This is a genomic window from Hymenobacter sp. UYP22, assembly GCF_040547285.1.
In the GTDB taxonomy this organism is placed as follows: domain Bacteria; phylum Bacteroidota; class Bacteroidia; order Cytophagales; family Hymenobacteraceae; genus Hymenobacter.
Genome location: NZ_JBEPPK010000004.1, coordinates 1 through 56952, shown reverse-complemented (window position 1 = coordinate 56952; position 56952 = coordinate 1). Strand labels below are relative to the sequence as shown.

The following is a 56952-nucleotide window of genomic DNA, read 5'->3' as shown; positions in this document are numbered from 1 at the left end:
CTCCACCTCAAACACCCCTTCCTCCTGGCCCAGCTCCTGCTTGATGCGGGCCAGCTGGGGGGCATCGGCGTAATCGGCGTTAATCTTGAGCAGGTAGGCGTCGCGCAGGGGATTGTCGCCGAGAAACTGCTGGAAGTCTTCCCCGGTTTGGTCGATGAGCTGTTTGGCGCCTTCTTCCTTGGAAAGAAAGCGTACCTGGGGCTGCCCGTCCTTGCGGGCTATGTAAGGTTTGCGCGCAAAGTCCTGTTGCAGGCGCAGCAGTTGGGTTTCGGGTAGGCCCCGCTCCAGATACACCTGCATTTCCAGGTTTTCCTTCACCAGCGTCGATACTTTATGGGCATGAATCAGCAGCAGCCCGAACAGCCCAATCACTAGCAAGGCCAGGGTAATACTAAATACCACCATCAGGTGCGGATAACTCCCCAGTTTCTTCTTGCGGGTCGGTCGGTTCATGCGGTGAAATGGTGATTTAGTGAGTTTGTGATTTAGTGAGTTGGCAGTTTAGCCGTGTTGGTTGCGCAAGCAGAACGACCAACTCACTAAATCACCGAATCGCTAACTCACATAACAGTACGGGGGTCGTCGTCAATTTGAAGTTCGCGGGCTTTGCGGGCGTTTTGGTCGCGGCGGCGCAGGCGCTTGCGCGAGAACAGCTCCCGGAAGGTATCAAACTGCTCCGTGTGCAAGAGCGATACGCCGGCCCGGGCCTGGTTCACGCCCTGGGTGAAGCTCGTCAGGTCGCGGGGGGTGGTTTCGTAGCGCAGCTTCGCCCGGAACTTACCATCGGGACGCAGGTAGTACTCCAGGCTCAAATCACCGATGAAGGAGGTCTGTGAGGAGGCAATGGGTGTGGTGCCGCCGGAAGTGGCCGTGGTGTTGCTGCTGATGCTGCCCTCCCGGGTAATGCGCAGCCGGCCATTCAGGAAAGCGTAGCTCAGGCGCAATTGCAGGGCCTGCAAATCCTCAGCGGTCAAGCCGTTCAGGTTAAAGCTGATTTCCAGGTTGGGGTCAATCTGGGACGTCAGCAGACCTAGTTGGGTAGAAATAATCTGGCCCAGGGAGTTGCCGATGGCGTTGTTCTCGCCCTGCAGGCGCGTAACGGCCAGGGAGCCGATGGGCGTGAGCTGGCGGAACACAATCAGGCTGAACACTTGGCGGTTGAGCTCCTGCTCATCGTTGCGGATAGCGGAAAAGAACGGCGCTAGGTCGCCTTCCAGGGAGGAGGGAATATCGTTGAACTCCAGGTTAAGCCGAATAATGGGCTGCAGCAGCGGGCCGCTCAGATTCATAACGGCCGTTACGGGCACCACCGCCGCGTTGGAGCTGGAGGCGTTGCCGGTATTGTACACGATAGGAGCCAAGGAGGTGCGCTGCGTGTACGTAGCCGTTACGTTCATTTCCCCGGCCAGCGGGTCGCCGTTCCAGCTAATAGTGCCGCCGGGCCGCACCACAAACTCCTTGTTCACCAGCCCTTGCAAGGTAAAGTTGTAGGCGCCGCGCACAATTTCTACCTGCCCATACATATTGAAGTCGCCGCGGGTATCAATGTTTAGGCGCAGCTGCCCCGTGGCCGAGCCCCGGATAATGTCGCCGGTGCTTTCGTCGAGTAGCAGCTCCACGTAGGCATCGGGCGTAATATCCAGGTTCATATTCAGCCGAATGCCCGATAAATCGGTAGTGCCAGCTACCTGCACCGGAGCCGTGCGGGCCGTATCGGAGAGGTTGCGGTTCACGAAGCGGATGTAGCTAGCCTGCTCGGCCTTGGCCGCGTTATCGAACGGTAACGACACCCGGGTACCAGCCTCGGAGCGGGCCGTTACGTTGATAAACAGGTTATCGGCGGGGCCGCGCACCACGGCCGTACCGGTGGCATAGGCCTGCCCAAAGTACAGCTCGTTGTCTTTGCGGGTGGTATTGAGCACCTGCAGCTTGCGGAAAGAAGCGTTGAGGTCCAGGCGCATGTTCTGGAAGCCCTGCTGGTAGATGTTGCCGTTCACCACGCCGGTATTGCCCTGGGGGTCGCGCACGGTAATATTCTGCAGGGCAATGCGGTCCTCCAAAAACCGGATCCGGTCAGAGAAAGTGTAGGTGGTGCCCAGGTAAATGAACGTGAGCTGCCCGTTCGTCACATCAATATTGCCAGTAAGCTGCGGGGCCGAGAGCAGGCCGTTCAGGCGCAGGGTGCCTACCCCGGTACCGCTCATATCCCGGAAGATGGTGTTCAGGAAAGGCTCGGCCAGTTTGATCGGGGCATTATCGAGCACGCCGGTCAGGCTGAGTTGCTGCTTTTCGGCACCCGGAGCTATGTAGCCGGTTACGGCCAGCACGCGCTGCTGGTCCCGGCCCACATCCAGGTTCACGCCCAAGCGCTTCAGGTCATTGTCCCAGTCGCCCCGGCCCTGTACGTTGCCAATCAGCACGTTGCCCATCTGCAAGGAGTCCACAGTAAGGGTAGAATTAATAACCAGCGGACCGTACACGCCGCTGATGGTGCCCAGGGCGTTTACCCGGCCGCCAAACTTCTGCGTGCCAGTCAGCCCGCTCAAAGTAGATAGCTCGAAGTCCTTCACCGTGAGAGCCAGCGGCTTGTTGGGGTTCTCCGACAGAAAGCCCTGGGCACTGATGCTCTGGTTGCCGTTGCTGAGCGTTACGTTCTGGAAGTCGAACTCCCGGCCCCCGCCCGAAATAACCAGGGAGTTGTCCGGGGCAATGGCCCACTCCTTGCCCAGCACATTCACCCCCGACTGCCGGAAGGTAACCTTCACGGCATCATCCAGGAAAGCCAGCGCCCCGTTGATCTGGGCCTTGTTGGTAGTGCCGGTCTGGGCCAGGGAAGTGGAGAAGTTGATGCGCTCCTGGTCCCAGACGCCCTCCACGTAGAACTTCTCGGTGGCGCCCAGCCCCGGCACCCGCTGCCGCTCGGAGGTTACGCTGGCCTGAGCCAGTACCTCGGGCTGGTAGGGCAGCTTGGAAGTGGTCAGGTCGAACTCATTATTACGCAGCTGTAGGCTGTCGTAGCGCACTTCGGCCACGCGCCCGCCCAACTGGAAAATAGAAGTCTGCCCGTTGCGGAAGGAGCCGTCAATAACCGTAGAATCCGAAATGGTGAGTTGGGGCATGAACAAGTGGAGCACCGGGTTGGGGCGCTTCAAATACAGGTTCAGGCCAATCTGATAGTCGGGGAGGGGGCGCTGGCGCTTGCGGCGGTAATAGTCGGCAATGGCCGCGTCGTTGCTGGCAAAGTTGAGGCGGTACTCCTCCACCAGCGTGGTCACGTCGCGCAGCACGGTAGTCGGCGTGAAGTTGCCAGCCAGGGCCAGGTTCAGCACCTCGGAGCGTACCGTGAGGCGGCGCTGCCCCCCACCGTACTGGCTCACAACGTCCAAAGTATCAATGGGCACGTTGCGGCCGGCGTAGCTGAGGCGGGAGTTGCGCAGGCGGGCGTACCCCAACAGCTCATCCAGCTTCAAGCCCTTAAATTTCACGTCGGCGGTGGTAGCTACAATTACGCTCTGACGAGTGAGGCCCAGGGCCCGCAAATCGGCCCGGCGGATGCGGGCGCGCAGGTCGAAGGCTTGGCGCTGCTGGTTCAGCTCCACGGTGCCGTCGGCGTCGAACTGCAGGTTGGGGTCGTTGGCGGCTATTTTGCCGGTGAAGGATTCGCGGCTAAAGCGGCCATTGGTGCTGATGTTGCGGAAGCGGTAGCCGTTCAGCCAGATGCTGGGAATGGTGGCATTGGCCGTGAGGCGGGCCGTGCGCAAATCGAAACCCACACCGGCCACTTTGCCGTTCATGGTCACGTCGCGCACCACGCTTTCGTCGCCCAGCAGCCGGCCCAGCTGGAAGCCGTTAGTGCGCACCGTGCCCTCGTAGCTGCTGTAGCGCGGGTCGTCCTTAAACTTCAGGTTCACATCAGATACCACCGAGCCCAATGCCGTCTGGAAGGAGCCGTTGGCCACGAAGTCGTTGTAGAAGCCCAAAAACTGCCCTTTCAGCTTCACGGTGCCCAGGCGCTGCACGTAAGGCCAGCCCGACGCCGGAATATACCGCTTGATGTCGCGCCCGTCCACCACCGAAGGCTGCAGGCGCATCTCAATAAAGCTCTCCTTGAAGTTGGGCAGGCCTTCCACGTTAATGTCGCCCCGCACGCGGGTGTTGCGGCCGTAGGTGATGTCCAGGTTTTTGGTGGTGAAGTTGCGCACGTAGCCCTTGGCCTGACCCGAAATCAGCACGGTTTCCTTGAGCTCCCGCATGAAGGGCTGGGGCGCAAACTTGGCAATGTCATCGGAGTACACCCGGCTGGGCTTGAGCCGGGCAATAACTTTTACCGAGTCATTGAAGTCCGTGAAATTCAGGAAATGGTCGTACTCGAAGCGCAAGTAGTCGTGAAGCTGGCTATTCTGCACGCGCAGCATCAGCTTGTCAAACTCCCAGAACTTGCCCGCGTAGGTCATGTCCGAGGTCAGCTCCCGCAGGCGGGTACCGGAGGGCATATCCACGGTGCGCAGGCCCTGAATATTGGCGTGAATGGTGTCACCCTTAAACCACAGCTGGTCGGCATCGGCGTAAATGCTATCCAGGTACATGTGGGCGTAATCCATGGTGCGGCCGTACTCCGGAATGCGCGGCACGTTCTGGCGGTCCAGTACAAAGCGGCCGTTGCGCAGGCCCAGGGCCTCAATCTTAAAGTCGAAGGGCTTGCTGACTTTAGTGGTATCGGAAGGGCCCAGCAGCCGCTTCACCGAGCTGATAAACTGGTCGAGAGTGGTGGAGTCGGGCTGGTTTTTGTAGGTAACCAGGTTAAAGCGCGGCTCCTCCAGCGTGAGCTTGCCCACGTGCAGGTGGCTGGGGTCAAACACGCTGAACAAGCGAATATCGGCATCGGCCCGACCAATGTTGAACAGCTCGTTGCCGCGCCGGTCCAGCACCCGCACGCCCTCCAGTACCACCCGCGAAAACGGCCGGATATCCACTCGGTTCACGATTACCTGCTGCCCCAGCTTATCCGTAAGAATGCGGGCAGCGCGCTGGGCCACGTCCGTCTGCACGCTCGGGATACGCAACGCCACCAAGGCCCCCACCACGGCCAGCACTACCAGCAGCAGCAGGGCAAACAACACCTTAAGGATGACGGACAGAAACCGGGGCACGGGAGGAGAGCTGGTACGGGGCAACAACAAAGATAGGCACTTGCCCCCGACCGTTGCCTGGGAAAACCGCCCGCGCAAGGAAACGGAGCCGTACCGGGTAAGGTTAGCCTGAAATCCCCCTGCGGCATTCTGGTATTTTGCCCCGACCTTTGCGGGGAGTATAGGAGACAGGAGCTAGAAGTTAGGAGCCAGGAGTAAACGGTCTCCATCTTTCTACTGCTAATTTATAGCTCCTAACTTCTAGCTCCTGTCTCCTCACTTCTATGGAAATGCACCCTGTCATCCTCGCTATTGAGTCTTCCTGCGACGATACCTCCGCGGCCGTAATGGTTGGCGGCGAAATCCGCTCCAATGTGGTAGCCACTCAGCAGGTACACGAGCAGTACGGCGGCGTGGTGCCCGAGCTGGCCTCCCGAGCCCACCAGCAGCACCTGATTCCGGTAGTAGACGCCGCCCTGCAGAAAGCCGGTGTCAGCAAAACCGACCTCGACGCGGTGGCCTTCACCCAGGGGCCGGGCCTGCTGGGCTCCTTGCTGGTGGGCGGCATGTTCGCCAAAACCCTGGCCCTGGCCCTGGGCAAGCCGCTTATTGCCGTCAACCACATGCGCGCCCACATTCTGGCCCATTTCATTGAGGAGCCCCGGCCCATATTCCCGTTTCTGTGCCTCACCGTAAGTGGGGGGCATACCCAATTGGTAGTGGTGCGCTCGGCTTTGGATATGGAAATTATCGGGCAAACCACCGACGACGCCGCCGGGGAGGCCTTCGACAAAACCGGCAAACTGCTGGGCCTGCCGTACCCGGCTGGTCCCCACCTCGATAAACTAGCCCGCCAGGGAAATCCCACGCGCTTTCCGTTTCCGGTGGGTACCATGCCGGGCTATGATTTCTCGTTCAGCGGCCTGAAAACGGCGGTGCTCTACTTCCTGAAAAAGGAAACGGCCCAAAACCCCGCCTTCATCCAGGAAAACCTGCCCGACCTCTGCGCCAGCATTCAGCACACCATCATCCAGACGCTATTGCGCCAGCTGCGCCGCGCCGCCCACGACCAGGGTTTGACCCAGGTAGCCCTGGCTGGGGGCGTAGCCGCCAACAGCGGCCTGCGCCAGGCCTTGCAGGATGAGGCCGCGGCCCAGGGCTGGAGCGTATTTATTCCGGCCTTTCAATTTTGCACCGATAATGCCGGCATGGTGGCCATGACGGCCCACTTCCAGTACCAGGCTGGCGACTTCGCCAACCAGCTCGTCAGCTCCGACCCGCGCCTGAAGCTGACCTAGGCCGCCGGAAACCGTTATTTTCGGGCGGGGGCAGCTTTGCCGCGGCGTGCTGCGTACACTCCCCACTGCGAACCTCTGCGCAATCCACCGCCCCCCCACTGCGAGAATCAACACCGTGAGTAAGAAAGACGACAAACCCAAGAACATCAACATCCAGAACCGCCGGGCCCGCCACGAGTACGCCTTTCTGGTGCAGTACAACGCCGGAATGATGTTGCAGGGTACCGAAATCAAGAGTATCCGGGAGGGCAGCGTGCAGCTCCAGGATGGCTTCTGCACCTTCCACCAGGATGGGAGCCTGTGGGCCCACAACATCACCATTGCCCAGTACACCGAGGGTACCTACAACAACCACGAGCCCACCCGGGCCCGCAAGCTGCTCCTGAATAAGAAAGAGCTGAAGCAGTTGGCCGGCAAGGCCCAGGAGCAAGGCCTCACCATTATTCCGGTGCGCATGTTTGTCAACGACCGGGGCTTTGCCAAGCTGGAAATAGCCCTGGCCAAAGGCAAAAAGCTCTACGACAAGCGCGACGACCTCAAAGCCAAAGACCAGAAGCGCGAAATGGACCGTGCCCGGGACTACTAGGTGAAGTTGTGAAAAGCGAATTTGTGAAGATGCTTTGGTGAGTTCATCTTAAAGCGGGAGCTTCGCGGAGCAGTTGCGCCACTGCGCAGTAAGCCATTTACTACCACACTAAAAGTTGAGGCCGGAGCCGGTTTCACCACTTCACCCTTCACCACTTCACCGTTTTGGAACACGGAATCTGCGCACTGAGCGCTGTGCCGGTACGCGCAGAGCCTTCCGATAAGGCCGAAATAGTTACCCAGCTTCTCTTCGGAGAGTGTTACACCATCCTACGGGCCCAGGACCAGTGGCGGCAAATTCGGCTGGCGGCCGATGGCTACGAGGGCTGGTTCGACAGCAAGCAGCACTTGCCCGTAACGCCCGCTTACTTTCAGCAGTGGCAGCACCAGGACCACCCCCGCACCCTGGACGTGGTGCAGATGGTGAGCAACGAAAACACCCGTATTCCCGTCACGCTGGGCACGCGCCTGCCGTTTTTTGATGGTATGACGCTACGGGTAGGGGAGCAGCAGATGTTTTATAATGGAGCCGCTACCAACCCCCAGAACGGTCACGGCCCCCAGGGCCCGGCCGATGTACGGCTGCGCCTGCTCCAGAAAATGGCCCAGACCTTCCTGAAAGCGCCTTACCTCTGGGGCGGCCGCACCCTGTTCGGTATCGACTGCTCCGGCCTCATGCAGCAGCTCTACGGCCTGATTGGCGTGCAGCTTCCCCGCGACGCCAGCCAGCAGATTCATGTGGGCCAGCCGGTGCACTTTGTGGCCCAAACCCGCCCCGGCGACCTGGCCTTCTTTGATAATGCCGACGGCCGCATCATTCATGTGGGGTTGGTGCTGGAAGACCAGCAGATTCTGCACGCCAGTGGCGAAGTGCGCATCGACCCCCTGGACCACAACGGTATTTTCCGCCGCGACTGGCAGAAATACTCCCACAAGCTGCGCCTGATTAAGCGCCTGCTACCCGACGACTAAGGTAAAATTTGCCGTTAGGTCGTCATATCGAACCCCGCAAGAAATGACGCGGGACTCAATCTGAAGGCCCGTAAATAGCTCCTCAGCCACCCCCGAACTAAACCTGTTGGCTATTGTTAATACGCTAAGAATCATCTAGCTTTCTGGCAGACCAGATTCATTTTTCTTAGCGCAATATGGACCAAAAAGTTCTTGTGTTGAACGGTGACTACACAGCCATTACGCTGTGCAGTGTGCAGAAGGCCTTCGTGCTTCTGTTTTTGGAAAAGGCCGAGTTGATTGCCAAGTCAGAAAACGGGGTGTTGCGTACGGTGAGCAAGGCATTTCCCAAGCCTAGTATCATCCGGTTGCAGCGCTACGTGCGGGTGCCCTACAAAGGCATTGCCCTGAGTCGGCATAACATTATGAAGCGGGACCATTTCGAGTGCCAGTACTGCGGTTCCACGAAAAACCTCACGCTCGACCACGTATTGCCCCGAAGTAGGGGCGGGGACTCCAGTTGGGCCAACCTGCTCACGGCCTGTGCCAGGTGCAACCACGCCAAAGGGCATCGTACCCCCCAGGAGGCGGGTCTTACTATTAGGCAGCAACCCAAAAAACCTACCCTCACCGGCTTTCTTAAACTCAGCGCCGGTACCCTCGACCAAAACTGGCATCCTTATCTGCACTAAAACCGGTAGCCCTTGTGGCTAACCGGTTTTTTTATTGCTGACAATTATTGCTGACAAGTGGTAGTTATGCAACGCTACCGGCATCTATAGGCTCCTCGCTAAGCCAACCATCCTTTATCTATTAGCCATGAAACAACTCACCCTGCTGGTATGCCTCTTTGTCGTCAGCCTGTTCCAGTTATCCTGTAAGAAAGAAGAGAAAGACACCAAAGTCCAGATCAGAGCAAGAAACGCCAGCAGCTACCAATTTGAGGCCGTGCAGGTGCTCATGCCCAGTGGGCAACACGCGTACGGCACCGTAAGCGCCGGGCAAAGCTCCGACTACGCAACGTACTCCGAGGCGTTCAGCTACGCTGCGGTAAAGGTGAAAATCAACGGCCAGGATCTGGAGTGGATACCTACCGATTATGTGGGTGAGACACCGTTGCAGCCCGGTAAGTATACGTACGTGGTAGGCGTGACGGATATAGCCAATGGGCGGCTTAGCCTTCGTTTGGAGCAATGAGTGCTGCTGCCATAACATACCAACGCCCCACCCGAGCTTATGCTTGGGTGGGGCGTTGGTATGTTGTTAGAAAGCTGAATTTAGTACCGGTCAGCGGTACCTTCTACCGTGGTGCCGCTTACAAAGGCCTGCAGGTCACGGTTCAGACGGTCTTTTTCAGTGACAAACAGGCCGTGGGGGGCACCGCTATACTCAACATACTGGGCGTGGGGTACAAACTGCGTCATTCGCTCCCCACTCACTTTCGCTGGTACCGTTTGGTCGTCGCTGCCATGAATAACTAGCGTAGGCACTTTGATGGTTGCCAAATCCTGGCGGAAGTCGGTGGCGGCAAAGGCGTACACGCACTGCTCAGTGGCGCGGGGCGAAGCCAGCTGGCAGATGCTCTGCATCCAGTCAAGGGTGGGCTGGCTGACGGGGTGACTAATAGTGCCCACGCCGAAGAACTGCTTGCCAAAGGTGGCCAGGAAGTCAAACCGGTCTTTGCGGATACCTTCCACCATTTTGTCGAAGTTTTCTTTGGGCGCTCCGTCGGGGTTGCCTTCGGTTTGCAGCAGGAAGGGCGTCACGGCCGATACAAATGCCACTTTGCTTACGCGGGCTCCGTTGTACTTGCTCATGTAGCGCGCCACTTCGCCCCCACCCATCGAGAAGCCTACCAGCGTCACGTTCTGCAAATCCAGTTCCGTGAGTACCGCGTTCAGGTCATCAGCGAAGGTGTCGTAGTCGTTCCCATCCCAGGTTTTGCTGGAGTTACCGAAGCCCCGGCGGGTGTATGCCACCACGCGGTTGCCGTGCTTGGGCAGTTCGGCCAACTGGTATTCCCACATTTCATAGGTGGCGGGCCAGCCATGAATCAGCACAATGGGGTTGCCAGTGCCTTGGTCGGTATAATGCAGTTTGACGTCGGCGCCGTTGGCGTCCTGACCGGCTTTAATGTAGCTCATAGTGGAGGTGCTTGGGATGGAGAAGATGAATCTATGTGGCTACATACGCTTGAGCTGGCAGGACGATAGGGAAATGCCAATATGTTATACCGGTTTGAACGCCTGCCCAAATTCTGCGTTCTTTGGGTCGATGAGCTTCCTTTCCAATCATTCCGCCAGCCGACTGCTCCGCGCGTGGTCGGCTCCCGTGGCGGCCGGTATGCTACTGGCTGCCTGTAATTCCGGCTCCGATAAGTCAGCCGGAAAAACCGCTACCACCGAAAACCCAACTGCTTCGGTTCCCACCGTTGCCGATACTCCGCCCTGGTACCATCAGTACCGGGGGGTATTGCCGGGTACTTCCGATAGCATAACAGTACACCTGCAGCATTTGGGCGAAGCTCCCGGCGAAACCACTATGGGCCGCTTGGTAGGGTTCTACGCCGCTGCCGATGGGCACCCCTACGAGCTGGCCGGCGACCAACCCACCGGTACCGACAGCTTAAACCTCCGCGACGTAAGCCAGGAGCGGGCTGATGCCAACTCCGAGGGTGCCCAGTGGCTGCTGAAACAGGAAGGTGGGGCACTGGTTGGTACGCTGGGCGGCCAACCCCTGCGGCTGCGGCTGGTGCGTAACCCCACGGGTATCCAGTTCAAGGCCCGCACTTTTTCCGAAGACGTGCTGGCCCGCCCCGACCACCCGGAGGATAGTATAGCGGCTCACCTATCCATGTATGCGCTGGTTCCTGCTTCCGGCTCCAGCCAGGAAAAACTGGCCGCCAGCTTGGTGCGTGGCCTGCGTGGCGACTCTGTAGAAACCAAACCGGCGCCTTCTCTGGAAAACCTGTGGAAAGAGCAGCTTGCCTATTTCACCAAGGAGTACCGCAAAGAAGTAGCCCCCCTAGTAGCTGAGGCGGTCAAAGACACTTCCGATTATCAGCCCCGGGCCTCCCTGGCCTATGAGCAGGAAGCCAACACCTACGTGCTCTGGAACGCGGATAACCTGCTCAGCATCGGGTACTTTGGCTATGACTTCTCCGGCGGAGCCCACGGTATATACGGCACCTACGTGCGCAGCTACGATACCCGCACCGGCCAGGCCCTGCGCTTCGACGATATTTTCCGCCCTGGTACTAAAAAGCAGCTGGAGGGTATTCTCGGCCGCTACGCCCGTCCGGCCCTGGGCCTTAAAGATTCCGAACCGCTGAAAGGCACCTTGTTCCAGAACTCCTTGCCCGTCACCCGCAATGTATACCTGACCAGCGGCGGCGCGGTGTTCGTGTATCTGCCTTATGAGGTGGCCTCTTATGCCCAAGGGGAAATCAGCGTGTTTGTGCCGTACTCGGCATTGCAGGCGGTATTGAAGCCGGGACTGCCTATCAGCGGCGGCCAGGCGGTAGCCCGCCGTTAATAAAGAATGCGCCGGTCCGGCGGCTGCAAGCCGTCGGGCCAGTTGTCGTTTGGTTCACCCGCCCAGCCTCACGCCAACGTCAGCTTACGTTAACCGGCCCGCCGCGGAATATTTCCAGTAACCTGGGGTATTCTGCGGCGGGCCGGACTTTATTCGGCCCTTTGGGGGTTGTTGACAGAGAAAGGCCACCGGCGTACATAATCCCGGGCTTTTGCGCCCGCCCGAATCCGCAGCGGGAGCAGAAGCGGTATCTTTGACACAGTTTCTTCTTATCACTTCCTATGCTCGCACCCAAATTCGCGGCCTCCCGCTCCTTTCACCAGGAGTTGAAACGCCGCACCAACGCCTACTTCGCGGAAGCCGGTAAGTCTACCACCGGTGGTAAAACCTTGTTTTTCAAGGCCGTGCTGCTAACGGCCGCCTTCGTGGCCGTGTACCTGCACCTTGTGTTCTGGACGCCTTCCGCCTGGGTTGGAGTGGCTGAGTCTGCTTTACTGGGCCTCATTGGGGCGGCCATTGGCTTCAACGTGATGCACGACGGCGCCCACGGCTCCTTCAGCAAGAAGAAGTGGATGAACCAGTTTGCGGCCTTCACTCTCAACGTGATGGGCGGCAATTCCTTCATGTGGAACGCCAAGCACAACCTTATCCACCACATGTACACGAACGTGGAAGGCGTGGACGATGACCTGGATGCCCAGCCCTGGCTGCGCCTCAGCCCCGAGCAGCCCCGCCGCAAGCTCCACCGCTTCCAGCACCTGTACTTCTGGTTTTTCTACGCCCTGCTGTTCATTGCCTGGATTTTCTTCATGGATTACCAGAAGTATTTCAAAGGCAAAATCGGCGAAATGCCCATCAAGAAGATGACCGCCTCCGACCAGGGCGTATTCTGGGGCTTCAAGGCTTTGCACCTGGGTTTGTTTGTGGCGCTGCCCATCTACACCGTAGGTTTCCTGGGTTGGCTGGTGGGCTTCCTCACGTTTATGGCGGTGGCCGGTTTCACTCTGAGCATCGTGTTCCAGCTGGCGCACACCGTGGAGCACACCAGCTTCGTAGTACCCCACGAAACCACCCGCAAGATTGAGGACGAGTGGGCCATCCACCAGATCAAAACCACCGCCAACTTCGCCACCGATAACAAAGTTATCAGCTGGCTGGTGGGCGGCCTCAACTTCCAGGTTGAGCACCACCTGTTCCCCAACATCTCCCACGTGCACTACCCGGCTCTGAACAAGATTCTGCGCCAGATGTGCGAGGAGTTCAACATTGAGTACAACGAGTACCCCAAGATGCGCTACGCCGTAGCCTCCCACGTAGCGCACCTGCGCGAGTTGGGCCGGGCGTAATAATTCGTTGGTTACCGCAAAAAAGGGGGTATGCACATCATTGTGTATGCCCCCTTTTTTGCATAGTTCAATAAGATTCTGCGTTATTGCGCCTCAATTTATATGACCTAAAAGCCCTGGACTAATTACATGTATCGTTTCCTCATTTTTATAATGCTATTCATTGGGTTGCGTCCATTGACAGTGCAAAGTCAGGCCAGCCGGGGCCAGATGAAAAATGGTAAACCAGCAGGTGTATGGGAGTATTATGATGGAAAAGAGCTGGCTCTGAAATTTGACTACGACTCAAGCCGAATTCAGTATATTCGGTCTGATACGGCCAAATACCAGGTCTTGGTAGACACGACTTGGCAAGTACACCGTCTTGATAGAGCGCCCCGGTTACTTGGAGGCAAAGATGAACTACTTGGTCAGTTGTCTAGAAAACTACGATACCCATTTAACGACATCCGTGAGCGGAATTCGGGTACAGTCATTATCACTTACGTGATTGACGAACTGGGTAGAAAGACTACTCCAGTGGCAACAATGACTCCAAGTGTGAGTTTGGCTGAAGAAGTGTACAAAGTGCTGGAGTCAGCAGATATAAATTACCTACCCGCTATATATCAGGGTAAACCCACGCCCGCAAAGGTTGCCTTTATAGTACGTTTTGCGCTATGCACATCTATGAACACCAACTGCATTACTGATGCCAAACGCATACCTATGCCAATTGGTAGTTTAGGTGAGTTAGTGGTACAAGCTTATGTTCAACGTACCAAATAACTAAGGTGAATGCGGGAATAAGTTATTATCCCCAAACTCCGTATCTTTGCGGCCCCGCCAGGGTGGCGAGGCCGGTGCAACTGCGCTGTGTATCAAACAAAAACGCGTTCCGGAGGCTGGCCCTGCGCCGGACGTGTACACGAGGGCCATTGCTAATATCATGGCAGAAGTAGTAGACAACTTCGACTGGGACAACGTTTCAGCCAACGCTTTCGGTGGTAACTACACCGCTGAGCAGCGCGCCGAAATGGAGCAGATGTACAGCAGCACGCTGACCACTGTTCAGGAGGAAGAAGTAATTAAAGGCACCGTGGTTGGTATCACCGACCGTGACGTAATCCTGAACATCGGCTTCAAATCCGATGGTCTGGTGCCCCTTTCCGAATTCCGCGATCTGCCCGAGCTGAAAGTAGGCGACGAGGTAGAGGTATTCATCGAGGACCAGGAAGACCAGAACGGTCAGCTGATCCTGTCCCGTAAGAAGGCCAAGATCAAGCAGGCTTGGAAGTCGATTTACGACGCTCTGGAGAATGACACCGTTCTGGAAGGCGTAGTGAAGCGTCGCACCAAAGGCGGTCTGATCATGGACCTGGACGGCGTAGAAGCCTTCCTGCCCGGTTCGCAGATCGACGTGAAGCCCATCCGTGACTTCGACATCTATGTGGGTCGTCGCATGGAAGTGAAAGTGGTGAAAATCAATGCTGCTTTCGACAACGTGGTAGTTTCGCACAAAGTGCTCATCGAGAAAGACCTCGAGAAGCAGCGCGAAGCCATCCTCAACAACCTGGAGAAAGGCCAGATCCTGGAGGGCGTTATCAAGAACATGACCAACTTCGGTGTGTTCATCGACCTCGGCGGCGTAGACGGTCTGCTGCACATCACGGACATTTCGTGGGGCCGTATCGCTCACCCGAGCGAAGTGCTGCAGCTGGATCAGAAGCTGAACATCGTAGTGTTGGACTTCGACGAAGCCAAGAAGCGTATCAGCCTCGGTCTGAAGCAGCTGACTCCCCACCCATGGGATTCGCTGCCCGCCGACATGGGCGTAGGCTCGAAGGTGAAAGGTCGTATCGTGAATGTTGCCGACTACGGTGCGTTCATGGAAATCATCCCCGGCGTAGAAGGCCTGATCCACGTTTCAGAAATGAGCTGGAGCCAGCACCTGCGTAACCCGCAGGACTTCATCAAGCAGGGCGACGTAGTGGAGGCTCAGATCCTGACCCTCGACCGTGAAGACCGCAAGATGAGCCTGGGCATCAAGCAACTGACCGAGGATCCGTGGACCCGTGGTGACTTCGCTACGAAGTACGCCGTTGGTACCAACCACAACGGTCTGGTGCGCAACCTGACCAACTTCGGCCTGTTCGTAGAGCTGGAAGAAGGTGTTGACGGCCTCGTGCACGTGTCCGACCTGTCGTGGACCAAGAAGATCAAGCATCCTTCGGAAGTAGTGAAGGTAGGTGACCGTCTGGACGTGGTAGTGCTGGAACTGGACGTTGCTAACCGTCGTCTGGCCCTGGGCCACAAGCAGCTGGAAGAAAATCCCTGGGATACGTTCCAGACGGTATTCACCCCCGGCTCGGTGCACAAGGCTACCATCACCGAGAAAACCGACCGTGGTGCGGTGCTCGAGCTGCCTTACGGCATCGAAGGCTTCGCATACCCCAAGTCCTTGGGTAAAGAAGATGGCTCGCAGGCTGAAAACGGCGAAACCCTCGACTTCCGCGTGGTTGAATTCTCGAAAGATGACCGTCGCGTAGTACTGTCGCACTCCGCGGTGTACAACCAGCAGGCTGAGGAGGATACGCGCAACTCGAAATTTGCCAAGAAGAAGCCCACCACGGGCTCTGCTGCTCCGGCCGCTGGCGAAGGCAAAGTTGCCGATCTGAAGAAAGCTGAAAAGTCGACCCTCGGCGACCTGGATGCTCTGTCGGCTCTGCGCGACAAAATGCTGGGCAACGAGCAGGGCGCTGAGTAATCAGCCACCGGCTTTTGCCACTTGAAGAAGGCCCCGGAGCAATCCGGGGCCTTTTTTGTAGAGTGGCGCTTTACAGCGCTAGTGCGTCGTGGCTGCCCGCTACTGTGAGCCGGTATAACTTTTCTCACACGCTCCCAGCGCCTTACCAGCAAGTGCCAACGAAAACAGGCCGCCGGCTTGGCAGAAGTGGGATTAAGGTGTATGTTTGCATCCTCAAAGCCCCTGGTGACGTGACCGAGTGGCTAGGTAGAGGTCTGCAAAACCTCCTACAGCGGTTCGAATCCGCTCGTCACCTCTTCCTGTTTTCAGTGCCTAGTGCCCCGGTTGATTAGCCCCGACCGGGGTTTTTTGCGTCTGGGCCAGCGGGTAGAAAAAAACTTGCCGACCTTGGAGGCTGAGAATGACCCGCTAAGCTCAAGCGTAGGGTGCCCCATGTATAAAAGGTTTGCTGCGGTATAATCCCTACATTCAATTCCGCGTAGAAACGCGCACGCAACGATAATTTCCACCTCTCTCCCCACATGAAGATACTTGACCTTCGCACGATGCGCGGCCCCAGCTACTGGTCCGTGAAACATTACAAACTGATTGTAATGAAGGTGGATATGCAGGATCTGGCTGATGTATGGTCAAACAACATGCCCGCCCTGGCCGAAAACTTACCCAGTCTGCTACCAGAGCTATTGGAGCTGCAACCGCACCAGGAAGCTGGCAAACACGGGCCTAAAAACCCGCCGCTCACCGAAGAACAACTGCAGGATGGTGAACCCCTGGGCCACGTTATCCAACAGGTAGCCTTGGCCCTGCAACGCACGGCTGGTATGCCGGTATACTGGGGAAAATCGTACCCGGCGCACCAGGAGGGGGTGGAGTTTGTGGTATTCAGCTACCAAGAGGAGAGGGCCGGACGCATGGCCGCTGAGGCCGCCGTGCAATTGGTAGATGACCTCTGCCACGGCCGGGAGGTAAGCGTGAAAGCCATTGTGGATGAACTGCACGAAATCCGGGAGGAAGAATTCTTTGGTCCCAGCACATACAGCATCGTAGCAGAAGCCGCCTCGCGCAACATTCCCTACATCCAGCTCAAGAACAGCAGCATTATCCAGCTGGGCTATGGGGTTAATCAGAAGCGCATCTGGGCTACTACCACCAGCTACACTTCCCACGCCGGGGTAGAAGTAGCTGGTAATAAAAACCGCACTAAAGCCATGCTGAAGGATGCGGGCGTGCCCGTGCCTTACGGTACCACCGTGTACTCCGAGGACGGCTTGCGGGACGCAGTAGAAGAGTTGGGCTTTCCCATCGTGACCAAGCCCCTGGACGGCAACCACGGTAAAGGCGCCACCATCCGGATTATGAACTGGGATGATGCGGTGGAAGGCCTGAAAGCAGCGCAGAAGTACTCTCGCGCCGTAATTGTGGAGCAGTTCATTGAGGGCGACGACTACCGCATGCTGGTAGTAAACGGCAAGCTCATTGCTGCCGCCAAGCGCACCCCAGCCGCCGTAACCGGCAACGGGCAGCACACTATTCAACAGCTGATTGAGGAAGTTAACAAAGACTCCCGCCGGGGCTTCGGTCACGAGAAGGTGCTGACCAGCATCAAGGCCGACCAGCACACCCTGGACATTCTCACCAAGCAAGATCTGACGCTGGACTCGGTGTTGCCGGCCGGGCAGACGCTGTACTTGAAAAGCACCGCCAACATCAGCACCGGCGGTACTGCTACTGACGTCACCGACCTGGTGCACCCTTACAATCTGCTGCTGGCGGAGCGCGTGGCCGGTATCGTGGGGCTCGATATCTGCGGTATTGATTTGCTGACCTCTGACATTGCCATTCCGTTGAATGAAACGCGCGGCGCCGTAATTGAGGTAAATGCCGCTCCGGGTTTCCGTATGCACATTTCACCCACGGAGGGCCTGCCGCGCAACGTGGCGGCGCCGGTGGTAGATATGCTGTTTCCGCAGGGCAGCACGGCCCGCATTCCAATCTTTGCGGTAACCGGCACCAACGGCAAAACCACTACCTCCCAGCTGCTGGCCCACATTGTGGCTTCGAAGGGCTATAAAGTAGGTTTCACCACCACTAACGGTATTTATATTCAGGGGGTGCAGCTGCAAAGTGGCGACTGCACCGGCGGGGTAAGTGCCGAGTTTGTGCTGAAAGACCCTACCGTGAACTTTGCCGTGCTGGAAACGGCCCGCGGCGGCATGCTCCGCTCGGGCCTGGGCTTCCATACCTGCGACGTAGCTATTGTGACCAATGTAGCCGCCGACCATTTGGGCATGCGCGACATTTACACGGTGGAGGAAATGGCGGCCGTGAAAGGCGTATTGCCCCGCACCGTGCGCAAAAACGGCTGGGCCGTACTCAACGCCGACGACGACTTGGTGTACGCCATGCGCGAGAAGCTGGAGTGCCGTGTGGCGCTGTTCAGTATGGATGAGCACAGCCCCCGCATCCGGGAGCACGCCGAGCAAGGTGGATTGGCGGCCGTGTACGAGGAAGGCTACATCTCGATTTACAAAAACAGCTACAAGCTGCGCATCGACCGGGCCGCGGAATTCCCAATTACGTTTGGCGGGCGGGCCACCTTCAACATCGAAAACTCCCTGGCGGCCGCCCTGGCCTGCTACTGCTACGGCTTCGACAAGGACGATATCAAGTTGGCGTTGCGTACGTTTGTGCCCTCGGCGGCCAAAACCCCGGGCCGCATGAACGTCTATAAATTCCCGCAGTTCGAGGTAATTGTCGACTATGCCCACAACACCCACGGCATCGAGAAATTTGCTCAGTTCCTGAATGCCACGGAGGCCACGCACAAAGTAGGGGTTGTATCGGGGCTGGGCGACCGGCGCGACGAGGACACGCTGGGCTTCTCCCGCATTGCGGGTACAATCTTTGATGAGGTAGTGCTGCGTCAGGACCGGGACCTGCGGGGCAAAACTGCCGAGCAGCTTAAGGAAATCATGGAGCGCGGCCTGCGGCTGGATAACTCTGAGTTGCCCATTACCTACATCGAAAACGAAATGGATGCTATTGACCACGTGCTGGCTACTGCTAAGCCGGGCTCAGTGGTAGTGCTGTTCACGGAGAATATCAAGGCTACACTCAAGAAACTCGACGACTTCGAGGCTTCCTTGGCCCAATAGGTGTTTCTGGCCCCACTCCAGCGTTTTAGCAGCCGCTTATTCCTACAGAAACCAAGCAGCGCCGCCCATTGGGGCGGCGCTGCTTGCGGTTTGGGCAGTCTGGTCTTCTGGCCGCAGCGGCTGATTTAGGGTTGTCCCTCGGTCTTTACGCCGGCGTGGCCCGAGCGGCCCAGGCCTGCTTCGTCACCTCGAATACGAAATTGAGCTTGGGCTGCTCACCATAGTATGTGACTTCCTGCTCGTCAACCTTGGTGGCTCCCAAGCGCTGAATGGCAATTTGTGACCGTACGTTGTCCGCTCCGATGTGAAAGCGCACAGTATGCACAAACTGAAACGCGTAGTCTAGCAGCAGCTTTTTTACGGCTGGGTTGATGCCCTTGCCCCAGGATTGGGTTCCGTAGAAGGTATACCCGATAAGAATGCTGTTGTCCTGGGCAGAATAGTCGTAGAGACGGGTGCTACCTACGGTAGCCCCCGTGGCCTTGTCCACAATCTTAAAGGCTCCTTGGCTTTGCATGGCCCCCGCAAAGAAGGTGGTGAAAACCGGCTTCTGCCATCGGTCCTTGTTGGGGTGTTGCTCCCAGATTTTGGGGTCGGCAGCTACTGCGTATAAGTCAGCAAAATCCTCTTGCTGCAGAGGAAGCAACCGGATAGCATCGGTTTCCAGAATGGGTTGAAGCGGGAAGAGCGGCATAATGGTTGAGGTGAAGGTGATTTTCTGCTCCTGAATGCAGCTGTCTGCCGCCAGGCCCTAAGCCAAAGAAGCGCCGACCACTGGGGCCGGCGCTTCTTTTAGAGTAGCTGCATGTACGCTTCCTTAACTTAGGTGAGGCGTGCTAACGGTCGGGCTGACTATTTCAGCGTGAAGGTGGTTTTTCCAATCATCACGCCGCCTTCGTACAGCTCCACGGTGTGGAGGCCGGTTTTGTAGGCCGCGCCTTTGGCGTAGAGAAACTGCACGGGCTGGCGGGTATTATCGAACACAATATCCTGCTTGGCCGTGTAGAAGGCTTCAGCGCCGTCAATCATGAAGGTGCCGCCGCCGGTGCTCAGGTTATAGAGGGCGGCGCCATCGGGCTCAATCAGGCGCATCATGATTTGCTTGGTTTCCTTCGGCGACACATCGTTGCGGCCCAGATTGAAGGTAATCTTGATTTTCTCGACGCGTTTGGCCTTGAACTCGTTGTCGTCGTCGGCCTTTTCTTTTTCGCGGCTATTTACTACGCCTACCCGAATGTTCTCGGCCTGCAGGCGTGAGGCCACAGCCACTTTCTCGCTCAGCTCCTGATTGGAACGCACTACCGTCGAAATAGTATCGGTGAGCTTGTTTTGGCGCTCTTTCAGCGTGGTAGTTTCAGTGTAGAGGGCTTCGTTGTCGGCTTTCAGCTGGGCGATTTCCTCGTCCTTCTTCCGCAGCTGCGTTTCGAAGTTGGCGGCGCGTTGCTTGAAGCGCTGCTGCTCGGCAATGCTAAAGCTGCCGGCCCGGAAGGAGCGGAGCTTCAACAGGTCAGCATTGATTTGGGACAGCTTGGCTTCTAAAGAGTCGTTGGCCAGGCCCATGCCCTGTACTTCCTGGCTTTGGCGCTCATAATCGGCCTTCAGGGTTTCGTACTGCTTGATTTGCTCTTCCAGCTTAGCATCCTTGGTCACCACATCAGCCTGCAGCTGCTCATTCTGCTTGCTTTTCTGCTGGTTCATGTAGAAAAGCACGCCATTGATGCCCAGCAGGACCAGAATCAGGGCCACAATCAGCAGGACGCGGTTGTTGTTCTTGGGCTCGGGGCTGTGGTCTTGTTCCATTGCAGGAGGGGTTAAGTGAAAGCCCGGAGAGTCCGGGCGCAGGTAGTACCTTTAGGGCAAAAATAACGGAGTTCCGTACCCAGGCAAGTGCCGAAGATACAACCCTGCCGCAATTATGCTTCCGGATTCGCCACTTGATGCCGCCTACTGGCAGCAGCGCTACGTAAGCGGCCAAACCGCCTGGGATACGGGCCGGATAACGCCGCCCCTGCAGGAATATTTTGCCCAACTCGGCCCACCGGATGCCCGGCGAATTCTGATTCCGGGGGCAGGGCGCGCCTATGAGGCTGAGTATCTGCATGCTGCCGGCTGGCAAACTATAATAGTGGCCGATGTAGCACCTGAACCGTTGCAGAACCTCCAACAACGTGTGCCCGGCTTCCCAGCGGAGCATTTGCTACTCATCGATTTTTTTGCGCTGGAGCCCATGCCCCCCTTCGACCTCATCGTGGAGCAAACCTTTTTCTGTGCCCTCGACCCCGCCTTGCGCCCGGCCTATGCCCGACAATGCGCCCACCTGCTGCGGCCCGGTGGTACGCTTATGGGGTTGCTCTTCGATACGGAGTTCAGCAAGCCCGGCCCCCCGTTTGGTGGCTCCCGCGAAGAATACCGGGCATATTTTGCGCCCTACTTCGAGTTCGTGCATTTTGATACGGCCACCAACTCCCTGCCGCCTCGCCGGGGGAGGGAGCTATTCATTTGCCTGCGTCGAAAAGAAATGAATTGAGTATGATGCCAACGCCACGCCGGGTTGCATTCACCTTGTTATTGGTGCCAGTCGCTGCGCTGTGGCTTGTGAGCATCTTAGCAGTCATTTCATTCGCCTACGCTATTTTCCGCACGTTTTTGTTTCCCTACACGGAACAGGAGTTAGTCCAGACAGTATTGTGGGAATCTGAAGACAGAGATGTTTACGTGCTGTTCTTTTTGTTAAGCTTTGTGGCACTATGCATCTTTTCTTGGGTGCTAAAGAAAACCGTGTATTTGCTACGATTGCGCGCTGGAAGCCATTCTAACACAGTAGCGCTAGTTTAAAAAACTGTTCACCTTCATCATTCTTGCCCTCCTATGCTTGCCCAACTCGCCACCGCGCTGCCCCACTTTCGCAATACTAACTCCGGCCAGTTTTTCCTGATGGCCGGGCCCTGCGTGATTGAGGGCGAAGACATGGCCCTGCGCATTGCTGAGCAGGTACGTACCATCACCGACCGGCTCCAGATTCCCTTCATCTTCAAAGGCTCCTACCGCAAAGCCAACCGCAGCCGCCTGGATTCTTACACCGGCATCGGCGACGAGAAAGCCCTGCGAATTCTGCAGAAAGTAAGTAAGGAAATTGGCGTGCCTACCGTCACGGACATTCACGAATCGGAGGAAGCGGCTATGGCCGCCGAATACGTAGATGTGCTGCAGATCCCGGCCTTCTTGTGCCGCCAGACCGATTTACTGATTGCCGCCGCAAAAACCGGCAAAGTGGTGAACGTGAAGAAAGGCCAGTTTTTGAGTGGCGAATCCATGCAGTTCGCGGTGGACAAGGTGCGCCAGTCGGGCAACCCCCACGTTATCCTCACCGACCGGGGCAACTCCTTCGGCTATTCTGATTTAGTGGTGGACTACCGCAACCTGCCCATCATGCGCGAGTTCGGGGTGCCCGTAGTGATGGACGTGACCCACTCCCTGCAGCAGCCCAACCAGAGCAGCGGCGTAACCGGTGGCAAGCCCCAACTTATTGAAACCATTGCCAAGGCTGCCATTGCCGTGGGTGCCGATGGCCTGTTCATCGAAACCCATCCTACGCCCGCCACGGCCAAATCCGACGGGGCCAACATGCTGGCGCTGGATGGGTTGGAAACCCTGCTGCGTAAGCTGACCCGGGTGCGCGAGGCCATTCGGGAAGATGCTGCCGCTGGTATTATGCCTCTGTAAGCCTAGGAGCTAATCCGGTATTATAGCCAAAGGGTCGTTATGCACTGCGTAACGACCCTTTGGCTATTAGGAAGCCAGGAATTTAATCCGTTCCAGCATCTTATCCAGTAGGTTATTGAAGCGGAGGGTAAAGTGTTGCTTAGGCTGGTTGCGGCGGAAGAATACCAGTCCGATATAAAACAGGTCGATGGTTAGGGTCACGTCGGGGTGCTGTTTCACTGCTTCCCAGGCCCGCTCCATTTCCTTCGACCAGTGAATATCGTCCAGTACGAACACGCTGTGCTCGGTGCGGTGCTGGTTTAACAGTTCGAAGTAGCGTAGAGTGGGCTCATATCGGTGGTTGCCGTCGAAGAAGGCAAAATCAACGGGCGTTTTCAGAGTGGCCACAGTAGGAGCGAGGGTGTCGTCGAGGTTGCCTTCCACAATTTCCGCGTTGCGCGCTTGCACGGCCTCAAATGTGCGTTGGGCTACGGCGGCCGTAGCCGGGCAGCCTTCAAAAGTTACCACCCGGGCCTGCGTAGTAGCCAGAGCCAGGTAGGAAGTAGTCAGGCCCAGGGAAGTGCCGAGTTCTACCACCGTGCGCGGCTGAAAGTGGTTTACTAAGCGAAACAACAGCTGACCCAACTCTGGGGGTTTGGCGGCGGTGCGGGCAATGTCGCGCAGGCGGCGGGTACGGCCGGCACCCGTGCGGGAGCCTGCACCAAAATCCCGCACCTGAATAGTGGTGGCATCGTGGTACAGCTCTACGCGGCGGTTTTCTACCACGTCGTAGGCCCCAAAGTTGCCGTCGTGGTTGATGACGTGTGCGTACAAGCTAAATACGAAAGGGGAGTGCAGCCCGTGCGCGTTGCCCGAGCGCCACAGAAACCGAAAAAAACTGAAAACCTGAAAGAGCAAAGCGCGCAGAAGCTGAAGTGGATTGCCCTCCTGGCAGGTGTGCCAGCAAAGCCGCCCGAAGATACAAGCAATACAAAAGCCGCCTCGAATCATTCGGGGCGGCTTTCGGTAACAAGCTCAGAAACAGACCTACATAGTGAGATGCTGGCAGGTAGCGCCAGCATTATTCCGCTACGTTGGGCCTTAGTTGAGGCGGTAGGGTACTACCAGCGTGAACTCCGGAATTTCAACGGCAAATTCGCTGCCGTCCATTTGGCGCTCCATCTGGTAAGAGCCGCGCATTTTGCCCACGCCCGACTTCAGGTTGCAACCCGACACGTACTGGTGCGACTCGCCGGGCTCCAGCACGGGCTGCTGGCCCACTACCCCTTCGCCTTCTACCTCGCGCACTACGCCGTTGGCATCGTAGATGTACCAATGCCGGCGCAGTAACTTCACGGTATACTCGCTGTTGTTGCGGATATCAATTTTATAGGCAAAGACGTAATGCTCCTGGCCCGGGCTTGAATAATCGGGTAGGTAATTTGTCGTAACACTCACGGTCACGCCTTGGGTGGTCGTCGTATTCATAACGTCTGGAGTTCCGAGAAGAGAAAAAAGCTAACAGCCGTATGCGGAAGTTAGTTTATCTACGCAGCCGGTGCACCTCTTGGCCCACCCACCCGAAAAATAATCCTCCCCCGTATGTCTGTAAAGATAGAAGAAAGCTGGCGCAAGGTACTAGCCGCCGAATTTGAGAAACCGTATTTCCAGCATCTTATTGCCTTTGTGAAGGGCGAATATGCCACGGCCACAGTATACCCGCCCGGCCCTCAAATTTTTCATGCCTTTGATGCCTGTCCCTTTGACCAGGTAAAGGTGGTTATTCTGGGTCAGGACCCCTACCACGGCAAAGGCCAGGCCCACGGCCTCAGCTTTTCCGTGGCGCCCGGCGTACGTACCCCGCCTTCTTTGCACAATATTTTTAAGGAGCTGCAGAGCGACCTGCCGGGTACGCCCGCTCCGCCCGATGGCAACCTAGACCGGTGGGCGCAGCAGGGTGTGCTGCTGCTCAACGCCACCCTCACGGTGCGGGCCAGTGACCCGGGCAGCCACCAGAAAAAAGGGTGGGAGCAGTTCACCGACGCCGTTATCCAGCAAATTTCTGACCGGAAGGAGCACGTTGTGTTTATCCTGTGGGGAGCCTACGCGCAGAAAAAAGGGGAAATCATTGATGTCAAAAAACATCTGGTACTGAAAGCGGCTCATCCTTCGCCCTATGCCGCCGACCGGGGCTTTTTCGGCAGCCGGCCCTTCAGCCAGACCAATACCTATCTGGAGCAGCACGGCGAACAGCCCATTGTGTGGTAAACCAGCTCATAGATTTTTGCGCAGTATGACGGGCTTTAACGGATTACGTGCACGGTTGCACAAAGTGACCCGATGCGCTCCACCGCCCGCCAACAAAAGAGGCTTGCCAAATCGGCAAGCCTCTTTTGTTGTTGATAAGACGCGCGTAAAATCCGCGAGAACTTGTCCTAATCTGTGAGCTATGCTTAGTCCACCAAGTTGAAGAGGCGGTTCCAGCGGATTTTTTGCATGAAGGAAGCGTGCGGGTCCATTGACAGCCAAATAAGTACGGCCTTGCCCACAATGTGGTCGGCGGGCACAAAGCCCCAGAAGCGCGAGTCAAGGGAGTTGTGGCGGTTGTCGCCCATCATGAAATAGTAATTCTGCTTGAAGGTGTAGCTTTTCAATGGCTGCCCGTTCTGCAGAATCTGGCCGTTGGCATCCACGCTCATGCCCTCATTGTGCTCATAGCGCAGAATAATTTTCTGGTACAGGGCCGAATTTTGGGGCGTTAGCTGCACCGTTTGGCCCTCCTTCGGGATTTGGATGGGTCCGTAGTTGTCCTTATTCCAAGTGGGGAAGGGCAAGGGATTTTGTACCGTAACGGACTGGTTAGGAATGTAGTCCGGCACGTTGGGGAATACCTGCTGCCCCCGCTCCGGCTGCCCAACCGGCGTTTGCAGGTTGATGATGCCCTTCACGTAGGACTGCTGCTTGAAGTACTCGTAGGCCGCCTGGGTCATGTGCACTTCGTAGCCGATGCCATACTGCTCGGTTTGCATCTGGGGGGGCACGCCATCGGGGGTATCGTAGTTTACCACACCAAATTTGCGGAAGTCCTCGGCCAGGTTTTCCCCCGTCGGGATTTGCAGGAAGTAGCTGCTCTGCATTTCCGGGTAGTTTTTGGCGGGCTTGCCGTTGATGAACACCTGGCCCTGCTTAATTTCCAGCGCGTCGCCGGCAATGCCGATGCAGCGCTTGATGTAGTTGGTGCGCAAGTCGGCGGGGTGCTCGGCCTCAAACGGCACGTTGAACACCACCACGTCGTTGTTCTTTACCTCCGAGAAGCCCGGCAGCCGGTAGCTGGGTAGCTGAATCAGGTCGGAGTAGCTTTTCAGGCTAGTGCCCCACACTGTTTGGTGGGTAAGCGGAACCTGCAGGGGCGTTTGCGGGGTGCGCGGGCCGTAATGAAGCTTGCTCACAAACAGGTAGTCGCCCACCAGTAAGGAGTGCTCCATGGAGGGCGTTGGAATCGTGTAGGCCTCAAAGGTGGCCCAGCGAATAAGAGTAGCCGCTACTACCGCAAACAGAATGGCATCGGCCCACTCGCGCGTGGCACTCTTGCGCTTTTTAGGTTCCTTGCCGGGCGTTACGGGAGTTGCCGGATTTTTCTCAAGGTATTTCTCCCAGGATTGTACTGCCATAGTAAGTCAGAGGCCAGAAAAGTAGAGGCGGCCGGAGCCGTTCCGGATTAACGCCGGAAGATGCGAAATAATGCGGGAAGAGGTGAAGTTGTGAAAGGTGAAGTTGTGAAATGCATTGTCTCTGGATTTCACAACTTCACCTCTTACAGCCCCAGCAAATCCTTCATGCCGAACACGCCTTGGCGGCCGGGCAGCCACTCGGCGGCCAGCAGGGCACCCTGCACAAATCCGTCGCGGGTGTGGGCTTCGTGCTTTAGCTCAATGGAGTCGGCGGGGGAGGTATACGTAACAATGTGGGTGCCTACCACCGCACCCTCCCGCTCCGATAGCACCGCTAACTCCTGGGGCGTGGTAGCCGCCTCATTGCGCCAGGTAGTTTTGGCGGGAAAGTGGCGCAAAATGCCTTCGGCGGCCGTGAGGGCCGTGCCGCTCGGCTGGTCAACCTTCTGGGTATGGTGGATTTCCCGCACTTGCACGTCGTAGCCCCCAAACTGGTGCATCTTGGCGGCTATGTACTCGTTGAAGTGGAAGAACAGGTTGACACCCACACTGTAGTTGGAAGCGTAGAATAGCGGAGTGCCCGTTTGCTTGCTCAGGGCCTGAGCCTCGGCAAAATGATGCAGCCAACCCGTAGAGCCGCACACCACCGGAATTCCCTGTTGCAGGCAAGCCGCCACGTTCTGATAAGCCGCATCGGGGTGCGTAAACTCAATGGCCGCGTCTGCCTCGGCCGGGGAGAAATCGGAAATCTGTGCGGTAGGGTGGGAAGGGTCTACGATACCGGCAATTTGGTGGCCCCTGGCAATAGCCTGGGCTTCGATGGCCCGGCCCATTTTGCCGTAACCAATCAACAGGAGTTTCATACAAAAGAAGAGTTCAGATACGCAGATACCAACGGCGGGCCGAAGCCAAGAGCCGGTACCTGTTATTTCAGGTGCAAGGTAAGCGCCAGGCCCGCGGTGGGCCCCGCGGTGGGGGTAGTGGGCAGTACAGCCGGGTCGAGGCGCAGGCTCAGATCCTCACTGATGTCGAAGTCGCGCAGGTGAGCGGCCACCAGCGCGTCCAGGATGGTGATGCCGTACACTACGGCGTTGTAGGCAATAAACGTGTCGCGGTAGCGGCGGTAAAACACAACGCCCCGCTGGATATTCTCAATACTGGTTTCCTGGCTCACCAACTCGCCTTTAAGCTCGGCAATAGGAGTGCGCTTTTGGGTGTACTCCTTCTTGCCGTTGGAGTATTCTTTGTACCGTGACTGGTAATGATACAGCCCGTAGCCCGTAGCCCCCAGGCCCCCATACACCAAGGGCAGTTTCCAGTACTGTCGGTTATAAATTTGACCAGAGCCCGGCAGCACCAGCGCCAGCAGCGCAGCTTTTTGCGGGCGGGTCACGCGCCTACCAAACAGCTTTTCTGTCCGTCGCAAAGAATCTGAAACGGAGCGGGTAGCTACTTTCGAGGAATCGGGGCCGGTTGTAACAGTTTGTGCGTGGGCCGTCAGGCTACCCAGCAGCAAGAGGATAAAGGCCGCATACCACTTGAATAATGTGTTCATAGGGTAGAAGGTAGGGACGCAGATGATTTTACCTGCAGTTGCAGCTGCAGACCGGTTGCCAGGCCGCCTCCCGTGGCCAGGGGCAATACGCTGGGCTGTATTCGCAGGGCCAATTCCTCGCTGATGTCAAACTCCCTGAGGTGAGCGTCAACCAAGGCATCCAGCACTACCATGCCATAAGTCAAGCCCAGGTAGCCGATAAACGTGTCGCGTTGGGTGCGGTACCTATCCAGGCCGGTGGCTACTCCCCGCACACTTTTCTCCTGCGTTACCAGTTTGCCGCTGAGCTCCGGAATGGTTTTGCCGGCCGATAACTCCCGCGACGCTACCGCATACTCCTGGTAGCGAGTTTGGTACTGATACAAACCATACCCCACGCCCCCGAGGGCTCCATATACCAGCGGGAGCTTCCAGTATTTGCGGTTGTACACCTGCCCGGCTCCGGGTAACAGCACTGAAAGCAGCACTGCCTTTTTAGGGCGGGAGAGGGCTGTACCAGTACCCAACCCGGATAGAGGCCGCCGCGCAGAATCACGCACCACCGCCTGAGCTTGAGCCGCCCCTGCCAGTCCACTCAACAATACAACAGCAGCGGTAATGCGGATAGATGCCATTGGCAGGAGAAAGAAAGGGGCGGAACGATGTTCCGCCCTTTGGTAGTGTTCTAGGCTGGCTGCAGAATGTGGAGGATGCGTTGCATATCCTCTACTGAGTCAAAGGCAATTTTAATTTCGCCCCGGCCCTGGGGGCCCGGTTTCACCAGTACCCGGCTGCCAAACCGCTCCGAAAGGTGGCGCTCGGCCCGCTTGAGCTCAGCCTGGGGCACAGCGGGGGGAGCGGGCTGGGTAGGTTTCTTCTCGGTTTCGGCGGCGCTGCCGTTGCGCACCAGCTGCTCCACCCGGCGCACCGACATATCCTCGGCCACGATGCGGTGGAACAGGGCTAGCTGCTGGTCAACGCTGTCGATGGTAATGAGGGCGCGGGCGTGGCCCATGCTGATGACACTGTCGCGCAGACCAATCTGAATATCGGGCGGGAGCTTGAGCAGGCGCAGATAGTTGGTTACCGTGGAGCGGTTCTTACCCACCCGGTCGCCCAGTTCTTCCTGCTTGAGGTTACACTCACTAACTAGGCGCTGGTAGCTGAGGGCAATTTCGATGGCATTGAGATTTTCGCGCTGGATGTTCTCAATCAGGGCCATTTCCAGCATCTGCTGGTCGTCGGCCTTGCGGATGTAGGCCGGAATGGAGTCCAGGCCGGCCAGCTTGGAGGCCTGCAAACGCCGCTCCCCGCTGATGAGCTGGTAGGCGTTGGTGCCAGTCTGGCGCACCGTCACGGGCTGGATGATGCCCTGGATTTTGATGCTCTCGGCCAGTTCCTGCAGCGCGTCCTGGTCGAAGTGGGTGCGGGGCTGGTAGGGGTTGGCCTGGATATGACCCACCGGAATCAGGCCCACGGAGTTTACGGGGTGGGGCACCAGGCCCAGCCGTTCGCTCTTTTTCTCGTAGCTGCCTTCAATGAGGGCATTCAGGCCGCGGCCCAGGCCGCCAATCTTGCGCTTGGGCGCGGCAGCGGCCGGAATATTCTTCTCTTCGTTTTTCTCAGACATACCTGCAAGCAACGCTCACCCATTAGCACGGAGGTGGAAGCGGGATTCAAAAATACACAAACGCCCGGGATGCCGGTACATTTTGTTCCACGCGAAATAAAAAACGTGGAACACTGTGGGCAACGGCCCGCAGAAGCGTGCTAAAGGGGAACAAAAAGGCCGGCGAGTGTCGCCGGCCTTTTTGTTTCTACGCTGCGGTATCCTCCGTGGCCTCCTCGGGCTCGTCGGCCGCTTCCACGTTTTTCTCCACTATTTCGCGGGCCAGGTTTAAGTAGCTGATGCTGCCCTTGCTCTCGGCGTCGTGCAGGATAACCGGAATACCAAAGCTCGGCGACTCCGACAGTTTCACGTTGCGCGGAATGATGGTATCGAACACCAGTTGCTGGAAGTGCAGCTTTACTTCCTCCACTACCTGATTGCTCAGGCGCAGGCGCACATCGTACATGGTGAGCAGAATGCCCTCAATTTCCAGCTCCTCGTTCAGACGGCTCTGGATGATTTTGACGGTGTTGAGCAGCTTGCCCAACCCTTCAAGGGCGAAGTACTCGCACTGCACCGGAATGATAACCGAGTGTGCGGCCGTGAGGGCATTCACCGTAATCAGACCCAGGGAAGGCGAGCAGTCGATGATAATGAAGTCGTACTGGTCGGCCAGGGGCCGGAGCGCGTCCTTCATCTTTTCCTCCCGGTTGGGCAGGTTGATCATCTCCACCTCAGCGCCTACCAGGTCAATGTGGGAGGGCATCAGGTCGAGGTGGGGGAGCAGGGTAGTTTGCAGGATGATATCCTGGGCGTTGATGCCATCCACCATGCATTCGTAAATGCTGTTCTGAATGTCCTTCGGGTCGAAGCCGACGCCGGAAGTGGCATTAGCCTGCGGGTCGGCATCCACGAGCAGGGTCCGATACTCCAGCGCTGCCAGGGAGGCCGCGAGGTTAATCGAGGAGGTGGTTTTGCCGACCCCACCCTTTTGGTTGGCTACCGCAATGATTTTGCCCATGTAGTTGAAGCAGTTAGCTAACGGCAGTGCGCTGTCAGCTTATCTCAGATTATGCAAAAGAAGAAGAAGCGGCCAATTCCCAATGGGAAGTAGCTGCCCGGTTTACAAGGAAGCGGCTTCGCCTACGCTCAGCAGTACCAGTTCTTTGCCGGCTTGTGCGGCTTTGGCCTTGGCTTCCTCGTGGTTGATGGTAATGACCGGAAAAGAATCATAGTGCATGCCGATGATTTTGGAAGCCCCAACCCAGTCGGCGGCTACCAGCGCATCGTCAACGCCCATGGTGTAATGGTCGCCGATGGGCAGAATGGCTAAATCCAGCTTATGCCGCTCCCCAATGAGTTTCATGTCGTAGGTGAGGGCCGTGTCGCCGGCGAAGTAGAAGGTTTTGCCCTCGGCCTTCACAATGTAGCCAGCAGCTACGCCTCCGTATGAACCATCGGGCAACGAGCTGGAGTGGGCGGCGGCTACCATCGTCACGCTGCCGAAGGGCAGGTGCAAGGTGCCGCCCAGGTTCATACCCACGGTTTTTAGGCCTTTCTGCTCAAACCAACCGGCTATTTCAGCAATGGCTACCACCTGCGCGCCGGTGCGCTTGCCAATTTCTTCAGCGTCAGCCACATGGTCGCCGTGGCCGTGGGTGATGAGAATGTAGTCGGCTTGGATGGCGTCAACATCAACGTCTTTTGCCAGCGGGTTGGGCCGGATGAAGGGGTCGAAAAGCACTTTGCTGCCACCGGCTTCCAGCAGGAAGCAAGCGTGGCCGTAGTAGGTCAGGGTCATAGAAAACGGAGCAGGGCGGGCAGCCAGTGGGCTACAAACCCCGGATGGGATACCTTTGCAAATATACACTGTTTCGCCGTTCCCATGTTCCCGTTTTCGCGCCGTGTTGTTGGTTTTGCCCTGTTACTGCTTGGTTTGCTGGCGGCCTGCTCCGAGCAAAGTCCGGCTACCGATGCCCGGCGGGTGTTCCGCTACAATCAGCCTGAAAGCCTGACCTCGTTGGACCCGGCCTTCGCCCGCAACCAGGCCAACACCTGGGCCGTGACCCAGCTTTACAACGGCTTGGTTGAGCTGGACGACAGCCTCAAGCCCGGCCCGGCGGTGGCCCGCCGCTACGACATCAGCCCCGATGGCCGCCGCTACACCTTCACGCTTCGGCCCGATGTGCAGTTTCACGACTCGGAGGTTTTCCCCGGCGGCAAGGGGCGGCGCGTAATGGCTCAGGACTTCGTGTACTCGTTCCGGCGGCTGCTGAATGGAGCTACGGCTAGCCCCGGCGGCTGGATTTTCCGGGGCAAGGTGCTGGAAAAAGCCGATGGGGAGCCTTCGGATACCTGCTTTGTAGCCGTGAATGACTCTACCCTACGGATTCATTTGCAGGAGCCGTTCATCCCGTTCCTGGGGATTCTGACGATGCCCTACGCCTATGTGGTGCCGCTGGAGGCGGTGCAGAAGTGGGGTAAGGACTTCCGGGAACACCCGGTGGGCACGGGGCCGTTCCGTTTTAAGGAGTGGGACGAGGGCAATGCTATTATCTACCACCGAAACCCCGCGTACTGGAAAACGGATGCTCAGGGCCAGCGACTCCCGTACTTGGATGCCGTGCAGATCAGCTTCATTCAGGACCGTAAAACGGAGTTTCTCACCTTCATGCAGGGTAAGCTGGACTTCCTGAGTGGTATCAGAAGTGGCTCCCGCGACCTGATTATGTATCCCGATGGCACCGTGCGGGAGGATTTCAAGGGCAAGTTCCGGCTGCAGAAGGTGCCTTACCTTAATACCGAATACCTGGGCATGCAGCAGGACCTCACCAACCTGCGCGGCGACAACCTCACGACCGGCCGAGCCCTGCAGGACAAGCGCGTGCGCCAAGCCCTAAACTACGCCCTCAACAAGCCCGAGTTTCTGGCCTACTTTCTCAACAACGTGGGCAAGCCCGGCAATTCGGGTTTCGTACCGGCTTCATTACCTTCCTTCAGCGCCAAAAAGGTGCCCGGCTACACCTACCAGCCCGAGAAGGCCCGACAACTGCTGCGTGCCGCCGGATACGGCCCCGGCAAGCCTCTGCGCCTGCGCCTGAATACGGTGGCCGAGAGCAAGGAGTTTTGTGAGTACTACCAGAAAAAATGGGCCGAAGTGGGCGTGCAGGTGGAAATTGACGTGAACCAGGGTGCGGCCCACGGCGAAATGATTGACAACGGCCGCGCCGCCTTCTTCACCCGCAGCTGGCTGGGCGACTACCCCGACGCCGAAAACTACCTGGCCCTGTTCTACAGCCCCAACTTCGCCCCGGCCGGCCCCAACAAAACCCACTTCAAGCGCCCCGCCTACGACCAGCTCTACCAGCAAGCCAAGCTGGAGCAGGACGCCGACAAACGTTATGCCCTCTACCAGCAAATGGACCGCTTGGTAACCGAGGAGTGCCCCGTTATTGCCGTGTACTACGACGAAGTGGTGCGCCTCACCCAGAACAACGTGCAGGGCCTCACCCCGAACCCCATGAACCAACTGGTGCTGGAGCGGGTGCGGAAGCAATAAGAGAAGTAGAACTTAGATGGTAGAACAAAGAGCTTAGAATGCAGCTGGGTTATGCGCTGTATTCTAAGCTCTTTGTTCTACCATCTAAGTTCTAACCTACGGATTTGTGCTCCACATGCCGGCTTCTTTGATGAAGATGCGGCGGTTGAGCTTGAGCTGGCTGACGATAATTTCGGCAATGTCCTCGGGTTGCATCACCTTGTCGGGGTTGCCGTCAGTGAGGTTATTGCTGACGGCCAGCTCGGTAGCCACGGTGCTGGGCGTGAGGGCCGAGACGCGGATATTTTGCTTGCGCACCTCCTGCATCAGGGACTCGGTGAAGCCCAGCAAGCCAAATTTGGAGGCGCTGTAGGCGCTGGTGGTAGCGGCGCCGCGCTGGCCGGCGGTGCTGGCCACGTTGATGATGTCGCCGGTCTGACGCTCCAGCATCTGGGGCAGCACGGCGCGCGTCACGTAGTACGCGCCCAGCAGGTTCACCCGGATGATGTTTTCCCATTCCTCGGGGTCCATGTCCACCACCTTGGCGAAGGTGCCGATGCCGGCGTTGTTGATGAGGATATCGATGGTGCCGAGTTGGCCCAAAGCCTGTTGCACGGCCGCTTCCACGGCGGTGCGGTCGGCTACGCTGGCGGTTACTACCACGGCCTGGCCACCCTGGGCTTCTATTTCGCGGGCTACTTCCTGCAGCTGCGTTTCGGTGCGGGCCAACAGGGCCACGCGCACACCTTCTTTGGCCAAAGCTACGGCCACGGCCCGGCCAATGCCTTTGCCAGCGCCCGTTACCAGGGCCGTTTTGCCAGTCAGATTTTCCATGAGTTGGATTAGGTTGAAAGGGAGAGTGGGTATAACCCGATTCCCCGGGAAAGGTTGGCCCGGTCCGGCGGGCGGAGCCCGTCGGGCCGGTTGCCGTAAACTGACGTTGGCTGACGTTGCACTATCTGTCAGGACGACAACCGGCCCGACGGGCTTTGCCCGCCGGACTGGGGCTGGGCAAAACCTGCTTATCTTTCTCCCCCTGGATATAACTCCCCCTTCTCCCATGAAAAAACTTGCCCTCACCGGTCTGCTGGCCGGGGCACTGCTGGCTGGCTGCAACCCGCAGAACAACTCCGCCGAAACCGGTGCCGCCACCGAAACCACGCTGGCTGATATGAAAGACCTGCCCACGCTATTTGAGGCGTATTGGGAGGAAAACGCCAAGCTGTTTCCGCTGGAGGCTACCGCCCAGGGCGACAACCGCTACAACGACCAGTTGCCCAACGACGGCACTAAAGCGTTCCGCCAGCACCTGCAGAACTTTTACCAGAAGTACCTGGACGGCTTGCACAAGTTCAATCGGGAAGAGCTGACAGCCAACGACAAAATCAGCTACGACATCTTTGAGTACGACCTGCAGAACAAGCTGGAAGGCCTGAAGCTGAACACCTGGATGCTGCCGTTTCAGCAATTTTGGGGGCTGCCTATCAGCCTGGGGCAATATGGCTCGGGTGAGGGAGTACAGCCGTTCAAAACGGCCAAGGACTACGACAACTGGCTGGGCCGCGCGAAGGGCTTTTCGGTATGGGCCGACACGGCCATCAGCAACTTCCGTCAGGGTATGAAGGCCGGTGTGGTGCTGCCCAAGGCGCTGGTAGTGAAGATGATTCCGCAGATGCGGGCTATGGAAACGCAGGAGCCCACCAAAAGTCTGTTTTACGGCCCTATCAACAAGCTGCCCGCCAGCCTGAGTGGTGCCGAAAAGCAACGCATTACGGAGGCCTACAAGAAAGCCATTCAGGAGGAGCTGGTTCCTACGTACAAGAAGCTCGGCGACTTTCTGGAAAAGGAATACCTGCCCAAAGCCCGGCCCAGTACCGGCATTGCCGCCATTCCGGGCGGAGCAGATATCTACAAATACTACGTGAAAACGTGGACGACTACCGATAAAACGCCCGAGGAAATCTACCAGACCGGCCTGAAGGAAGTGGCCCGCATCCGGGGCGAGATGGAAAAGGTAAAAGCGCAGGTCGGCTTCAAGGGCGACTTGCCGGCCTTCTTCGCCTCCCTGAAAACCGACCCCAAGCTGATGCCCTACAAAACGCCCGAGCAGGTGCTGGGCGCGTTCCGGGCCATCCAGGCCAAAATGCAGCCCAACCTGAAAAAGATGTTCGGCCGCACGCCCAAAACCCCGTTCGAAATTCGTCAGACGGAGGCGTTCCGGGCCGCTTCGGCTTCGGCCGAGTACAACCCGGGCAGCCCCGACGGCTCCCGCCCCGGCATTTTTTACATTCCTATTCTGGATGCTAGCACCTTCAACGTTACCTCCGGCATGGAGTCGTTGTTTTTGCATGAGGCCATTCCGGGCCACCATTACCAGACTTCTCTCCAACAGGAAAACACCGACCTGCCCAAGTTCCGGCGCTTTGCCTGGTACGGGGCCATGGGCGAAGGGTGGGCGCTGTACACCGAAAGTCTGGGCAAGGAGCTTGGCCTCTACACCGACCCTTACCAGTACATGGGCGCGCTGGGTGATGAAATGCACCGCGCCGTGCGCTTGGTAGTGGACGTGGCCATGCACTCCAAGAACATGACCCGCGAGGAAGCCATCAAGTATATGCTGGCCAATGAAGCCATTAGTGAGGAAGGCGCCACCGCCGAAATTGAACGCTACATGGCCATTCCGGGCCAGGCCCTGAGCTACAAAATTGGGGCCCTGCAAATCCGGGAGCTACGCCAGCGGTATGAGCAGCAGCTGGGAGCCCACACCGATAAGCTGCGCGAGAAGTATGCCGGCCAAAACCGCAGCCACTTCAGCCTCAGCGGCTTTCACGATGAGCTGTTGAAGGATGGCGTGATGCCCCTGGCCGTATTGGAGCGCAAAATGGACAACTGGGCTCGTAACCCCCAATAGAGTTTCAGCAGCGTATAGCACCCAGCGCAAAAAGGCCCGCAACACAAGTTTGCGGGCCTTTTTGCTTGAGAAGCCAGCCAAGTGGGGAGAGTAACCGTTAAAGCCACCATTGATTCTGCCGTCTAACTCCCCTAAATGATATGAGCAAACATCGTTGGCAAACCCTGGGCCTGGGCACTCTGGCCGGTTTTCGCAGCATGACAGCCCCGGCGTTGCTGAGCAGCAACCTGCTGACTTACCATCCGCGCGCCCTGGTCGGCTCGCCCTTGCGCTACCTGCAGAAACCTCTGGTAGCCCACGGCCTGAAGCTGCTGGCTGCTGGCGAGATGACGGCAGATAAGCTGCCTCAAATGCCCGACCGTATTACGCCCGTAGCGCTGCTGGGGCGGGCTGGGGCGGGCGCACTGGTAGGTGCCGCGCTCTACAAAATCAACCACGATAGTCAGTGGCGCGGTGCCCTGTTGGGCGGTGTGGCCGCCATTGCCGGCTCCTATCTGAGCTTCTTCCTGCGTAAAAAAACCACCGAGCAATCCGGCTTATCCAGCGGGCTAGTGGGTGGCCTTGAAGATGTGCTCACCTTGGCTTCCGGCCTGGCGCTAACCAAAGGAACGCATGCCGGGGAGCCCCAGTCGAGGCGTTGGTCTTTGTAAATTCTGGCTGGCTTCTACGTGAAAAAGGCGCCCTCGCTGTAGTGAGGGCGCCTTTTTCGTTGCATAGTTTCGCTGTTATTCCTCCCGGGCCGAGCCCCGGGCTTCCGTTGAGTTTTCGGGCATGGTGTTGGCCGGCGAGTTGGGGTTGCCAGGTGAGGCGTTCAGCCCGGCGTCGGCGGAGGTTTTCTGGTCGGCGGGGGAGCCGGTTCCGGCTGGCTGCGTTACCACTTGCTCCCCGCTGATGCTGTCGAGGTCGGTTTCGGTGGCGCGGGCCTTGGGGGCATCCGTGAAATCCTGGCTGGCCTGCGGGTCTTTGCCAGGCGTATTGTTATAGTCGCAGGCGGCGAGGGCCGTGGCCAGGCCAGCAGCCAAGGTGAGGGAGAGGAGGCGTTTCATGGTGAGAATGGGCGTGAAATATAAAATGAACAGAAGAATGCTAGTGGCCCGGGCCGGGCCCGGGGGCTGGCCCGGCTGGCACGGAGTTTTGCACGCTCTGCTGCTGTATAGCTCCGCTGGTACCCGTGGTATCGGCGGTAGTACCGGCCGCATTTCGGGCTTCGGCAGGCCGGGCTTTTTCGCCGCAACCAGCCAAGAGTGCCGTCAGGCCCACCGTGCAAGCTATTCTGGAAGCAAGGGTCATGCAAATGAGGTTAGAAGGCGTAAGGGGGCAAACGTGTGGGGCCGGGCTGCGGTTGCGCCCCACCTTGCCCGGTGGGCAGCAGCGGCTACCTTTGGCCCATGTCCCTTCCTGCCTACATGAACTGGAGCGGCGGTAAAGATTCGGCTCTGGCCCTCTACCATGCCCTGCGCAACCCCGCCCTGCACGTTACCGATTTGCTCACCAGCGTAAATGCCCACTACGACCGGGTTTCCATGCACGGCGTGCGGGTGGCGTTGCTGGAGCAGCAGGCCCACCGCATCGGGTTGCCACTCACCAAGCTGGAGCTGCCGGAAATGCCCGATATGGCGGAGTACGAAGCCCAGATGCGGGCTACTCTGGCTCCGCTGCAGGCCAAAGGAGTTCAGCGGGCCATCTTCGGGGATATTTACCTGGAGGATTTGCGCCGGTACCGCGAGCAGCAACTGGCCGGTATTGGGTTGGCAGCAGAGTTTCCGCTCTGGCAGCGGCCCAACGCCGAGCTGCTGCGCGAGTATCTGGAGTTGGGTTTTCGGGCCGTGGTGGTGTGCGTGAATGAGAAATACCTCGACCAAAGCTTCTGCGGCCGGGAGCTGAACGCCGACTTCCTGCGCGACTTGCCCCCCGGCGTTGACAGCTGCGGCGAAAACGGGGAATACCACAGCTTCGTGTTTGACGCCCCGTATTTCAGCAGCCCCATTCCGTTTGAGCGGGGCGAAATTGTGCGCCGGACCTACGCGTCCCCTGCCAGCACCACGTGCACCCCCGCGGAGGACCCCGACAGCCCTGCCGCGGCACCAGCACCCTCGCCCTTCACCACGGGCTTTTGGTACTGCGACTTACTGCCCGTAGCGCCAACCGCCCGTTGAGCCACTGAAACATTTGGCGCGGTTTGGCAGTCCCTATACCATCTCCAACCCGCCCATTTTCCCATGCCCGACGCATCGGCCACCATTCTTTTCGACGGGGTGTGCAACCTCTGCAACGGGTTCGTGCAGTTTGTTATTCGCCACGATGCCGCTGGCCGGTTCCGGTTTGCGGCGCTGCAGTCAGAGGCTGGGCAGGCGTTGCTGCGGCAGTACCAGCTGCCCACACCCTCCGAGCCCGACTCGGTTGTGCTGCTAACAGGCGGGCGGGCCTATACCCACTCGGCGGCGGCACTGGGGATTTTGCATGGGCTGGGCGGTGGTTGGCGGCTCGTGGCGCGGTTGGGTCAGGGGTTTCCTCGTGGCCTGCGTGATGCCGTGTACCGGCTTATTGCCCGCTACCGCTACCAATGGTTCGGGCGGCAGGATGCTTGTTGGCTACCCACACCTGAGCTGCGCGCCCGATTTCTTTAGCTTGTACTCTTTCTTTCTCCTCTTTTCCACCCCACATTATGCACGCTCTGGTATTAGCCGGTATTGATCAGCCCGCCGTTCTGCAGGAAGTTCCCACGCCTCAGCCTGGTCCGGGCCAGGTACAGGTGCTTCTACACGCCGCCGCCCTTAACCACCGCGACGTCTGGATTCAGAAAGGCCAGTATGCCGGCCTGAAATTTCCCATCATCCTCGGCTCCGATGGGGCGGGGGTGGTTACGGCCTTGGGCGACGGAGTGGATGCCAGTCTGCTGGAGCAGGCCGTTATCATTAACCCCGGCAGCAACTGGGGGCCCAACCCGGCTGCCCAGGGCCGCGAATTTCAGATTTTGGGCCTGCCCCAGGATGGCACGTTTGCCGAGTACGTGTGCGTACCAGTTCAAAATGTGCGGGCCAAGCCGGAACACCTCAGCTTTGAGGCAGCGGCTTCGTTGCCCCTGGGCGGCGTTACGGCATACCGGGCAATGTTCACGCGGGCCAATCTGCAACCCGGAGAGCGGGTACTGATTAGTGGAGTAGGGGGCGGAGTGGCCCTGCTAGCCCTGCAAATGGCGGTGGCCACGGGGGCCGAGGTCTGGGTTACCTCTGGCTCAGAAGAAAAAATTGCCCGGGCCGTTGAATTGGGCGCGAAGGGTGGCATCAGCTACCACACCGAGAACTGGCCAGCTATACTCACCAAGCAGGCCGGTGGTGGTTTTGATGTACTAGTGGACAGTGCCGCCGGCCCCGGCTTCAACCACTTAGTAGATGCTGCCAACCCCGGCGGGCGCATCGTATTCTACGGAGCCACCCAAGGTGACATGCCCGATGTATCAGCCCGCAAAATATTCTGGAAGCAACTGTCAGTGCTGGGCTCCACCATGGGTACCGCCCAGGATTTCGCCGCCATGGTAAGCCTGTTTGAGCAGTACCGCATCCAGCCCGTTATTGATGAAACCTTCCCGCTAGCCGAAGGCGAAAACGCTTTGCGGCGAATGGCGGATGGCTTGCAATTTGGTAAGCTGTTGCTAAAAATACGGGAGTAGCAAATAATTGGTTATTACTGGCAAAAACCAAGAAAATAGGTGGGTTGCGGGGAATCAAATGACTGCTAATATGGTTAGCTATTTAACAAACGAAGAACTAACTTGCTGCCATATGAAGACGCCCGCTGATTACCTTGCTTGCCCGGTTTTTGAGTTGACGTATCCTACCGGCGAAGCTGCCGAGTCGGTACCGGTAGTAGCCTATAACGACGCCGTGCGTGCCGTGGAAGCCGCCCTGGCCGACGCCGAGAAGTATAAGTATCTGCTCATGCGTGCCCTACGCCGCAGTGGCTCGGCCCAACAGTACCCGGCTATGGTTGCCCTACCAGCTTCTGCCCCCGAAACTCCCGTCCTGCCCCTGTACTCGCCCGACGAACTAGCGGCTTAACAATAGATACCCTGCAAAATGGCCCCCATTCTGCTCATTGCAGAGTGGGGGCTGTTTGCTGTAAAGCGCAGCTGCCGTAACAGATGCTAGCGGGAGCGTAGGCGCCGGCCTAACTCCTGCGCCAATGCCACCGCCTGCTCCCGTAGCTCCGGCACCGCCGTCGATTCAAAGTAAGCCGGCCGCCGACTAGGGCCTGTGGTGAACAGTACTTCCGAGGCCTGCCCATTCGCACTGAACAGAGCACCATGTTCATCCGTTTGGATACCCAGGCCCAGCGGATCGGGTAGCAGGTGGCCATGTTCCCGCAGGGTTGCCACTACTGGCTCCTGAATGCGGCGGTAGTCGAGTAGGGGGCCGGTACAGGTGATGACGTGCTGGGCCGAAAGTACGCTTGGTGGCTGCTGCCCTTTCTGCACGGTTACCTGCAGTCCCTGCCTGACGGGCACAATGTTTTTTACCCGTCCAACAACTGAGCGTACCTGCCCGGTCTGATGCATCTCATCTACCACCAAAGCGTTCTGTGGGGGACTCCGGTGTCTGAGCACTGACCAGATACCCGCTAAATGGCGCAGAAAACGGGCTTGCTCTGGCGGTGCCCAGCTAGCCCAAATTTTCCCCAAGTAAGGCCGTAATGAATCCAGTACTGTGCGCCAGTCAATGCCTTGGCTTTGTGCTGCCTGTACGTGGCGGCGCACTACGCGCAGCACCTCCAGTACGGTGCTGCAGTCGGCCAGGTCGGTAGCATAAAAATCCGGATAGGGTAGGGGCTGGAACTGGTGCGCCGCCGGCCAGCGCCCGTGCCTCGATATGGCGGTTATGGCCCCCTGATGACCATCGGCGCGCAAACCCAGCAGCACATCCACGGCCGTTAAGCCAGTCCCAATCAGCACTATTGAATCGGTGGGGCCAATAGTACGCAAGGCACCCTGAGCCCAGGGGTTGCCGTGGTAGTTTGGGTGCTGCAGATAGTCGAGGCTGCGGGTAATGGGTACGGGCGGCGGAAAGTTGCCCAGGGCCAATACCACATACGAGCTGAACAACTCCAGCCCATTGTGAAGCCGCACGGTAGCTCCTTGCCCATCGGCAGCCACCTCTACGGCCTGAGCCGTTTGGTTGTGCCAGGTAAAGCGAAATCCGTTAAGAGAAGGCCACTCCAGCACCTGACTTACCAACTGCTGCATGTAGCGGCCGTAGCTCTGGCGGGAGCAAAACCCCTGTTGGCAGGCTTCAGGACTAGTTAGCTGCAGCCAATTTTGGAAGTGGTTGGGTTGATCAGGGAAGGCGCTCAGGAACTGACTACGCACGTTCAGCAGGTACTCAGGGCGGCGGGCAGTGTAGGCTAGTCCCGGGCCCGGCACGGGCCGCGGCTCCACTAAATGCACGTCGCAATGATACGGCAGGTCGCCGGAAAGCCGGGCCAACTGTACGGCCAGCATAGAGCCTGAAAACCCGCCGCCAATAATCGTTATGATTTTGCGTTGCACCAACCGTCGAAATAAAGGAACCTGCGAGTAAATTACTCTGGAAAAAATGATATAAAAATTAATTTTTGCTATATAATCGAAAATTAATACCTGAGGTTGTTACTCATTAATTGTTGTAGTTATTCAGTAACTAACTGATGGTCAGCAAACAGACAAGGCCCGATGGTTGTGCAACCATCGGGCCTTGTCAGCGACGTAATCCGAAATAAATCCTGCTGTTTGCGGAGTCTCTGGGCCGCTCTAATAGTAGTTGCCCGGCACCAAGTAGTTACGCACGTAATCCATCACGCCATCCTCCAGCTTGGTAAACGGCCGGTTGTAGCCAATGGCGCGCAGCTTGCTCATATCGGCCTCGGTGAAGTATTGGTAGGTGTCGCGGATGTCCTCCGGCGTGTCGCGGAAGCGGATATCAGCTGTTTGACCGAGGGCGGCGAAAGTGCTCAGCGTGAGGTCCAGGAAGGAGCGGGCCTCGCCGGTCCCCAGGTTATAAATGCCGGAGTGCTGGCGCGTCTGCATCAGAAACAGGCATACCTCCACCACATCCTTCACGTACACGAAGTCGCGCTGCTGCTCCCCGTCGGCGTATTGGGGGTTATGGGAGCGGAACAGGGTCATGGAGCCGGTTTCCTGCACTTGCCGGAAAGCGTGCAGGATTACGGAAGCCATGCGGCCCTTATGGTACTCATTGGGGCCGTACACATTGAAAAACTTCAGGCCTGCCCAGAAAAATGGCTTTTCGGGTTGCTGAATAGCCCAATTGTCGAAGTCGTTCTTGGAGTCGCCGTAGGGGTTCAGGGGCTTGAGCAGCGGCAGCAGGGCATCATCATCGGAGTAGCCCAACGAACCAGAGCCGTAAGTGGCGGCCGAGGAGGCGTACACCAGCGGCAGCTGATAGCGGCAGCAGGCCTGCCACATTTTCTGCGAGTACTCCAGGTTCAGCACGTTCAGCACGTCCCGGTTCTGCTCAGTAGTATCGGTGCGGGCTCCCAGGTGAAAGATGAATTCTACCTGCTCATGGTGCTGCTCCAGCCACTCGAAAAACTCCTCCCGGTCCACGTATTCGCGCAGGTGCTTGCCCTTCAGGTTGGCTAGCTTGCGCTCAGCGGTGAAATTATCCACCACCACGATATCGTCGAAGTTGGCGGCATTAAGGCGGGTGACAAGACAGCTGGCAATAAAGCCGGCGGCTCCGGTTACGACAATCATAGGACAGAAATTTAGGCCAAAAGTAAGCCGGTTTACGCGGATTGGCCGAGTAAGCCAAATTTCTTTCCGCCGCCAGCATCGGTACGCAGCATAACTGTAACCAGAAGCCCCAGGTTATGTAAAAGGCAGCGGCTGCTTACAAACGGCGGTTACCTTTGCGCCCATGTTCTGCCTTCCTTCTTTGGCTTTCCGGCGCCGCACCCTGGGGGTGTTGCCGTTGCTGGTGGCTTTGGCGGCCTGTCAGCCCGATACGCCCGCTACTACTGCCAACGCTCCGGTCAGCACTACTCACCAAGTGCGCGACGACCTGGGCCGCCCGCTTACGCTGCCCACGCACCCGCGCCGGGTAATGGCCCTGGCCGCCTCCATGACGGAAATGCTGTACGCCGTGGCCGATACGGCTACTATCGTAGCCCGCACCCAAGTGTGCGACTACCCGGCGGCGGCCCTGCGCAAGCCCATTGTCAACAGCTACCCGCTGGATTTTGAGCGGTTGGTAGCCCTGAAGCCCGACGTGGTATTTACCACGGAAGGCATTACTTCTCTGGCGGATGCCCAACGGCTGCAGGAGTTGGGTATTCCGGTTTACTATCAGCGTTACCAGAAGGTAGAAGATATTTTGGGAGGGCTAACCGACTTGGGTAGGCTCCTGCAACGGGAGCAGCCCGCCCGCCGCGTGGCCGATTCGTTGCGGCGGGAGCTTGCGTCCTTAGCCGCTCCGGCCGCCCCAGGCGCCCGGCCCCGCGTGCTGGCTATTACTTGGACGGACCCAGTGTATGTGTACGGCCAGAATACGCTGTTCACGGATAAAATCAGGCTGGCGGGCGGACAGAATGCGGTGGTAGAGAAATTCACGCAGCCTTATCCGGCCCTTACCCGGGAGTACATCCTGAAGCTCAACCCCGACATAATTTTGGGTGGCAGCTTCGGCAAAATGGACAGCACCTTTTTCAAGCTGTATCCCGAGCTCAAGCGCACCCGCGCCTACCAAAGCCACCGCATCTACAGCCCCACCGACGACCTGATGTCACGCCCTAGTCCGCGCGTAGTGGCCTCGGTGCGGGAGTTGAAGCAGCTGCTAGTCGGTAACTAATTCCTTCCCTCCGCTAGCCATGCCCCGTTCCGCCTTCCCCTGGATTCTGGCCTGCCTGTTGCTCCTGCTGGGGCTGCTGGTGCTAGGGCTGCGCGTGGGAAGCTACGAAACGGATTTTGCTCTGTTGGCTCGCACCCTGCTGCACTACAACCCCCAAGACCCGACGCACTTGGTGCTGGTGGAACTACGGCTGCCTCGGTTGCTGCTAGCCTTACTGGCGGGTGCGGCCCTAGCGGTGAGCGGCTACCTCATGCAACTCATGGTAAACAACCCGCTGGCTGACCCTTATCTGCTGGGTACGGCATCGGGCGGGGCATTAGGGGCCAGTATCACCTTTGCTTTCATGCCGGTGCTCGTGGTGGGCGGGGTGTATTTGCCGCCGCTGGCTGCCCTTGGTGGTGCGTTGGGCGTTACGCTGCTGGTGGTGGTCGTTGGCAGCCGTCGGGGCCGTATTATGCCGGCCCAGCTGCTGCTGGCTGGGGTGGCACTCAGCTCCCTTACTACGGCCCTCGGCGGCTTGCTTACGTTTCTGGCCGCCACCGAGGAGAAACTACGCACTATCACCTTCTGGGCGCTGGGCGGCTTCGAACGGGCCAGTTGGGCCATCCTGCCGTATCCGGCCGTCACGCTACTTCTGGGCCTGAGCGCTTTGTGGCTGTTGCAGAAAAATCTTAACCTGCTGCTGCTGGGTGAGGAGCGGGCCGCTGCCTTGGGGTTGCCAGTAGCGCGCACACGCTGGCTGCTGCTGCTTATTGCTTCTGGCCTTACGGGGTGTGCGGTGGCATTGTGCGGCCCTATTGGGTTTGTAGGCTTGGTTATTCCGCACATTACGCGTTGGCTGCTGGGCACCGTGCGCCGTGGCAACCTGCTGTTCTGCGCCTTGCTGGGCGGCACGTTCATGGTGTTCTGCGACTTACTAGCCCGGCTGCTGTATCCGCCGGCCGGTTTGCCGGTAGGGCTGGTTACCGCCCTATTCGGCGTACCGTTCTTCGTATATTTGCTGCGAAAACAGGGGACTTAGGGACTTAGGGACTCGGGAACTTGGTTATTGCCCAATGGCTTAGGCCACTCAACCGGGGCTTGACCACGCGCTACCAACCAAGTCCCTAAGTCCCCAAGTCCCTAAGTCCCTTACCAAATGGTTTACATCAGCCGACAGGAACACTTCAACGCGGCCCACAAACTCCATAATCCCAACTGGAGCGAGGAGCGCAACCGGGAAGTCTTCGGCCCCTGCGCCAATGCCAACTGGCACGGCCACAACTACGACCTTATCGTCACCGTGAAAGGCCGCCCCGACCCCGAAACTGGCTTTGTCATCGACCTCAAGCAGCTCAGCACGGTTATCCGCACGTACATTGTGGATGAGGTAGACCACAAGAATCTGAATATCGACGTGCCCTTCATGCAGGGCCAGCTCGCCAGCACCGAAAACCTGGTTATTGCCTTCTGGCGCATTCTGCAGCCCGAAATTGAGCGTATTTCGTCTGCCAAACTGCACAGCATCAAGCTCTACGAAACGCCCCGCAACTTTGTGGAATATTACGGTGAAGAGTAGCCAAAATATGTTGAAGAATGAGTTATAAATCGTGAATCAGAGCCCTTGTGCACTCAGCCGATTCATCATGCCTAACTCATAATTACTAAGGAAATGAAGTACTACCTGATAGCGGGCGAGCGGTCCGGGGATTTTCACGCCGCCAACCTCATGCGCGGCCTGCGCGAGCAAGACCCTGAGGCCGAGTTCCGTTGCTGGGGCGGGGATATGATGCAGGCCGCCGGTGGCACGCTCGTACACCATTACCAGGAAATGGCCATTATGGGCTTCTGGGAAGCGGCTACCAGCATCCTTAAATTCCGGGGCTACCTCAAGGAGTGCCAGAAGGATCTGCTCGCCTACCAGCCCGATGTCGTGATTCTGGTAGATTATGCCGGCTTCAACATGCGGGTGGCTAAGTTTGCTAAAGCGGCTGGCCTGAAAGTGTTCTACTACATTTCACCCAAAATTTGGGCTTGGAATCAGGGCCGCGTGCATCAGGTGAAGGCGTTGGTGGACAAGATGTTCGTTATCCTGCCTTTCGAGGAGGAATTCTACCAGCGCTTCGACTACAAGGTGGATTACATCGGCAACCCCACCGCCGATGCCGTAGCTGAATTCCAGAAAACCGAGGATTTCTACGAGCGCAATGACCTGGACCCCCTGCGGCCCATCATTGCGGTGCTGCCCGGGTCACGTAAGCAGGAAATCGAGGAAATGCTCTATGAGATGGTAGCCATCTTGCCCCCCTTCCTCGATTACCAGTTCATCGTGGCCGGCGTCGATAACCTCGACCGGAACTACTACGCCAACTTCGAGCGCAACAACGTCCGCATCCTCTTCGACCAGACCTACGACCTGCTGGCCCACGCCACCGCCGCCCTCGTCACCAGCGGCACCGCCACCCTCGAAGCCGCCCTGTTCGATGTGCCCCAGGTAGTGTGCTACCGCACCAGCGCCGTGTCGTACGCCATTGGCAAGGCCGTTATCAAAGTGCCCCACATCTCCCTGGTCAACCTCATTGCCGGCCGCGAGGTGGTAAAAGAGCTTATCCAGGGCGACTTCAACGCCCGCAACCTAGTCACCGAGCTCAAGAAAATCACCGTCGACGAGCAGTTCATTGCCCAACAGAAAGCCAGCTACGCCCAAATCCGCGAGAAGCTAGGCCAGCAGCGCGCAGCCAATAAAGCGGCCAAGCTGATGGTGGGGTATTTGAGAGGGTAGAGGTATATGTAGGAAATGGATTATAAACTAAGGTCACTAAAAAGGGCAGTTAAGATTGATAAAAGGAAAGTGCAGATTGCTGTTAGTAGATAAGCTAACCACGTTGCTAAGGCTGGCTTATTTGTGAATTTTCCCCATTTTAAAATATTACGACTACCTATAAAAAATAACCCTATTTGAATAATTCCAACAAGATGCCAGTTGTTAGGAGCAAAACTTAAAAGTAAGGATGTCAAAACCGGAATCCATATTAATAGTTGGTGAAGGAGATTATTATACATAATGTAAAGGAAGCTTTAAACACTGTGGACAGTCGCATAAAAAGAACGTCATTCCTAGGCAAACCTGGAATGACGTTCTTTTTATGCGACTGTCCACAGTGTTTATCGAAAATTTCTGCGCGCTACCTGTGAGTATAGTGGTAGCGGCACTGAATAACGTGGACCAAATCCTGCTCAAAACGGTACACCAGCCGGTGTTCCCCGCTAATGCGCCGCGACCAGTAACCGGCGTAATCGTGTTTGAGCGCTTCAGGCTTACCAGTGCCGCTGGTTGGTGTCCGTAGACACTCCTTCAGCAGCGCCCGGATTTTGCGAGCCATAGCTTTATCGGTGTCAAGCCAATACTGAAAATCCTCCCAGGCATCGGCATCCCAACTCAGCGTCATATGGAAGTGGGCAACTCGTGTACTTCACGCTGGTTGTTCTTGTCGCGGGCAATAGCGGCCTGTATGCGCGCCGCATTGGCCGGTGAAGCCATCAGATGCGCTGTTTCATCAAGCAAAGTTGCCTGCCGGGCTTTGCCGTGCAACGTAACGTAGGGCAAACTACGGAGCAATTCCAGTAGAAAAGCAGCGCGACTGTCAGGCACTTCAAATGTGATTTTCATATCCGGGAAGTAACTATTTGTCAAACACGGCTGATAGCAGGATTACGCCGCGCGCAACTGCTTCATAGCCGTCTGCTCAAATTTACTCCGGGCGTATTCCTCGTCAATTACCAGTTCGGTAGCACCTTCCTCCGAAGGCATATCAAACATAGCGTCGGTCATGATGCCTTCGCAGATGCTGCGTAGGCCCCGGGCTCCGAGGCGGTACTCGTCGGCGCGCTGCACGATGTACTCCAGTGCACCTTCCGAGAAGCTCAGCTGAATGCCTTCCATATCGAAAAGGCGCTGGTACTGCTTCACGATGGAGTTTTTGGGCTCCGTCAGGATTTTGCGCAGAGTGGCGTGGTCGAGTGGGTTGAGGTGGGTGAGCACCGGCAGGCGGCCAATCAGTTCGGGAATGAGGCCGAATTGCTTTAAATCCTGGGCCGTTACGTAGCGCAGGAAATTGTTGGTGTCTACCTTCTCGTCCAGCTGCGTCTTGGCGAAGCCGATGGGCTTGGTGTTGAGGCGGTTTTTGATAATCCGGTCAATGCCCACAAACGCGCCGCCGCAGATGAACAGGATGTTTTCGGTGTTCACCGTAATCATCTTTTGCTCGGGGTGCTTGCGGCCGCCGTGCGGGGGCACGTTTACGGTAGTGCCTTCCAGCAGCTTCAGCATGGCCTGCTGCACGCCTTCACCGCTCACGTCGCGCGTGATGCTGGGGTTGTCGCTCTTGCGGGCAATCTTATCGATTTCGTCGATGTACACGATGCCGCGCTCCGCCGCTTCCACGTTGTAGTCGGCGGCCTGCAACAGGCGCGTCAGGATGCTTTCCACATCCTCGCCTACGTAGCCGGCCTCCGTCAGCACGGTGGCATCGGCAATGCAGAAGGGCACCTGCAGAATGTTAGCCAGCATGCGCGTGAGGAAGGTTTTACCCGTGCCGGTTTCGCCCACCATGATGATGTTCGACTTCTCAATCACCACGTCGTCCTTCTGCGGTTTCTGCATCAGGCGTTTGTAGTGGTTGTACACGGCCACCGACATCACCTTCTTGGCTTCGTCCTGGCCCACCACGTACTGGTCGAGGTATTCCTTCATCTCGCGGGGCTTCACGAGGTTGAATTTCGGGGCCTTGGAGTTGGCCCGAATCTTATTCTCCTCATTCAGAATTTGCTGAGCCTGGCCCACACACCGTTCGCAGATGTGGGCGTTGATGCCCGAAATCATCACCGAAACGTCTTTCTTGCTCTTGCCGCAGAAGGAGCACGTAATATCCGCCATTGCTAAAGTAACTCGCTGAAAAAGGGGAGGGGTAGGTAGCTTGCGCCGGCCTACCGCAAAGGTACGAAAAGGCCAACGCCCCGTATGAGCGAAAAAGTGCCCCCGCAGTTGCCTTCTAACTTAACAAAAAAGCCCGCCAAAGCGGGCTTTTTTGTTTGTCATTCCGAACGAAGTGAGGAATCTGGGTTGATGTTCTGAGCTTTGACCCAGATTCCTCACTGCATTCGGAATGACAGAAACAGGCAGCTTACGCTGACTTTTTCTCCAGTACCTCGTCAATCAGGCCGTACTCTTTGGCCTCGTCGGCGCGCATCCAGTAGTCACGCTCCGAGTTGTCGTAGATTTCCTGGTACGTTTTGCCGGTGTGCTTCGCCAGAATGTCATACAGCTCTTTCTTGAGCTTGAGAATCTCGCGGGCCGTAATTTCGATATCCGTCGACTGGCCCTGAGCACCACCCGAGGGCTGGTGAATCATCACGCGGGCGTGGGGCAGGGCCGAGCGTTTGCCACTGGCACCACCCGCTAGCAATACCGCACCCATCGAGGCGGCCAGGCCGGTGCAGATGGTGGCCACGTCGGGATTCACGTACTGCATGGTGTCGTAGATACCCAGGCCGGCATACACCGAGCCACCGGGTGAGTTGATGTAGAGCAGAATGTCTTTCTTGGCATCTACCGACTCCAGGAACAGCATCTGCGCCGTCAGGATGTTGGCAATGTAGTCGTCCACGGCCGTGCCCAGAAACACAATGCGGTCCATAATCAGGCGCGAAAACACGTCAATTTCGGCGAAGCGCGTGGGGCGTTCCTCAATTACCGAGCGGGTCATGCCGGTGGGCATAATCAGACCGTTGCGGGTCTGGCCCTCAACGTGCTGGATGTATTGGTCAACGCCCAGACCGCTCAGGCCCTGGCCTTTCACGGCAAATTTGCGGAACTCTTGTTTATTCAGCATGGGAAGAAAAAGGAGTTGGAATGTAGAGGTAAAAGTTAGGAACCTCAAGCCAGCCTATACGGGCAAACCGTGTGGCTGAGTTGAAATCCCTGGGGGCAGGCAACAAAAAAGCCCTCACGGCAAGTAAGGGCTTTTTTGTTGGTTCAAGAACCGAAAATGTCAGCAATTAGCCGGCATTCTGATTGCGGAAGTCCTCGGCCGTAATCGGGTTGTCATTAACAACAACTTTGCCGCGCAGGTTTTCCAGCACTTTCTCTGCCAGAATGGCCTCATACTCGTTCACGTAGTTTTTGCCGTTCTCCTGGCGCAGGTAGTTGTCAGCAAAGCCCCGTACCGACTCTTCCAACTCCGGGGTCAGCTCCATATTGAACTGGCCCAGAATTTTCTGGATGGTGCGGTCTACAATTTCTTCGTTCGATACCTGCAGCTCGTTGGTTTCTACCACTTTGTTGCGGATCAACGACCACTTCAGCTCCTTCTCGTAGTCCTCGTAGTGCTCCTCAATCTGCTCCGGCGTCAGCTTATCTTGGTTGGCGCGCTGCAGCCACTTCTTGAAGAACTCCTTGGGAACTTCAATCGTGGTGCTTTCCAGCATCTTGTCGATGATCTGGCGGTTTACTAGGTTGTCAGATTCCCGGTCGTAGTTCTCCTGCACAGTGGAGCGTACTTTCTCCTCGAAATCTTCTTTCGAGGTAATCTGATCTTTGCCGAACACCTTGTCGAACAGCTCCTGGTTGAACTCAGCCGGGGCAGAACGCTGGATTTTCTCTACGGTCAAGGTGTAATCACCTTCAATTTTCTCAGCTTCTTCTTTGCTCAGACCCGAGAAGTTGCGAATAGCCTGCAGGTCATCACCGAAAGCCTTTTTCAGGTCGAAGGTAATTTCGTCGCCAGCTTTCACACCTACAAACTTGTCAGCATCAGCCTTCAGCTTGTTGGTGGGCAGCAATACTACGCGGCCTTCACCTTCTTCGCCAGCCTTGTTTAGCTTGCCGTAAATGAAGTCATTCGCTTCCGAAGCCTCGGGCTCGGTGGTTTCACCGAACTGGCGGCCCAGCTGCTCGTAGGTTTCGCTCAGAGTGTTCTCGTCGAGGTCAACCTTGTGGCGGTCAACGCTAACGGCCTGGTCGCCGGGCAGGTCAAACTCGGGCAGCAGGCCCAGCTCAAACTGGAAGGTGTAGTCCTTCTGGTTGTCGAAGTCGATATCCGTGGGAACGGGCAGGGGCTCACCCAAAATTTTCAGGTTGTTCTCCTTGATGTAGCCATCCACCGACTGGCTCAGCAGCTGGTTGATTTCCTCTACCAGGATGCCTTTGCCGTACATCTTGCGCACCAACGTAACCGGCACCTTACCCGGGCGGAAACCCTTGATCTGCGCCTTTTTGCTGTATTCCTTCAGCTTGTTCTCCACGGTGGGAGCATAGTCAGCCTCCGTGAGTTTCACTGTCAGGATGGCATGGAGCTGGTCGTCTTTCTTGTCGAGGGTAATGTCCAAAACTAAGGGTCGGTTAAGGGTACTACGTTGGGGTAAACAGCGGGCCAAAACCCGGGTAAAAAGAAACCCCCAACGGGTGGGTTGAGGGTTTAAAGTTGGTTTTTACTACAAAAACCTAAAGTGCGGATGGAGGGACTCGAACCCACACGCCTTGCGGCACCAGATCCTAAGTCTGGCACGTCTACCAATTTCGCCACATCCGCGTCTCGGGGCCAACTGCCTCGGGGGCGCAAAACTACGGAAGCCTACCGGAAAAACAAATGCTTGGTAAAACTCTGTTACTTTATTCTACTTGGTCGCTGGCCCTAGCCGCTCCTAGATTCGCCCAGGTAAAGACGCATTCCACCGAAATACGCAGGTATTTCAGGCGCAGGTTGCTAAATCTGCACAAACCACCATACGCACTTGTTTGCCCGGAAATAAATAACCGACACTCAGTTCGGGCGTCAGTTTGCTTACCAGGGCTAGGCTTCCTGCGTAAGCCGTACCTTAGCCATTCGATATTCCGGTGCCGTTCGGCGCCGCCCGCGTACCATGTCCATCGTCATCGACCCCGAGGTAGAACGTCAGGAAATTCTGCGCCACTACCGCCGCCTGCTTCGTACCGCTAAGCCTTACCTAAAAGAAGGCGACGCTAAGCTCATTAAAAAGGCATTCAACACCTCCTTGGAAGCGCACAAAGAAATGCGCCGCAAATCGGGGGAGCCCTACATTTTGCACCCGCTGGCCGTAGCCCAGATTGTGGTGGAGGAAATAGGCCTCGGCACTACCAGCATTATTGCGGCCCTGCTGCATGATGTTGTGGAGGATACGCCCTGGGAGGTAGCCGATGTGGAGCGGGAGTTCGGCCCCAAGGTGGCGCGCATTGTGGATGGGCTCACCAAAATTTCGGGCGTTTTCGACTATGGCACTTCCGAGCAGGCCGAGAACTTCCGCAAGATGCTGCTTACGCTGTCGGATGATGTGCGCGTGATTATCATTAAGCTTGCCGACCGCCTGCACAACATGCGGACGCTGGACTCGATGCCGCGCCATAAGCAGCTCAAAATTGCCTCCGAAACCATTTACCTCTACGCTCCGCTGGCGCACCGTCTGGGCCTCTACAGCATCAAAACCGAGCTGGAGGATCTGTACCTGAAGTATACCGACACGGAAATCTATACCGAGCTGGTGAACCGGGTGCGCCAGAGCCGTGCTGCCCGCAACCGCTTTATAAAGGAGTTTGTGCAGCCCGTTGATGAGGAGCTAAAAGCTCAGGGCTTCCAATATGAGGTGAAAGGTAGACCCAAAAGCATCTACTCCATCCTGCGCAAAATGCGCAAGCAGAACATCACTTTCGACGAGGTATATGACCTGTTTGCCATCCGCATTATTTTGGATGTGCCACCGGAGCAGGAAAAAGCTGCTTGCTGGCAGGTATACAGTATTGTTACGGACTTCTATCAACCTAACCCCGACCGCCTGCGCGACTGGGTGAGCACGCCCAAGGCTAACGGCTACGAGAGCCTGCATACCACCGTTATGTCGCGCACGGGGCAGTGGGTAGAAGTGCAAATCCGCAGTCGCCGCATGGATGATATTGCCGAGAAAGGCTACGCGGCCCACTGGAAATACAAGGACGCGGCCACGGCTCAGTCAGAATCCACGCTGGAATCCTGGATAAACAAGGTGCGCGAAATGCTCGAATCCAATAACTCCAGCGCCCTGGAGTTCATGGATGAGTTTCGCCAGAACCTGTTCGTCAAGGAAGTGTACGCCTTTACGCCCAAAGGCAAGCTCATCATCCTGCCCGATAAGGCCACGGCCCTGGATTTTGCTTTCGAGATTCACTCTCAAATCGGCCTGCAGTGCCTCGGGGCCAAAGTCAACCAGAAGCTGCAGCCTCTCAGCTACCAGCTCCGCAACGGCGACCAAATTGAAATCCTGACTTCGCATAAGCAAAAGCCCACGGAGGAGTGGCTGCAGTACGTAACTACCTCCAAAGCCCGCTCCCGAATTAAGGACTGGCTGCGGGATGATAAGCGCAATAAATCCGAAGATGGCCGCTACCTGGTAGAAAAACGCCTGGAGTTACTGGGTGTGGAATACAGCCAGGACAACCTCAACCGCTTGCTGGCGCACTTCAACACCGGTAACGCTACCGATTTTTTCTACCGCGTTGCCGTTGGGCAGATCGACGGCCGGGAAATTCAAAAGGACCTGTTCGATTCCAAAGTGGAAGCGCCGCGCCTCCCCTACATGCTGGAGCCTAAAGCCTTCGACCACGAGGTGCAAAAGGTGCGCGGCATAAACGCCAATATGCTGGTAATTGGCAACCGGACCGACAAGTTTGATTACACCATTGCTCCCTGTTGCAACCCCATTCCCGGCGACGACGTGTTTGGCTTTGAAACCGACCAAGGCATCGTAATTCACCGCACTTCCTGCCCCAAGGCCGTGCAGATGATGTCCAATTACGGCAACCGCATTGTGCGGGCCAAGTGGACGGATCAGTCGGAGCTGGCATTTCTGGCGGGCATCCGCATCAAGGGTTCCGATAGGGTAGGGCTGGTAAATGATGTGACGCGCATTATCAGTAACAGCCTGAAGGTAAACATGCGCTCCATCACCATCGACTCCGATGACGGCATGTTCGAGGGCCAGATTATGGTATTCGTGAACGACACGGCCCATCTGGATAAAATGATTCAGCGCCTCTCCAAAGTAAATGGCGTGTTGCTAGTAGAGCGTTTCGACTCCTAATTGGCTCTAGAAAGTTCTCCCAAAAACGTGCAGTATATAATAGTATAAGAAGTTCCCCGCGGTAGGCTGGGCGCAGTCAAGAAGCTGCGTAACTTTGCTCTCCTCTGCTGGTTCTTACTTTTTATCAGTGAAACCTCACCAATGGCTGTTTCTGAGAAGCATCTCGACCACGAGAAATACGAGGAAGTAAAGAAGATCTTCACGGCCTACCTCGAAAATAAAGGCTTGCGCAAAACCTCCGAGCGGTACGCTATTCTGGAGGAAATCTATTCCCGTACCGGCCATTTTGATGTGGAGGAACTCTACGCCGGTATGAAGGAGCAGGGGCTGCAGGTCAGCCGCGCTACCGTGTATAACACCCTTGATCTGCTGGTGGAGCATGGCTTGGTCAGCAAGCACCAGTTTGGCCGCAACCTAGCCCAGTACGAGAAAAGCTACGGCTACCGCCAGCACGACCACGTCATCTGCACCGAATGCCATAAAGTAGTTGAGTTCTGCGACCCGCGCATCCACGGCATCCAAACCATGGTCGGGGAGTTACTCAACTTCCATATCTTGCACCACTCTTTAAATCTTTACGGTGTGTGCGGCGACTGTCGCGCTAAAGCCACCCGCTCCCAAGCTGAATGAAAACTGATTCCGCCGTCCAGGATGGCATCCTCTTCGTGCGCCTTTCCGGCGACTTAATCGGTAGCCCCGATACCCAGCAGCTCCTGCAAAGCGTCGATCAGCACCTCGGCGACGACCTGCGCCACTGCGCCGTCGATTTGTCGGGTATTCGCTACATCAACAGCACCGGCATCGGAGTACTGGTTTCCTTGCTGACCAAATTCCGCAGCCGTGGCGGCGAGCTGATGCTCATCAACCCCGCCGACCACCCGCGCAAAATGCTGGCGCTAACCAAGCTGAACGCTATTTTTTCCATTGCAGATGATGAACAATCAGCTGCTCAACAACTGAAAGCTGCAAACTAATGCCCGTTGACGTACTAGTAGGCCTACAGTGGGGTGATGAAGGCAAAGGCAAAATCGTGGATGTGTTGGCTCCCACTTACGACGTGGTGGCCCGCTTCCAAGGTGGCCCCAACGCCGGCCACACTCTCACCTTCGATGGCACCAAGCATGTGCTGCACCAAGTGCCTTCTGGCATTTTTCACCCCCACATCATTAATGTCGTCGGCAACGGCGTAGTGCTCGATCCGGTAGTATTCCGCCAGGAGTTGCAGAAACTCACCGACCGAGGCGTTGATTGGAGCCGTAACCTCTACCTCTCTCGCAAAGCCCAACTCATTCTGCCTTCGCACCGCGCCCTCGACCGCATCAGCGAAGAAGCCCGGGGTGGCAGCAAAATCGGTTCTACTTTAAAGGGCATTGGCCCCACGTACCAAGATAAGGTTGGCCGTACTGGCCTTCGGGTTGGCGATATTCTGTTGCCCGACTTTCAGGAGCGCTACCAGCAGACTGTTGCTCGTCACGCTTCCCTTGCTGAATTCCACGGCCGCGGCCTCGAAATTGAAGAATTCGAGGCCGATTTTTTTGCCGCCGTCGAGTTCCTGCGTACCCTGCAACTCACCGATACCGAGTATCTCCTCAATGATCTGCTTCGCCAAGGCAAGCAGGTGTTGGCTGAAGGCGCCCAAGGCTCCATGCTGGATATTGACTTCGGCACGTATCCATACGTAACGTCCTCCAGCACCATCGTAGCCGGAGCCTGCACCGGCCTTGGTATTGCCCCTCGCCATATAGATAAGGTATATGGCATCAGTAAAGCCTACTGCACCCGGGTAGGTAGCGGCCCGTTCCCAACCGAGTTACACGACGCAGTAGGGGAGCAGATTCGCCAGGCCGGCCGCGAGTTCGGCTCCACCACCGGCCGTCCTCGTCGCTGCGGCTGGATCGATCTGCCCGCCCTGCGTTATAGCATCATGCTGAATGGCGTCACCGAAATTCACCTCATGAAAGCCGATGTGCTGGATGAGTTCGACGAAATCCAGGTCTGCACGCATTACCAACTCCCCAACGGTGAGCAAACCGACCATTTGCCCGACCACGGCGACTTGGAAAAACTTACTCCTATATATAAGAGCCTACCCGGCTGGCGCACCGAGCTACAATCCATCACCGACCCGCAGGCATTACCCCAGCAACTAAAGGACTACATTCAGTTTCTGGAACAACATCTCGAAGTGCCAGTAAGCATTGTCAGTGTCGGCCCCGACCGGGTAAGCACACTTCATATGAACTAAGCAGCCCAACATAATTGTCTTCAAAAAGCCCATTTGCAGCTATGCAGATGGGCTCTTTAGTTAATTATTACCCCATTGCAGATAAAATGTATCTGCTCATAGAACTTTTTCAAAGCGGCAAGAGGTTGTCTCACAGCTAAGTGGATAGTACGACATTATTCCATGCTCAGATATTTTACTTGCTGCTCTTGGATATTCCAATCTAACCCACCACTTTTGCACTCCCAATCCGAAACGCGGAGCGGGCCGCTGCCAACCCCCGGGCCACCAGCGCGCAGCTTTTCCCAGTGCTCCGGCCTATTTGCAGCGCCGCTTTCTGCTGGAAAGCGTGCCCTGAAAAAAAGGTGGCGCCAGGAGTTGCGAAAGTCAACTGGAAAGAGCTACCTTTGCACCCCGCTTCAACCGGAGGCGCCTGGGCCGAGTCGAAACCGAAAAACTTTTTTTGGTCCGACTCTTGGAAAAAGCCCGAAACGCTTGCTACCTTTGCAGCCCGGTTCTAACAGAAGAAACGGGCCCAGCGAATCCGAAACGACGAAAAGCGTAAAAACTTTTTTCTTTCGAGTTCTTGGAAAAAGCAAAAAGGGAGTTACCTTTGCACCCCGCTTCAACGGAAGAGGGAAAACGCAAGCAGGATGAAAACGCCACGAAGTTCGCTTCGAAAAAAAAGTTTTCAAAAATTCTTGCAGATTGCTAAAACAGAGTTACCTTTGCAACCCGCTTCGATCGGAAGGGGATTGAAACCCGAATATCTTGCTGCTTACGAGCGGCACACGGTAGAGCCCACTGGGGCACTGCACACGTTCTTTGAATGATTGGAAAAGACAAAAACGGTAAGCGACTTCGCTTCTGAGTTTCTCGGAAAAGAAGTCGATGATTACAGGTTTTAAGCGAATCATGGGATGAGCCCACTAACACAGCTCGTCAACATATCGAGTCGGATCAGCACTTGACATCAGCCCTACTTCGGTAGGGTGAAGAATTTTCTTACAATGGAGAGTTTGATCCTGGCTCAGGATGAACGCTAGCGGCAGGCCTAATACATGCAAGTCG

Annotated in this window: 52 protein-coding genes, 2 tRNA genes and 1 rRNA gene (1 of these 55 only partly in view); 30 read left to right on the top strand and 25 right to left on the bottom strand. The window is 57.1% G+C overall.

The annotated features are described in order from the left end of the window. Together ABIB60_RS08830 and ABIB60_RS08825 are read right to left on the bottom strand one after the other, a co-directional pair. Positions 1-453, bottom strand: partial view of a cell division protein FtsX gene (locus ABIB60_RS08830; protein WP_315998621.1) — the 5' portion only. 435 nt of this gene lie to the left of the window's left edge; the window shows 453 of its 888 coding nt (coding positions 1-453); it begins with the start codon at positions 451-453; its stop codon lies beyond the left edge, outside the window. A gap of 107 nt (positions 454-560) precedes the next feature. Then, complete coding sequence (locus tag ABIB60_RS08825) at positions 561-5150, bottom strand: translocation/assembly module TamB domain-containing protein (RefSeq protein ID WP_354579238.1); 4590 nt, start codon at positions 5148-5150, stop codon at positions 561-563. 269 nt (positions 5151-5419) lie between these two features. Between ABIB60_RS08825 and tsaD the strand changes: the two genes are divergently transcribed. From tsaD to ABIB60_RS08800, 5 genes are all read left to right on the top strand, one after another. After that, positions 5420-6427, top strand: a complete 1008-nt coding sequence (gene tsaD / locus ABIB60_RS08820) for a tRNA (adenosine(37)-N6)-threonylcarbamoyltransferase complex transferase subunit TsaD (protein ID WP_354579640.1) — start codon at positions 5420-5422, stop codon at positions 6425-6427. Between the two features lie 106 nt (positions 6428-6533). Then, positions 6534-7013, top strand: a complete 480-nt coding sequence (gene smpB / locus ABIB60_RS08815) for an SsrA-binding protein SmpB (RefSeq protein WP_380229993.1) — start codon at positions 6534-6536, stop codon at positions 7011-7013. A gap of 194 nt (positions 7014-7207) precedes the next feature. Continuing rightward, positions 7208-7984 (top strand): C40 family peptidase, encoded by a 777-nt coding sequence (locus tag ABIB60_RS08810; RefSeq protein WP_354579235.1) that lies wholly within the window; start codon positions 7208-7210, stop codon positions 7982-7984. Between the two features lie 176 nt (positions 7985-8160). Further along, positions 8161-8655 carry an HNH endonuclease gene (locus ABIB60_RS08805; protein WP_125433479.1) on the top strand — a complete coding sequence of 165 codons (495 nt, stop codon included), beginning with the start codon at positions 8161-8163 and terminating at the stop codon, positions 8653-8655. A 127-nt stretch (positions 8656-8782) separates the two neighbouring features. Continuing rightward, positions 8783-9160 (top strand): hypothetical protein, encoded by a 378-nt coding sequence (locus ABIB60_RS08800; protein WP_354579233.1) that lies wholly within the window; start codon positions 8783-8785, stop codon positions 9158-9160. An 80-nt stretch (positions 9161-9240) separates the two neighbouring features. Here ABIB60_RS08800 and ABIB60_RS08795 read toward each other — a convergent pair whose 3' ends face one another. Beyond that, positions 9241-10107, bottom strand: a complete 867-nt coding sequence (locus ABIB60_RS08795) for an alpha/beta fold hydrolase (protein WP_354579231.1) — start codon at positions 10105-10107, stop codon at positions 9241-9243. A 130-nt stretch (positions 10108-10237) separates the two neighbouring features. Between ABIB60_RS08795 and ABIB60_RS08790 the strand changes: the two genes are divergently transcribed. The 6 genes from ABIB60_RS08790 (at position 10238) to cphA (ending at position 18744) form a co-directional block, all read left to right on the top strand. Beyond that, positions 10238-11497, top strand: a complete 1260-nt coding sequence (locus ABIB60_RS08790) for a DUF3298 domain-containing protein (RefSeq protein WP_354579230.1) — start codon at positions 10238-10240, stop codon at positions 11495-11497. A gap of 281 nt (positions 11498-11778) precedes the next feature. Beyond that, positions 11779-12843: a fatty acid desaturase family protein gene (locus ABIB60_RS08785; protein WP_354579229.1), complete on the top strand. Its 1065-nt coding sequence runs from the start codon at positions 11779-11781 to the stop codon at positions 12841-12843. A gap of 129 nt (positions 12844-12972) precedes the next feature. Further along, positions 12973-13611 carry an energy transducer TonB gene (locus ABIB60_RS08780; RefSeq protein ID WP_354579228.1) on the top strand — a complete coding sequence of 213 codons (639 nt, stop codon included), beginning with the start codon at positions 12973-12975 and terminating at the stop codon, positions 13609-13611. A gap of 160 nt (positions 13612-13771) precedes the next feature. Beyond that, complete coding sequence (rpsA, locus tag ABIB60_RS08775; RefSeq protein WP_354579227.1) at positions 13772-15589, top strand: 30S ribosomal protein S1; 1818 nt, start codon at positions 13772-13774, stop codon at positions 15587-15589. A gap of 224 nt (positions 15590-15813) precedes the next feature. Further along, a tRNA-Cys gene (locus ABIB60_RS08770) sits at positions 15814-15884 on the top strand. Positions 15885-16110: 226 nt separating this feature from the next. Then, positions 16111-18744, top strand: coding sequence for a cyanophycin synthetase (gene cphA, locus ABIB60_RS08765; protein ID WP_354579226.1), 2634 nt, complete (start codon positions 16111-16113; stop codon positions 18742-18744). A 145-nt stretch (positions 18745-18889) separates the two neighbouring features. On the opposite strand, the gene ABIB60_RS08760 is transcribed toward cphA, so the two are convergent. Further along, entirely contained in the window at positions 18890-19438 is a 549-nt protein-coding gene (locus ABIB60_RS08760) for a GNAT family N-acetyltransferase (RefSeq protein WP_354579225.1), read from the bottom strand. Positions 19439-19596: 158 nt separating this feature from the next. After that, complete coding sequence (locus ABIB60_RS08755; protein WP_315998635.1) at positions 19597-20544, bottom strand: DUF8428 domain-containing protein; 948 nt, start codon at positions 20542-20544, stop codon at positions 19597-19599. A 115-nt stretch (positions 20545-20659) separates the two neighbouring features. Here ABIB60_RS08755 and ABIB60_RS08750 point away from each other — a divergent pair, with 115 nt between their 5' ends. Both ABIB60_RS08750 and kdsA read left to right on the top strand, forming a co-directional pair. Beyond that, entirely contained in the window at positions 20660-21271 is a 612-nt protein-coding gene (locus ABIB60_RS08750) for a methyltransferase domain-containing protein (protein WP_354579224.1), read from the top strand. 341 nt (positions 21272-21612) lie between these two features. Beyond that, the gene (kdsA, locus tag ABIB60_RS08745) at positions 21613-22467 is read left to right on the top strand and encodes a 3-deoxy-8-phosphooctulonate synthase (RefSeq protein WP_354579223.1); all 855 of its coding nucleotides are present in this window, start codon (positions 21613-21615) and stop codon (positions 22465-22467) included. A gap of 66 nt (positions 22468-22533) precedes the next feature. On the opposite strand, the gene ABIB60_RS08740 is transcribed toward kdsA, so the two are convergent. Both ABIB60_RS08740 and apaG read right to left on the bottom strand, forming a co-directional pair. After that, positions 22534-23280, bottom strand: a complete 747-nt coding sequence (locus ABIB60_RS08740) for an O-methyltransferase (RefSeq protein WP_354579221.1) — start codon at positions 23278-23280, stop codon at positions 22534-22536. A 267-nt stretch (positions 23281-23547) separates the two neighbouring features. After that, complete coding sequence (apaG, locus tag ABIB60_RS08735) at positions 23548-23934, bottom strand: Co2+/Mg2+ efflux facilitator ApaG/CorD (protein ID WP_315998639.1); 387 nt, start codon at positions 23932-23934, stop codon at positions 23548-23550. 114 nt (positions 23935-24048) lie between these two features. On the opposite strand from apaG, the gene ung reads away from it, so the two are divergent. After that, positions 24049-24714 carry a uracil-DNA glycosylase gene (gene ung, locus ABIB60_RS08730; RefSeq protein WP_354579219.1) on the top strand — a complete coding sequence of 222 codons (666 nt, stop codon included), beginning with the start codon at positions 24049-24051 and terminating at the stop codon, positions 24712-24714. Between the two features lie 185 nt (positions 24715-24899). Here the strand turns inward: ung and lepB are convergent, their stop codons facing one another. The 7 genes from lepB to ABIB60_RS08695 form a co-directional block, all read right to left on the bottom strand. After that, positions 24900-26117, bottom strand: a complete 1218-nt coding sequence (lepB, locus tag ABIB60_RS08725; protein WP_354579217.1) for a signal peptidase I — start codon at positions 26115-26117, stop codon at positions 24900-24902. A 143-nt stretch (positions 26118-26260) separates the two neighbouring features. Beyond that, a complete protein-coding gene (dapB, locus tag ABIB60_RS08720; protein ID WP_354579216.1) occupies positions 26261-26980 on the bottom strand; it encodes a 4-hydroxy-tetrahydrodipicolinate reductase in 720 nt (239 codons plus the stop codon). A 62-nt stretch (positions 26981-27042) separates the two neighbouring features. Further along, entirely contained in the window at positions 27043-27672 is a 630-nt protein-coding gene (locus ABIB60_RS08715) for a DUF5683 domain-containing protein (protein ID WP_354579214.1), read from the bottom strand. After that, the gene (locus tag ABIB60_RS08710; RefSeq protein WP_354579213.1) at positions 27669-28286 is read right to left on the bottom strand and encodes a DUF5683 domain-containing protein; all 618 of its coding nucleotides are present in this window, start codon (positions 28284-28286) and stop codon (positions 27669-27671) included. Before ABIB60_RS08710 ends, ABIB60_RS08715 begins: the two co-directional genes overlap by 4 nt. Before the next feature lie 50 nt (positions 28287-28336). Further along, positions 28337-29281 carry a ParB/RepB/Spo0J family partition protein gene (locus ABIB60_RS08705; RefSeq protein ID WP_354579211.1) on the bottom strand — a complete coding sequence of 315 codons (945 nt, stop codon included), beginning with the start codon at positions 29279-29281 and terminating at the stop codon, positions 28337-28339. Between the two features lie 187 nt (positions 29282-29468). Continuing rightward, complete coding sequence (locus tag ABIB60_RS08700) at positions 29469-30281, bottom strand: ParA family protein (protein ID WP_315998646.1); 813 nt, start codon at positions 30279-30281, stop codon at positions 29469-29471. Positions 30282-30383: 102 nt separating this feature from the next. After that, positions 30384-31061: a metal-dependent hydrolase gene (locus ABIB60_RS08695; protein ID WP_354579210.1), complete on the bottom strand. Its 678-nt coding sequence runs from the start codon at positions 31059-31061 to the stop codon at positions 30384-30386. 84 nt (positions 31062-31145) lie between these two features. On the opposite strand from ABIB60_RS08695, the gene ABIB60_RS08690 reads away from it, so the two are divergent. Beyond that, positions 31146-32819 carry an ABC transporter substrate-binding protein gene (locus ABIB60_RS08690; RefSeq protein ID WP_354579209.1) on the top strand — a complete coding sequence of 558 codons (1674 nt, stop codon included), beginning with the start codon at positions 31146-31148 and terminating at the stop codon, positions 32817-32819. Between the two features lie 96 nt (positions 32820-32915). Here the strand turns inward: ABIB60_RS08690 and ABIB60_RS08685 are convergent, their stop codons facing one another. After that, positions 32916-33632, bottom strand: coding sequence for a 3-ketoacyl-ACP reductase (locus tag ABIB60_RS08685; protein WP_354579207.1), 717 nt, complete (start codon positions 33630-33632; stop codon positions 32916-32918). Positions 33633-33858: 226 nt separating this feature from the next. On the opposite strand from ABIB60_RS08685, the gene ABIB60_RS08680 reads away from it, so the two are divergent. Together ABIB60_RS08680 and ABIB60_RS08675 are read left to right on the top strand one after the other, a co-directional pair. Then, positions 33859-35709 (top strand): DUF885 domain-containing protein, encoded by a 1851-nt coding sequence (locus ABIB60_RS08680; RefSeq protein ID WP_354579206.1) that lies wholly within the window; start codon positions 33859-33861, stop codon positions 35707-35709. Between the two features lie 140 nt (positions 35710-35849). Beyond that, positions 35850-36359 carry a DUF4126 family protein gene (locus ABIB60_RS08675; RefSeq protein ID WP_354579204.1) on the top strand — a complete coding sequence of 170 codons (510 nt, stop codon included), beginning with the start codon at positions 35850-35852 and terminating at the stop codon, positions 36357-36359. Between the two features lie 75 nt (positions 36360-36434). Here the strand turns inward: ABIB60_RS08675 and ABIB60_RS08670 are convergent, their stop codons facing one another. Further along, positions 36435-36755 carry a hypothetical protein gene (locus tag ABIB60_RS08670; protein ID WP_354579202.1) on the bottom strand — a complete coding sequence of 107 codons (321 nt, stop codon included), beginning with the start codon at positions 36753-36755 and terminating at the stop codon, positions 36435-36437. Positions 36756-36795: 40 nt separating this feature from the next. Next, the gene (locus ABIB60_RS08665; protein ID WP_354579200.1) at positions 36796-36999 is read right to left on the bottom strand and encodes a hypothetical protein; all 204 of its coding nucleotides are present in this window, start codon (positions 36997-36999) and stop codon (positions 36796-36798) included. Positions 37000-37097: 98 nt separating this feature from the next. On the opposite strand from ABIB60_RS08665, the gene ABIB60_RS08660 reads away from it, so the two are divergent. The 4 genes from ABIB60_RS08660 (at position 37098) to ABIB60_RS08645 (ending at position 39767) form a co-directional block, all read left to right on the top strand. Beyond that, entirely contained in the window at positions 37098-37865 is a 768-nt protein-coding gene (locus tag ABIB60_RS08660) for a Dph6-related ATP pyrophosphatase (protein ID WP_354579199.1), read from the top strand. Between the two features lie 63 nt (positions 37866-37928). Beyond that, positions 37929-38336, top strand: coding sequence for a thiol-disulfide oxidoreductase DCC family protein (locus ABIB60_RS08655; protein WP_354579198.1), 408 nt, complete (start codon positions 37929-37931; stop codon positions 38334-38336). A 38-nt stretch (positions 38337-38374) separates the two neighbouring features. Beyond that, positions 38375-39379, top strand: a complete 1005-nt coding sequence (locus ABIB60_RS08650) for a zinc-binding dehydrogenase (protein WP_354579196.1) — start codon at positions 38375-38377, stop codon at positions 39377-39379. Between the two features lie 112 nt (positions 39380-39491). Further along, positions 39492-39767: a hypothetical protein gene (locus tag ABIB60_RS08645; RefSeq protein ID WP_354579195.1), complete on the top strand. Its 276-nt coding sequence runs from the start codon at positions 39492-39494 to the stop codon at positions 39765-39767. 86 nt (positions 39768-39853) lie between these two features. On the opposite strand, the gene ABIB60_RS08640 is transcribed toward ABIB60_RS08645, so the two are convergent. Further along, the gene (locus ABIB60_RS08640) at positions 39854-41251 is read right to left on the bottom strand and encodes an FAD/NAD(P)-binding protein (RefSeq protein ID WP_354579193.1); all 1398 of its coding nucleotides are present in this window, start codon (positions 41249-41251) and stop codon (positions 39854-39856) included. A gap of 240 nt (positions 41252-41491) precedes the next feature. After that, positions 41492-42457, bottom strand: a complete 966-nt coding sequence (gene rfaD, locus ABIB60_RS08635; protein WP_354579192.1) for an ADP-glyceromanno-heptose 6-epimerase — start codon at positions 42455-42457, stop codon at positions 41492-41494. A 163-nt stretch (positions 42458-42620) separates the two neighbouring features. Here rfaD and ABIB60_RS08630 point away from each other — a divergent pair, with 163 nt between their 5' ends. From ABIB60_RS08630 to lpxB, 4 genes are all read left to right on the top strand, one after another. Continuing rightward, positions 42621-43550, top strand: a complete 930-nt coding sequence (locus ABIB60_RS08630; RefSeq protein ID WP_354579190.1) for an ABC transporter substrate-binding protein — start codon at positions 42621-42623, stop codon at positions 43548-43550. 19 nt (positions 43551-43569) lie between these two features. Then, positions 43570-44571 carry a FecCD family ABC transporter permease gene (locus ABIB60_RS08625; RefSeq protein ID WP_354579189.1) on the top strand — a complete coding sequence of 334 codons (1002 nt, stop codon included), beginning with the start codon at positions 43570-43572 and terminating at the stop codon, positions 44569-44571. A 117-nt stretch (positions 44572-44688) separates the two neighbouring features. Next, positions 44689-45108: a 6-pyruvoyl trahydropterin synthase family protein gene (locus tag ABIB60_RS08620; protein ID WP_354579187.1), complete on the top strand. Its 420-nt coding sequence runs from the start codon at positions 44689-44691 to the stop codon at positions 45106-45108. 93 nt (positions 45109-45201) lie between these two features. Then, on the top strand, positions 45202-46311 hold the full coding sequence (gene lpxB, locus ABIB60_RS08615) for a lipid-A-disaccharide synthase (RefSeq protein ID WP_354579185.1): 1110 nt from the start codon (positions 45202-45204) through the stop codon (positions 46309-46311). Positions 46312-46714: 403 nt separating this feature from the next. Here the strand turns inward: lpxB and ABIB60_RS08610 are convergent, their stop codons facing one another. The 6 genes from ABIB60_RS08610 to ABIB60_RS08585 all read right to left on the bottom strand — a co-directional run bounded on the left by ABIB60_RS08610 (position 46715) and on the right by ABIB60_RS08585 (position 51118). Then, positions 46715-46978, bottom strand: coding sequence for a Txe/YoeB family addiction module toxin (locus ABIB60_RS08610; RefSeq protein ID WP_354579183.1), 264 nt, complete (start codon positions 46976-46978; stop codon positions 46715-46717). After that, on the bottom strand, positions 46975-47199 hold the full coding sequence (locus ABIB60_RS08605; RefSeq protein ID WP_354579181.1) for a hypothetical protein: 225 nt from the start codon (positions 47197-47199) through the stop codon (positions 46975-46977). Before ABIB60_RS08605 ends, ABIB60_RS08610 begins: the two co-directional genes overlap by 4 nt. Positions 47200-47241: 42 nt before the next feature. Continuing rightward, complete coding sequence (gene clpX / locus ABIB60_RS08600; RefSeq protein ID WP_354579180.1) at positions 47242-48465, bottom strand: ATP-dependent Clp protease ATP-binding subunit ClpX; 1224 nt, start codon at positions 48463-48465, stop codon at positions 47242-47244. Positions 48466-48712: 247 nt separating this feature from the next. Next, entirely contained in the window at positions 48713-49420 is a 708-nt protein-coding gene (locus ABIB60_RS08595; RefSeq protein WP_354579179.1) for a ClpP family protease, read from the bottom strand. A gap of 166 nt (positions 49421-49586) precedes the next feature. Beyond that, positions 49587-50915 (bottom strand): trigger factor, encoded by a 1329-nt coding sequence (tig, locus tag ABIB60_RS08590; RefSeq protein ID WP_354579177.1) that lies wholly within the window; start codon positions 50913-50915, stop codon positions 49587-49589. Between the two features lie 121 nt (positions 50916-51036). Next, positions 51037-51118: transfer RNA gene (locus ABIB60_RS08585), tRNA-Leu, on the bottom strand. A 331-nt stretch (positions 51119-51449) separates the two neighbouring features. Here ABIB60_RS08585 and ABIB60_RS08580 point away from each other — a divergent pair. The 5 genes from ABIB60_RS08580 to ABIB60_RS08560 all read left to right on the top strand — a co-directional run. After that, positions 51450-53657, top strand: coding sequence for a RelA/SpoT family protein (locus tag ABIB60_RS08580; RefSeq protein WP_354579175.1), 2208 nt, complete (start codon positions 51450-51452; stop codon positions 53655-53657). Positions 53658-53798: 141 nt separating this feature from the next. Beyond that, the gene (locus ABIB60_RS08575) at positions 53799-54287 is read left to right on the top strand and encodes a Fur family transcriptional regulator (protein ID WP_315998667.1); all 489 of its coding nucleotides are present in this window, start codon (positions 53799-53801) and stop codon (positions 54285-54287) included. Further along, entirely contained in the window at positions 54284-54631 is a 348-nt protein-coding gene (locus ABIB60_RS08570; RefSeq protein WP_354579173.1) for an STAS domain-containing protein, read from the top strand. The genes ABIB60_RS08575 and ABIB60_RS08570 overlap by 4 nt, the downstream gene beginning before the upstream one ends. Next, the gene (locus tag ABIB60_RS08565) at positions 54631-55902 is read left to right on the top strand and encodes an adenylosuccinate synthase (RefSeq protein ID WP_354579171.1); all 1272 of its coding nucleotides are present in this window, start codon (positions 54631-54633) and stop codon (positions 55900-55902) included. Before ABIB60_RS08570 ends, ABIB60_RS08565 begins: the two co-directional genes overlap by 1 nt. Positions 55903-56888: 986 nt before the next feature. Beyond that, a 16S ribosomal RNA gene (locus ABIB60_RS08560) occupies positions 56889-56952 on the top strand; the annotation flags it as partial.

What these genes read in the sequence shown, in the direction of transcription:
- ABIB60_RS08755 (WP_315998635.1), bottom strand. Translation starts at nt 20,544, where the DNA reads ATGGAACAAGACCACAGCCCCGAGCCCAAGAACAACAACCGCGTCCTG.
- rpsA (WP_354579227.1), top strand. Translation starts at nt 13,772, where the DNA reads ATGGCAGAAGTAGTAGACAACTTCGACTGGGACAACGTTTCAGCCAAC.
- ABIB60_RS08700 (WP_315998646.1), bottom strand. Translation starts at nt 30,281, where the DNA reads ATGGGCAAAATCATTGCGGTAGCCAACCAAAAGGGTGGGGTCGGCAAA.
- ABIB60_RS08605 (WP_354579181.1), bottom strand. Translation starts at nt 47,199, where the DNA reads ATGAAAATCACATTTGAAGTGCCTGACAGTCGCGCTGCTTTTCTACTG.
- ABIB60_RS08565 (WP_354579171.1), top strand. Translation starts at nt 54,631, where the DNA reads ATGCCCGTTGACGTACTAGTAGGCCTACAGTGGGGTGATGAAGGCAAA.
- ABIB60_RS08660 (WP_354579199.1), top strand. Translation starts at nt 37,098, where the DNA reads ATGTCCCTTCCTGCCTACATGAACTGGAGCGGCGGTAAAGATTCGGCT.
- ABIB60_RS08675 (WP_354579204.1), top strand. Translation starts at nt 35,850, where the DNA reads ATGAGCAAACATCGTTGGCAAACCCTGGGCCTGGGCACTCTGGCCGGT.
- ABIB60_RS08645 (WP_354579195.1), top strand. Translation starts at nt 39,492, where the DNA reads ATGAAGACGCCCGCTGATTACCTTGCTTGCCCGGTTTTTGAGTTGACG.
- apaG (WP_315998639.1), bottom strand. Translation starts at nt 23,934, where the DNA reads ATGAATACGACGACCACCCAAGGCGTGACCGTGAGTGTTACGACAAAT.
- ABIB60_RS08705 (WP_354579211.1), bottom strand. Translation starts at nt 29,281, where the DNA reads ATGTCTGAGAAAAACGAAGAGAAGAATATTCCGGCCGCTGCCGCGCCC.
- ABIB60_RS08800 (WP_354579233.1), top strand. Translation starts at nt 8,783, where the DNA reads ATGAAACAACTCACCCTGCTGGTATGCCTCTTTGTCGTCAGCCTGTTC.
- ung (WP_354579219.1), top strand. Translation starts at nt 24,049, where the DNA reads ATGTCTGTAAAGATAGAAGAAAGCTGGCGCAAGGTACTAGCCGCCGAA.
- lepB (WP_354579217.1), bottom strand. Translation starts at nt 26,117, where the DNA reads ATGGCAGTACAATCCTGGGAGAAATACCTTGAGAAAAATCCGGCAACT.
- ABIB60_RS08575 (WP_315998667.1), top strand. Translation starts at nt 53,799, where the DNA reads ATGGCTGTTTCTGAGAAGCATCTCGACCACGAGAAATACGAGGAAGTA.
- ABIB60_RS08750 (WP_354579224.1), top strand. Translation starts at nt 20,660, where the DNA reads ATGCTTCCGGATTCGCCACTTGATGCCGCCTACTGGCAGCAGCGCTAC.
- ABIB60_RS08630 (WP_354579190.1), top strand. Translation starts at nt 42,621, where the DNA reads ATGTTCTGCCTTCCTTCTTTGGCTTTCCGGCGCCGCACCCTGGGGGTG.
- tsaD (WP_354579640.1), top strand. Translation starts at nt 5,420, where the DNA reads ATGCACCCTGTCATCCTCGCTATTGAGTCTTCCTGCGACGATACCTCC.
- ABIB60_RS08670 (WP_354579202.1), bottom strand. Translation starts at nt 36,755, where the DNA reads ATGAAACGCCTCCTCTCCCTCACCTTGGCTGCTGGCCTGGCCACGGCC.
- ABIB60_RS08610 (WP_354579183.1), bottom strand. Translation starts at nt 46,978, where the DNA reads ATGACGCTGAGTTGGGATGCCGATGCCTGGGAGGATTTTCAGTATTGG.
- ABIB60_RS08625 (WP_354579189.1), top strand. Translation starts at nt 43,570, where the DNA reads ATGCCCCGTTCCGCCTTCCCCTGGATTCTGGCCTGCCTGTTGCTCCTG.
- ABIB60_RS08805 (WP_125433479.1), top strand. Translation starts at nt 8,161, where the DNA reads ATGGACCAAAAAGTTCTTGTGTTGAACGGTGACTACACAGCCATTACG.
- kdsA (WP_354579223.1), top strand. Translation starts at nt 21,613, where the DNA reads ATGCTTGCCCAACTCGCCACCGCGCTGCCCCACTTTCGCAATACTAAC.
- ABIB60_RS08785 (WP_354579229.1), top strand. Translation starts at nt 11,779, where the DNA reads ATGCTCGCACCCAAATTCGCGGCCTCCCGCTCCTTTCACCAGGAGTTG.
- ABIB60_RS08665 (WP_354579200.1), bottom strand. Translation starts at nt 36,999, where the DNA reads ATGACCCTTGCTTCCAGAATAGCTTGCACGGTGGGCCTGACGGCACTC.
- ABIB60_RS08790 (WP_354579230.1), top strand. Translation starts at nt 10,238, where the DNA reads ATGAGCTTCCTTTCCAATCATTCCGCCAGCCGACTGCTCCGCGCGTGG.
- ABIB60_RS08695 (WP_354579210.1), bottom strand. Translation starts at nt 31,061, where the DNA reads ATGACCCTGACCTACTACGGCCACGCTTGCTTCCTGCTGGAAGCCGGT.
- ABIB60_RS08760 (WP_354579225.1), bottom strand. Translation starts at nt 19,438, where the DNA reads ATGCCGCTCTTCCCGCTTCAACCCATTCTGGAAACCGATGCTATCCGG.
- ABIB60_RS08650 (WP_354579196.1), top strand. Translation starts at nt 38,375, where the DNA reads ATGCACGCTCTGGTATTAGCCGGTATTGATCAGCCCGCCGTTCTGCAG.
- clpX (WP_354579180.1), bottom strand. Translation starts at nt 48,465, where the DNA reads ATGGCGGATATTACGTGCTCCTTCTGCGGCAAGAGCAAGAAAGACGTT.
- ABIB60_RS08680 (WP_354579206.1), top strand. Translation starts at nt 33,859, where the DNA reads ATGAAAAAACTTGCCCTCACCGGTCTGCTGGCCGGGGCACTGCTGGCT.
- ABIB60_RS08710 (WP_354579213.1), bottom strand. Translation starts at nt 28,286, where the DNA reads ATGGCATCTATCCGCATTACCGCTGCTGTTGTATTGTTGAGTGGACTG.
- ABIB60_RS08570 (WP_354579173.1), top strand. Translation starts at nt 54,284, where the DNA reads ATGAAAACTGATTCCGCCGTCCAGGATGGCATCCTCTTCGTGCGCCTT.
- ABIB60_RS08580 (WP_354579175.1), top strand. Translation starts at nt 51,450, where the DNA reads ATGTCCATCGTCATCGACCCCGAGGTAGAACGTCAGGAAATTCTGCGC.
- ABIB60_RS08795 (WP_354579231.1), bottom strand. Translation starts at nt 10,107, where the DNA reads ATGAGCTACATTAAAGCCGGTCAGGACGCCAACGGCGCCGACGTCAAA.
- dapB (WP_354579216.1), bottom strand. Translation starts at nt 26,980, where the DNA reads ATGAAACTCCTGTTGATTGGTTACGGCAAAATGGGCCGGGCCATCGAA.
- ABIB60_RS08780 (WP_354579228.1), top strand. Translation starts at nt 12,973, where the DNA reads ATGTATCGTTTCCTCATTTTTATAATGCTATTCATTGGGTTGCGTCCA.
- ABIB60_RS08620 (WP_354579187.1), top strand. Translation starts at nt 44,689, where the DNA reads ATGGTTTACATCAGCCGACAGGAACACTTCAACGCGGCCCACAAACTC.
- ABIB60_RS08595 (WP_354579179.1), bottom strand. Translation starts at nt 49,420, where the DNA reads ATGCTGAATAAACAAGAGTTCCGCAAATTTGCCGTGAAAGGCCAGGGC.
- ABIB60_RS08715 (WP_354579214.1), bottom strand. Translation starts at nt 27,672, where the DNA reads ATGAACACATTATTCAAGTGGTATGCGGCCTTTATCCTCTTGCTGCTG.
- ABIB60_RS08690 (WP_354579209.1), top strand. Translation starts at nt 31,146, where the DNA reads ATGTTCCCGTTTTCGCGCCGTGTTGTTGGTTTTGCCCTGTTACTGCTT.
- cphA (WP_354579226.1), top strand. Translation starts at nt 16,111, where the DNA reads ATGAAGATACTTGACCTTCGCACGATGCGCGGCCCCAGCTACTGGTCC.
- lpxB (WP_354579185.1), top strand. Translation starts at nt 45,202, where the DNA reads ATGAAGTACTACCTGATAGCGGGCGAGCGGTCCGGGGATTTTCACGCC.
- ABIB60_RS08685 (WP_354579207.1), bottom strand. Translation starts at nt 33,632, where the DNA reads ATGGAAAATCTGACTGGCAAAACGGCCCTGGTAACGGGCGCTGGCAAA.
- ABIB60_RS08655 (WP_354579198.1), top strand. Translation starts at nt 37,929, where the DNA reads ATGCCCGACGCATCGGCCACCATTCTTTTCGACGGGGTGTGCAACCTC.
- rfaD (WP_354579192.1), bottom strand. Translation starts at nt 42,457, where the DNA reads ATGATTGTCGTAACCGGAGCCGCCGGCTTTATTGCCAGCTGTCTTGTC.